General features: G+C 57.8%; 41 protein-coding genes and 7 pseudogenes (2 of these 48 cut by a window edge). 23 read left to right on the top strand and 25 right to left on the bottom strand.

All coding sequences use genetic code 11. From position 1 onward, the window contains the following. Positions 1-12, top strand: partial view of a type II toxin-antitoxin system HipA family toxin gene (locus ABEG21_RS24065; RefSeq protein WP_347558126.1) — the 3' portion only. The gene continues 1296 nt to the left of window position 1, outside the view; the window shows 12 of its 1308 coding nt (coding positions 1297-1308); the start codon falls outside the window, past its left edge; it ends in the stop codon at positions 10-12. Here the strand turns inward: ABEG21_RS24065 and ABEG21_RS24060 are convergent. Next, complete coding sequence (locus ABEG21_RS24060; RefSeq protein ID WP_347558125.1) at positions 9-1253, bottom strand: acyl-CoA dehydrogenase family protein; 1245 nt, start codon at positions 1251-1253, stop codon at positions 9-11. The genes ABEG21_RS24065 and ABEG21_RS24060 overlap by 4 nt on opposite strands. 317 nt (positions 1254-1570) lie before the next feature. On the opposite strand from ABEG21_RS24060, the gene ABEG21_RS24055 reads away from it, so the two are divergent. After that, a complete protein-coding gene (locus tag ABEG21_RS24055; RefSeq protein ID WP_347558124.1) occupies positions 1571-2485 on the top strand; it encodes a DUF2167 domain-containing protein in 915 nt (304 codons plus the stop codon). A gap of 8 nt (positions 2486-2493) precedes the next feature. Further along, the gene (locus tag ABEG21_RS24050; protein ID WP_347558123.1) at positions 2494-3216 is read left to right on the top strand and encodes a site-2 protease family protein; all 723 of its coding nucleotides are present in this window, start codon (positions 2494-2496) and stop codon (positions 3214-3216) included. A 132-nt stretch (positions 3217-3348) separates the two neighbouring features. On the opposite strand, the gene ABEG21_RS24045 is transcribed toward ABEG21_RS24050, so the two are convergent. Further along, positions 3349-4359 carry a phosphatase PAP2 family protein gene (locus ABEG21_RS24045; protein WP_347558122.1) on the bottom strand — a complete coding sequence of 337 codons (1011 nt, stop codon included), beginning with the start codon at positions 4357-4359 and terminating at the stop codon, positions 3349-3351. A gap of 874 nt (positions 4360-5233) precedes the next feature. Continuing rightward, positions 5234-5851 carry a DUF3592 domain-containing protein gene (locus tag ABEG21_RS24040; RefSeq protein ID WP_347558121.1) on the bottom strand — a complete coding sequence of 206 codons (618 nt, stop codon included), beginning with the start codon at positions 5849-5851 and terminating at the stop codon, positions 5234-5236. 624 nt (positions 5852-6475) lie between these two features. Between ABEG21_RS24040 and ABEG21_RS24035 the strand changes: the two genes are divergently transcribed. From ABEG21_RS24035 to ABEG21_RS23995, 9 genes and pseudogenes are all read left to right on the top strand, one after another. Beyond that, positions 6476-6640, top strand: a complete 165-nt coding sequence (locus ABEG21_RS24035) for a hypothetical protein (protein WP_347558120.1) — start codon at positions 6476-6478, stop codon at positions 6638-6640. A gap of 824 nt (positions 6641-7464) precedes the next feature. Further along, positions 7465-9660, top strand: a complete 2196-nt coding sequence (locus ABEG21_RS24030) for a type I secretion system permease/ATPase (RefSeq protein ID WP_347558119.1) — start codon at positions 7465-7467, stop codon at positions 9658-9660. Positions 9661-9667: 7 nt separating this feature from the next. Next, the gene (locus ABEG21_RS24025; RefSeq protein WP_347558118.1) at positions 9668-11101 is read left to right on the top strand and encodes an HlyD family type I secretion periplasmic adaptor subunit; all 1434 of its coding nucleotides are present in this window, start codon (positions 9668-9670) and stop codon (positions 11099-11101) included. Continuing rightward, positions 11091-12560 (top strand): TolC family protein, encoded by a 1470-nt coding sequence (locus tag ABEG21_RS24020; RefSeq protein WP_347558117.1) that lies wholly within the window; start codon positions 11091-11093, stop codon positions 12558-12560. The genes ABEG21_RS24025 and ABEG21_RS24020 overlap by 11 nt, the downstream gene beginning before the upstream one ends. Positions 12561-12727: 167 nt before the next feature. Continuing rightward, entirely contained in the window at positions 12728-19453 is a 6726-nt protein-coding gene (locus ABEG21_RS24015; RefSeq protein ID WP_347558116.1) for a calcium-binding protein, read from the top strand. 52 nt (positions 19454-19505) lie between these two features. After that, a complete protein-coding gene (locus tag ABEG21_RS24010; protein WP_347558115.1) occupies positions 19506-20759 on the top strand; it encodes a glycosyltransferase in 1254 nt (417 codons plus the stop codon). Between the two features lie 212 nt (positions 20760-20971). Continuing rightward, positions 20972-22092, top strand: a protein-coding gene (locus ABEG21_RS24005; RefSeq protein ID WP_347558114.1) for an IS3 family transposase whose coding sequence is annotated in 2 segments (ribosomal slippage) — positions 20972-21230 and positions 21230-22092 — 1122 coding nt in all. Because the reading frame shifts where the segments join, the coding sequence is not laid out codon by codon here. 161 nt (positions 22093-22253) lie between these two features. Further along, entirely contained in the window at positions 22254-22685 is a 432-nt protein-coding gene (locus tag ABEG21_RS24000) for a transposase (protein ID WP_347558113.1), read from the top strand. A 214-nt stretch (positions 22686-22899) separates the two neighbouring features. After that, positions 22900-23175: pseudogene (locus ABEG21_RS23995) on the top strand (IS3 family transposase); the annotation flags it as partial. 30 nt (positions 23176-23205) lie between these two features. Here the strand turns inward: ABEG21_RS23995 and ABEG21_RS23990 are convergent. Further along, positions 23206-24093: pseudogene (locus ABEG21_RS23990) on the bottom strand (IS3 family transposase); the annotation flags it as partial. A 64-nt stretch (positions 24094-24157) separates the two neighbouring features. Here ABEG21_RS23990 and ABEG21_RS23985 point away from each other — a divergent pair. Continuing rightward, the gene (locus ABEG21_RS23985) at positions 24158-25315 is read left to right on the top strand and encodes an IS30 family transposase (RefSeq protein WP_347555274.1); all 1158 of its coding nucleotides are present in this window, start codon (positions 24158-24160) and stop codon (positions 25313-25315) included. Positions 25316-25327: 12 nt separating this feature from the next. Here ABEG21_RS23985 and ABEG21_RS23980 read toward each other — a convergent pair. Together ABEG21_RS23980 and ABEG21_RS23975 are read right to left on the bottom strand one after the other, a co-directional pair. Then, positions 25328-25618, bottom strand: a pseudogene (locus ABEG21_RS23980) (transposase); the annotation flags it as partial. Between the two features lie 62 nt (positions 25619-25680). Next, positions 25681-26520: pseudogene (locus tag ABEG21_RS23975) on the bottom strand (ISNCY family transposase); the annotation flags it as partial. A gap of 295 nt (positions 26521-26815) precedes the next feature. Between ABEG21_RS23975 and ABEG21_RS23970 the strand changes: the two are divergent. Next, positions 26816-27586, top strand: coding sequence for a MarC family protein (locus ABEG21_RS23970; protein WP_347559059.1), 771 nt, complete (start codon positions 26816-26818; stop codon positions 27584-27586). A 43-nt stretch (positions 27587-27629) separates the two neighbouring features. On the opposite strand, the gene ABEG21_RS23965 is transcribed toward ABEG21_RS23970, so the two are convergent. Both ABEG21_RS23965 and ABEG21_RS23960 read right to left on the bottom strand, forming a co-directional pair. Next, positions 27630-27950 (bottom strand): NIPSNAP family protein, encoded by a 321-nt coding sequence (locus tag ABEG21_RS23965; protein WP_347559058.1) that lies wholly within the window; start codon positions 27948-27950, stop codon positions 27630-27632. 42 nt (positions 27951-27992) lie between these two features. Then, positions 27993-29513: pseudogene (locus ABEG21_RS23960) on the bottom strand (FAD-dependent oxidoreductase); the annotation flags it as partial. Between the two features lie 290 nt (positions 29514-29803). On the opposite strand from ABEG21_RS23960, the gene ABEG21_RS23955 reads away from it, so the two are divergent. Next, positions 29804-30604 (top strand): IclR family transcriptional regulator C-terminal domain-containing protein, encoded by an 801-nt coding sequence (locus ABEG21_RS23955; protein WP_347559057.1) that lies wholly within the window; start codon positions 29804-29806, stop codon positions 30602-30604. A gap of 100 nt (positions 30605-30704) precedes the next feature. Here ABEG21_RS23955 and ABEG21_RS23950 read toward each other — a convergent pair. Both ABEG21_RS23950 and ABEG21_RS23945 read right to left on the bottom strand, forming a co-directional pair. Beyond that, positions 30705-30965 (bottom strand): annotated as a pseudogene (locus tag ABEG21_RS23950) (hypothetical protein); the annotation flags it as partial. Between the two features lie 170 nt (positions 30966-31135). Continuing rightward, positions 31136-32911 carry an FAD-dependent oxidoreductase gene (locus tag ABEG21_RS23945; protein ID WP_347559056.1) on the bottom strand — a complete coding sequence of 592 codons (1776 nt, stop codon included), beginning with the start codon at positions 32909-32911 and terminating at the stop codon, positions 31136-31138. Here ABEG21_RS23945 and ABEG21_RS23940 point away from each other — a divergent pair. Further along, complete coding sequence (locus ABEG21_RS23940; RefSeq protein WP_347559055.1) at positions 32889-33596, top strand: hypothetical protein; 708 nt, start codon at positions 32889-32891, stop codon at positions 33594-33596. The genes ABEG21_RS23945 and ABEG21_RS23940 overlap by 23 nt on opposite strands. Positions 33597-33670: 74 nt before the next feature. On the opposite strand, the gene ABEG21_RS23935 is transcribed toward ABEG21_RS23940, so the two are convergent. From ABEG21_RS23935 to ABEG21_RS23925, 3 genes are all read right to left on the bottom strand, one after another. Further along, the gene (locus tag ABEG21_RS23935) at positions 33671-34486 is read right to left on the bottom strand and encodes a shikimate dehydrogenase (protein WP_347559054.1); all 816 of its coding nucleotides are present in this window, start codon (positions 34484-34486) and stop codon (positions 33671-33673) included. A gap of 178 nt (positions 34487-34664) precedes the next feature. Further along, positions 34665-35831, bottom strand: a complete 1167-nt coding sequence (locus ABEG21_RS23930) for a Fic family protein (RefSeq protein WP_347559053.1) — start codon at positions 35829-35831, stop codon at positions 34665-34667. Positions 35832-35929: 98 nt separating this feature from the next. After that, complete coding sequence (locus ABEG21_RS23925; RefSeq protein ID WP_347559052.1) at positions 35930-36616, bottom strand: HAD-IA family hydrolase; 687 nt, start codon at positions 36614-36616, stop codon at positions 35930-35932. Positions 36617-36840: 224 nt separating this feature from the next. Between ABEG21_RS23925 and ABEG21_RS23920 the strand changes: the two genes are divergently transcribed. Then, on the top strand, positions 36841-37032 hold the full coding sequence (locus tag ABEG21_RS23920; protein ID WP_347559051.1) for a YqaE/Pmp3 family membrane protein: 192 nt from the start codon (positions 36841-36843) through the stop codon (positions 37030-37032). A gap of 69 nt (positions 37033-37101) precedes the next feature. Beyond that, positions 37102-37734 carry a DNA-3-methyladenine glycosylase I gene (locus ABEG21_RS23915; protein ID WP_347559050.1) on the top strand — a complete coding sequence of 211 codons (633 nt, stop codon included), beginning with the start codon at positions 37102-37104 and terminating at the stop codon, positions 37732-37734. Between the two features lie 108 nt (positions 37735-37842). Here ABEG21_RS23915 and ABEG21_RS23910 read toward each other — a convergent pair whose 3' ends face one another. The 5 genes from ABEG21_RS23910 to ABEG21_RS23890 all read right to left on the bottom strand — a co-directional run bounded on the left by ABEG21_RS23910 (position 37843) and on the right by ABEG21_RS23890 (position 43317). Further along, the gene (locus ABEG21_RS23910; protein WP_347559049.1) at positions 37843-38823 is read right to left on the bottom strand and encodes an AEC family transporter; all 981 of its coding nucleotides are present in this window, start codon (positions 38821-38823) and stop codon (positions 37843-37845) included. A 128-nt stretch (positions 38824-38951) separates the two neighbouring features. Next, complete coding sequence (locus tag ABEG21_RS23905; protein ID WP_347559048.1) at positions 38952-39854, bottom strand: ABC transporter permease; 903 nt, start codon at positions 39852-39854, stop codon at positions 38952-38954. A 1-nt stretch (position 39855) separates the two neighbouring features. Further along, positions 39856-40821: an ABC transporter permease gene (locus tag ABEG21_RS23900; RefSeq protein WP_347559047.1), complete on the bottom strand. Its 966-nt coding sequence runs from the start codon at positions 40819-40821 to the stop codon at positions 39856-39858. Continuing rightward, positions 40818-42140 carry a PotD/PotF family extracellular solute-binding protein gene (locus ABEG21_RS23895; RefSeq protein ID WP_347559080.1) on the bottom strand — a complete coding sequence of 441 codons (1323 nt, stop codon included), beginning with the start codon at positions 42138-42140 and terminating at the stop codon, positions 40818-40820. The genes ABEG21_RS23900 and ABEG21_RS23895 overlap by 4 nt, the downstream gene beginning before the upstream one ends. 109 nt (positions 42141-42249) lie before the next feature. Next, positions 42250-43317: an ABC transporter ATP-binding protein gene (locus ABEG21_RS23890; protein ID WP_347559046.1), complete on the bottom strand. Its 1068-nt coding sequence runs from the start codon at positions 43315-43317 to the stop codon at positions 42250-42252. A 338-nt stretch (positions 43318-43655) separates the two neighbouring features. On the opposite strand from ABEG21_RS23890, the gene ABEG21_RS23885 reads away from it, so the two are divergent. The 3 genes from ABEG21_RS23885 (at position 43656) to ABEG21_RS23875 (ending at position 46081) form a co-directional block, all read left to right on the top strand. After that, a complete protein-coding gene (locus tag ABEG21_RS23885; protein ID WP_347559045.1) occupies positions 43656-44621 on the top strand; it encodes a polysaccharide deacetylase family protein in 966 nt (321 codons plus the stop codon). 109 nt (positions 44622-44730) lie between these two features. Beyond that, positions 44731-45462: a GntR family transcriptional regulator gene (locus tag ABEG21_RS23880; RefSeq protein ID WP_347559044.1), complete on the top strand. Its 732-nt coding sequence runs from the start codon at positions 44731-44733 to the stop codon at positions 45460-45462. A gap of 22 nt (positions 45463-45484) precedes the next feature. Continuing rightward, entirely contained in the window at positions 45485-46081 is a 597-nt protein-coding gene (locus ABEG21_RS23875; protein ID WP_347559043.1) for a flavin reductase family protein, read from the top strand. A gap of 13 nt (positions 46082-46094) precedes the next feature. Here the strand turns inward: ABEG21_RS23875 and ABEG21_RS23870 are convergent, their stop codons facing one another. The 7 genes and pseudogenes from ABEG21_RS23870 to dapA form a co-directional block, all read right to left on the bottom strand. Then, positions 46095-46814 carry an SDR family oxidoreductase gene (locus ABEG21_RS23870; protein WP_347559042.1) on the bottom strand — a complete coding sequence of 240 codons (720 nt, stop codon included), beginning with the start codon at positions 46812-46814 and terminating at the stop codon, positions 46095-46097. Between the two features lie 64 nt (positions 46815-46878). Further along, complete coding sequence (locus ABEG21_RS23865) at positions 46879-47679, bottom strand: DeoR/GlpR family DNA-binding transcription regulator (RefSeq protein ID WP_347559041.1); 801 nt, start codon at positions 47677-47679, stop codon at positions 46879-46881. Between the two features lie 122 nt (positions 47680-47801). Next, positions 47802-49058, bottom strand: coding sequence for a sialidase family protein (locus ABEG21_RS23860; protein WP_347559040.1), 1257 nt, complete (start codon positions 49056-49058; stop codon positions 47802-47804). 19 nt (positions 49059-49077) lie between these two features. Continuing rightward, positions 49078-50535 (bottom strand): sodium:solute symporter family protein, encoded by a 1458-nt coding sequence (locus tag ABEG21_RS23855; RefSeq protein WP_347559039.1) that lies wholly within the window; start codon positions 50533-50535, stop codon positions 49078-49080. A 115-nt stretch (positions 50536-50650) separates the two neighbouring features. After that, positions 50651-53231, bottom strand: a pseudogene (pdxA, locus tag ABEG21_RS23850) (4-hydroxythreonine-4-phosphate dehydrogenase PdxA). 98 nt (positions 53232-53329) lie between these two features. Then, positions 53330-54553 (bottom strand): iron-containing alcohol dehydrogenase, encoded by a 1224-nt coding sequence (locus ABEG21_RS23845; RefSeq protein ID WP_347559038.1) that lies wholly within the window; start codon positions 54551-54553, stop codon positions 53330-53332. Beyond that, positions 54550-55467: a 4-hydroxy-tetrahydrodipicolinate synthase gene (dapA, locus tag ABEG21_RS23840; protein WP_347559079.1), complete on the bottom strand. Its 918-nt coding sequence runs from the start codon at positions 55465-55467 to the stop codon at positions 54550-54552. Before dapA ends, ABEG21_RS23845 begins: the two co-directional genes overlap by 4 nt. A 500-nt stretch (positions 55468-55967) precedes the next feature. On the opposite strand from dapA, the gene ABEG21_RS23835 reads away from it, so the two are divergent. Both ABEG21_RS23835 and ABEG21_RS23830 read left to right on the top strand, forming a co-directional pair. Beyond that, the gene (locus ABEG21_RS23835) at positions 55968-56852 is read left to right on the top strand and encodes a LysR family transcriptional regulator (protein ID WP_347559037.1); all 885 of its coding nucleotides are present in this window, start codon (positions 55968-55970) and stop codon (positions 56850-56852) included. Positions 56853-57026: 174 nt separating this feature from the next. Further along, on the top strand, positions 57027-57671 hold the start of the coding sequence (locus ABEG21_RS23830; protein ID WP_347559036.1) for an MFS transporter. It continues 696 nt past the right edge of the window; the window shows 645 of its 1341 coding nt (coding positions 1-645); the start codon lies at positions 57027-57029; its stop codon lies off the right edge, out of view.

Genomic DNA, 57671 nt, shown 5'->3' with positions numbered 1-57671 from the left:
GAGCAGCCTTAAAACGCTGTCGCATTGTCTGCCAATGCCGCCGCACCGGCACCATCCAAAATAAGATCGTTTTGCGGATGATGGATCCGGCTGCACAACACATCGCGAAAGTGTCTTTCCAACGGATTACGACGCGAGAGGGCGTGATTGCCGCTTACTTCGACGGCCCGGTTGATCGCGGCAATCGCATTTTGCGTCACCGTATATTTGACCAGCCCGAAGGAAAGCGGTGGAGCGTTCAGCGCATGGGACGTGTGTGTGCTCTTGAGCGGCTCCGCGTGACGCGCCTCGTCCACCTGATATTGATCCTTTGCTCGCCATAACAGCAGCGCATTGGTTTCGAGATAGCCGGCAATTTCACCCACCACCTGACGAATCCGGGGCACATTCGATAGCGACGCGCCGAGGCCGGACGGTGTGCGCGATTCGACCCAAGCAAGGAGCCAATCGTAAGCCGATCGGGCGACACCGTCATACAGCGCCGCCAGGAGAATCGGTAGCCAGGCATTGAGTGGTTCGTCACGGCCCGACCATGCGTCGCTGGGACGTATGTCGACGGCGTAATTGGCCGGGAGCGCGACGTCCTCGAAAATCACGTCATGGCTGTCGCTGGCACGCAAACCCAAATGGTCCCAGGTGTGCTCGATACGCACGCCTCGTGCGGTGAGCGGCACCAGGAATTCGCCGACGCGCTGTGGCTCGCCGTCCTGCGTGGCAGCCCATACGACGGCCCACGTCAGTTGGCTTGAACCGGTGGAGTAGCGCTTCCGTCCGGTCAGGCGCCACCCATTGGCGGTCCGGTGCGCGGTCGTCGCCGGCACGCCGCCGCGCGAAGGACTGCCGAGCTCCGGCTCGACACGCAAGGCATTGATCATCGCACCGTCGTCGAGGATGCTGCGCAATACCGCATCGCGCACGGCGGCGGGCCATGTCTTGGAGTACGCCACCGAGCGGCAGTGATAGAGCTGCATCGCCAGAATCAATGCCGTGGCCGGGTCGGCGCGCGCGATCGTACTCACGACATCGACCAAGACGGGGAGGGCGATATCCGGGCCACCAAGGCGGCGGGGAACCGTGAGCGAGGTCAGCCCGGACGACTTCAGCGCGTCGATGCTTTCGCTGTCGACAACGCCGGCGCGGTCGTTTGCCTCGGCGCGTGAGGCAAATTCGCTCGCCAAGCGTTCGGCGGTTCCTCTCGGGTCGAAATGGCCTTGGAAGCGGCCTTCGAAAGGCGGAGACATGTGTGCGTTCACGGTTCTCTCCGAAATCGACGTGATGGGTGCATATGAAGGAGTAAATCATAGCGACCCCGGGGGCGTTGTTTTATAACGTTTCCGTATAAAGATATCGACTGCCGGCTGCCGGTCGTCGAAGGTTTAGCTAGCTATCTAGGTTGGCGAGTACACGCCTGTCGCGTCCCAAAAAAAATCATCCTAGAAACATCGTTCTTCACGTCATTTCTTGGATAAACCGTAAGTTGGGCGTTACCATTACGTAAAGACAGTAACGAAACGTTACCGCGGGGTGATTGATTCGTACGCAACGACAAGTACATCGGCGATAAAACAAAATGAAAGTCTCTACCAATATTACGTTTTGCTTTCTTATTGGGTTGTTCGCAGCACCTGTTTTCGCGCAATCCGAGGCGATCAAGGCAGAAAATAAGGCGGCCGTCGCCGCAGCAGAGGCAGCGACGCAAAAAGGTCCGCGAGACATTGCCATCTTTGATGAAGCGACGCTGTCCCTTCCGGCAGATGATGTATTCATCCCCGCGGCGGGGGCTGCGCGGGTGTTTAAATCGATGGGGCAGACCTTAGATGAAAAGCGGTTCGTGGGTGTCGTCGCATCGGCACGAGACGATTCGCATTGGTTTGCGCTGATCAATTTCGTGCGGGACGGCTATGTCCGCGATGGCGACGCGCAAGATTGGAAAGCCGACGACTTGCTGCGCCGTTTGACGGACGGTACGAAGCAATCCAACCCATCGCGGAAAGCACATGGCGCGCCGGCGCTCGACGTACTGGGTTGGGCCGAGCCTCCAACGTACGATTCGAAGGCGCACAAATTGGTATGGGCCGTTATCGCGCAGCGAGACGATCAACCGGATGACCAGGCGCATCACGTAGTGAATTACCAAACCGTCGCGTTGGGCCGCGACGGCCATCTCGATTTGACGATCGGTTCGAACCTTGCCGATTTGGAGGCAGATAAGTCGATCGCCACGTCGCTGCTACAGCGCGTCGCATTCCTGCCGGGAAAGCGTTATGACGACTTCAACAAACTCACCGACAAAGTAGCGGCCTATGGCCTTGCCGCGTTAGTGGTAGGCGTCGCAGCGAAAAAACTCGGTCTGCTCGCCTTGCTACTCGCCTTTCTCGTCAAGTTCGCCAAACTGGCAGCGCCGATCGGCGTGCTGGTCATGTGGATCAAAAAGAAATTCCGTCGAAGCAGGGCCGGCGGAAGCGGCGGCATCGACATGCGATAGGCGAGTAAATGGCCAAACTCATATTGCTGTTATTGAGTGGTTTGAAGCTTGGGAAGGTGCTGGCGACGATCGGTTCGATGCTGTTGTCGATTGCCGTGTACGGAAGCTTCTACGGCTGGCGTTTTGCGCTAGGATTCATCACGCTGCTACTGATCCATGAAATGGGCCATTACATTGCGGCACGTCAACGGGGACTCGACGTCAGCCTTCCGACGTTTATTCCGGTTGTCGGGGCGTGGATCCAGCTCAAGGCGTTGCCGCACGATGCGGAAACGGAGGCGTACGTCGGTTTAGGGGGGCCGTTCTTAGGCACACTCGCGGCGCTTGGCTTTTATTATGCCGCGCGTGATACAGGCGGGAATTTGCTACTGTCTTTGGCTTATGTTGGATTCCTTCTCAATTTATTCAATTTGATTCCCTTGTCGCCATTCGATGGTGGCCGGATCACGTCGGTGCTGTCGCCTCGGATCTGGTTCGTTGGGGTTCCCGTCTTGATAGCGTTGTTTGTCTATCATCCGAGTCCGCTGCTAATCGTCATGGCGATACTCGCTTTGCCCCAGTTGAAGCGCGCGTGGAAGTATGATCCGCAAGCGGCCGAGAATATCCGTTATTACGGCGTATCCCCTGTCGTCAAGTTTAGCTATACGTGTTACTACCTTGGATTGGTGTTTTTTCTGTCGCTGATGACATACGGCGTCCATGCGATGTTGCAGCCGGTGCCGAGGGGCTGATCTTGCTTATGACGAAGACATCAGCGCCGTCGTTTAGCGCATTCGACAACCCAATTGGAGGGTTGCTGCGACGTTTCCAGCGCTGATGTAGCGACGACTCGGTACGTCCGTTTCGCCCATCTCAAGCTCCGTTCACAGATCATCTAACAACTCTGCTGTATGTCGTTTCGATGCAGTATCAAAGAGATGCGATGCTGCGCTCACGATAATGGCAACAATCGAAAGACTCAGCCCAGCGATAATGTCACACAGATAGTGGGCACCGCAGTACACCGCGCCAGCAACCATTAAGACGTTAACGATCAAAGAGACATAAAAGACCAAGCCCAAATTTCTTGCGCTGTAAACATACAGAACGGCGCCAGCGGCATGCATCGACGGCATGGAAATTAGCCCTTGGTGCTTGTTGAGGTCGATGAGATGCTCGCTGCCTTCGCGCAGAGGATAGAAGTCCGACCATGGTGTCGGAGTAGTGTGATCCGCGAAACCAAAGTGATAATAAGGATTGGCTGCAGGATAGAGGGCAGAGATCAAAATCGACTCGATCGTCACTAGGAAAAAGAGCGTCAAAAATTCGGCTAATTCGACATGCTTTTTCTTAAACGAAAAGTGGAGCGTCAGTAAGGCGAGTTGCCACGTCCACAAGGGATACGTCATTCGCGCAAGGACAATCGCGACGGGATGCGCAACGAACCAGCGTTCGGTGTCCAACCAATTGAAACCGAGTAGAGCATCCCAGTGAATCAAGGTGGTGTCGATCAAGGGCGCGTCATAGGCGACAGCCAAATCCTGCATGACCAATGCCGCAGTCGCAAAGGATACAACCAGCAGGAGGCTAAGGCATGCATTTGAAACTGCTATCAGATGCCATTTTCGAGCTGCGTCGGCATATCGCGGGACGCGGGCTAACACGGCTAACGCTGCGGGACAAATCGTTGGCAGTAGAAGCTGCGCTACAAGCGGCTTAATCGAAACAGAGAGACCTTGGATTCGCAATGCAATCGAATCACTTAAAACTGAGAAGAGCAAAATGAACAATGGACAACACAGGGCTGCCGCAAAACCCAAGTTCGTTTCCGCATGGGACGTCTCGGTACTGCGCGCGTACGCGCTATCTCCTCGACAAACATCGTCGATGTTCATTTGATTCCCCGAACGACAATTGCTTCAAGACTCTTCGGCTGCAAATATCATTAAAATATCGTGCATCCTGGGTAATTTGGTCGAATCCTGGAGGCTGGACAGATAAAATGCTTTGCGCCAGAATTTTTCTGTGGCGTTGCAAACTGGGAAAGCCACTACTCTGAATTTGCGGAACCCCTGTGAATATGGCTCGAATTCTATCACACCATTACGCAATGTTTCAAAAACTTTCGAGATGAATCTTCGGATAAAACACATCTTTCCGGTTTGGCTTACTCGAACGTAAAACGACGTCATCAGTTAGAATAACCTGATGCGCATGGTTGGAACGCAGAGGCAGTGGTGCTGTATTCCCCGCGATAGAACAACCGACGTTTGCAGTAGAATTTTCCCGCGGCTGCACTGACCGGAAATCCCGCATGAAGACATCTCGATTTACTGAAAGGCAAGTCATCGCGTATTAAAGGGCGCGGGGGCCGGAGCGTCGGCGCCGGAACTTTGCCGCAAGCCGGGGATGAACAGCGCGAGCTCCTACAAAAGGCGCTCGAAGTACGGCGGCATTGACCACCCGAATGAAAGAGCTGGAGGTCAAGAATGCGCGTTTGAGAAGATGTATGCCGAGGAACGCCGGAAGGCGGAAGTCGTGCGCGAGGCGCTTGAAAAATTAGTGGAGCTGTCTCGCCGACCCGAGATGGCCCAACGAGCGGTAAGAAAGCGCGGTATAAATGTACGCCAAAGCCTAGGGTTACGATCGTAAGTGCGCTCTTGCCAATCAAAATGGGTTCACCAGCGGCGTACGTTGCGACCGCAACTCCATAGGGTAAATGCTTACGAAAGTACGAAACGCTCAAAAATAGCTACTCTATCTACCAAGTTAATCTTTTTTCCGCGACCAGATTCCCTGTGCCATCGATGTCAGGAAAATACACGGCGCAGCGAGCAGAAACATTAGCAGGGAGAGGCCGAGTGCGGATCCTTCTTCATCAGACGGACGATTCAAAAATGACGTTTCCGGTCGTTTTGGATCGTAATAAACAGTCACCCGACTGCCTTCGGGCGTCAGTGCAGCATTTCTTGCCGCGTCTTCTTTAGATGTATAACTTTGAGCTGGCCCTCCCGGTTTTATAATTTCGCTCTCTGCGCTATATTGCACTCGTTCCACTTGGTATGAATAGGTCCACACTGGAAGCCATGAAACAACGCTTCGATTCCTGCTGGTTACCGTTCGAATGCGATGAGCAGTGATCGTAGCTTGGGTTGACGGCCAATGTTGCTGTTCAATCTGTAATTTCCTCTTGTTCTGACCCAAAATAGCCGAATCTACGCCATAGTAGAGGAACATTGCGGTAACACAACATCCGGCAATAATGAGCGCTGCGGTTCCACTGTCACGCTTATCGGGAGAATATCTGCGCGCCCAAACTCCCGCGATGCGCCCTAAAAATAGAGGTATTGTGATAAGAAAAAAAACTATAATGCAAAGACCAAGCATGGTTGATGTTAATGTAAGTTATAGAGCCTAGCAAGGGCGGGTGCTTGCAACCTGTGTGCGTTCGTTTTCACCTTGATGTTGCCGTTGTTTCTTTGATAAATTCAAAAAGATTGGCGAAGAATTAATCCGGCCTAATCTCTGGCGCCGATCTACGTAACTACTAAGGGTTGGCATCCTCCTACTCTATCGATTACAAAGAACCGCAGGTTCGAGAATAACGCAGCTTGTGTCAATCCATCAATAGAAAAATAAGTTAGGACTCCGCGGTTATCTCTCGCATTGAGCTAAATTTCTGCGGATTCAATGCGCAGTTTGCAGCTAAGCGCCTAGCTGGTATCACGCACAAAACGACTATCCTACAAAATCGAAATCTTCAAATACGCTCGCTACCATCAGCTTAGACATGAATGAGTCGACGCTGATTTATAGAAAATTTCATTTTAAGCCATCACGTCTCGATTCGCTTTTCTTCAATTCCATGCCGATGCCTCGATGTTTGCTCGACCTTCGAAGTATTTTAGGAGCCTACCGTTGCCATGATGCTAGAGGCCGATGTTATATCGTGGCAGTCGCGCTTTACTTTTGTCATTTTAGATCAAGCATGAGTGTCGTCGGAGTTGCCTCATGGAAATTTTGCAGAAGTCGGCCGCAGTGGCGGAGATAAGCATCAAAAAATGCAGCGCCCAGCGTAGCGACGTTGATGTTCTGATGGTGGGAGTGATTTTATTAGGTGGTCGTGGAGCATTCTCCTGGGAAGGTACCGACGCACGCGTCGTTCGTGCACGATAGGGTTCTTCCGGTGCCGTGGTTGGGCGAGCTAGTTCGTTTGTAGAGTGCGCTATCAATCTACACTACTGACATTTTTTACCGTGTGAAAGATAAAAATATGAAGCGGCTGACATTTCCCCGAGATAGCTTCTTATAGGTAGCTGAACGGATACTACGCGGCAACTTTCGTCGATCGCGTACGGGCTTTTGACAGGCACGACTCATCGCGATTTCCAGCCGCGTAGTCCCGCGTTGACCTAAAGAAATGCACCGAAAGAAATGAAAGTCAAGTTTTGATTGATCGGCTGTTTTGTGGTGATTGCAACGCAACTGTAAGCTCATGATAGAGCCTTCGAATCCTGGGAAAGTTTCGAGCTGAAATTAAAACGTAATATAGCATATTGATTGTACGTAAAGTCGACACTTAAATCTTTCATTATACTTACATTTCATTTTGCTTACTCATTCGTTCTGCGCGTCAACGAGTGAAATTTGTGGGGAGGTCTATTACGAATATTTACATTTTCCAAGTCTCTTTGTAAGATGTTGCCGGAGCATAGGTACGACTCTGTTTATGTGGATTACGGAGGTCATTGAAGAAAAGGGCCATACGTCTAGTCAATTTTCTTGATCAGAGCGGCTTTGCAAGAAGAACTGTGTATTACGCCATCAAGTTTCATGCAATTTTCTTGAGAAATACGCGATCCTGTTAAACATTTTCATCTGACTGCAATGTTTTGAGGGTCGATGTTTGTTTCGACTTCTTTCTTTCTGTCTAAAGCCGATCTGACGCGTGCGTTTGATTTTTCGGACGTGCGCGCAATCGGTCGTTTTCGAGTCGCAGCATGTCGCCGTTACCGCCGTTCTCTGGTGGAGATATCTCCGCTGCTAATTCTGCAAACGCCTCATCGTCCGTCGCTGCGCCGACGGCATCACCATTCGTTGATCCTGGCCTCATCTGTCTTGCTCGTATTGCGCGCTTCCATGGCATAGCCGTTGATCCAGAGCAAATCAAGCATCAAGCCGCCGTCCCTGGCATGGCCATGGATGTTGCCGACTTAATCTTGGCAGGCCGTGGCGTTGGCTTGAAGGTGCGCAAGGTGCGGACGACAGCTGAGCGTTTAGCTAAAGTACCTTTCCCGGCGATGGCGCTTGATTCTCAAGGGCGCCACTTCGTTCTCGCCGGTTGTGATGGTCAGCGCGCATTGGTCCTTGAAGCGGGTGATGCGCAAACACGTGTTTGCACCCCAGATGAGGTCTTGGCACGCTGCCATGGTCAGTTCCTGTTCTTTGCCTCGCGCGCGTCTCTGGCAGGCGAGCTGGCGCGCTTCGATTTCTCCTGGTTTATTCCCGTCGTCGTCAAATATCGCCGCTTACTACTTGAGGTTTTGGGTGTCTCCGCGGTGCTTCAGATCTTCGGGTTGGTGTCGCCGCTGATGTTCCAAGTGGTGATGGACAAGGTCTTGGTCAATCAAGCCTACAGCACGTTGAATGTGGTTTGTATTGCATTGCTGGTCAGTGCTGTGTTTGAAGTCGCGCTCACGGGCTTGCGGAACTATGTCTTCTCCCACACATCGAGTCGCGTTGACGTGGAACTGGGCGCCAAGCTGTTCCGGCACCTCTTGGCGTTGCCTCTCTCTTACTTTGGTGCGCGTCGGGTAGGAGACACCGTAGCCCGCATACGTGAGTTGGAGAACATTCGTAATTTCCTGACCGGCCAGGCGCTCACTGCGGTCATCGACCTTGTCTTCTCGATCCTGTTTATCGGCGTGATGTGTTGGTATAGCGTGCGCCTGACCTTGATCGTCGTCGTATCGCTTCCGCTTTACGCGGCTATCTCAGCAGGGCTAAATCCGATACTGCGAGATCGGCTGAACAAGAAGTTTGCGCGTGGTGCTGACAACCAGTCGTTTCTCGTTGAGTCGGTGTCGCACGTCGAGACGGTCAAGTCGATGGCGCTTGAGCCCCAGTTCATCCGGCACTGGGACAACCAACTCGCCTCGTACGTTACGGCAAGCTTCAAGGTCGGAACGATCTCGAACGTTGGCCAGCAGTTGATTCAACTGGTAGGCAAGCTCGTCACGGTGGCGACGTTGTTCTTCGGTGCGAAGCTGGTGATCGACGGCAAGTTATCTGTTGGGGAGTTGGTCGCCTTCAACATGATGTCGCAACGCGTTGCGGCGCCGGTTTTACGCCTTGCCCAGTTATGGCAGGACTTCCAGCAGGTCGGGATTTCAATGAGTCGCCTTGGCGACATCTTGAACACCCGATCGGAACTGCCACAAAGCCGACAAGCGCTGCCGTCGGTCAAGGGCGCCGTACAGTTCGAGAATGTGCGCTTCCGGTATCGCGCTGACGGCATGCCGATTCTCGACGGTATCTCCTTCGATATCGCCGCCGGCCAGATCGTCGGCGTGGTCGGCCGCTCCGGCTCCGGCAAGAGCACTGTCACGAAGCTAATTCAACGCCTCTATCTCCCTGAAGCAGGTCGAGTGCGGATCGACGATATCGACTTAAGCCTGGCCGACCCGGCTTGGCTGCGTCGACAGATTGGCGTCGTGCTGCAGGAGAACGCCCTCTTTAACCGTTCGATCAGAGACAACATTGCGGTAACTGACCCTGGCACGAGCTTGGAGGCGGTGATCCATGCAGCGAAGCTCGCCGGCGCGCATGAGTTTATCTCCGAGCTGCCGGAGGGCTACGACACGATGGTCGGCGAGCACGGATCGAATTTGTCGGGAGGCCAACGGCAACGTATCGCCATCGCGCGCGCCCTCGTGACGAACCCGCGCATCCTGATCTTCGATGAGGCGACCAGCGCCCTTGATTTCGAGACTGAGCGGATCATCCAGAACAATATGAAAGCGATGTGCCAGGGCAGAACGGTCTTCATCATTGCGCACCGCTTAAGTGCGGTACGCCACGCGCACCAAATACTAGCGATGGACCGTGGTCGAATTGTGGAGCGAGGCACGCATGATGACTTGATGCAGGCGAAGGGCTATTACGCCCACCTGGTCAGCTTGCAGCAGATTATGTGAGGCCCCGATGTCCAAATCTTTTATTCCATTGCGGCTACAGGCGCTCGGTGACCTGTTGAAGCGCTATCTGATGATCAGTCGGATGGCGTGGGGTGTAAGGCATCAATTGGCATCGCCCGTACGGCACACAGACGAACTTGCCTTCCTGCCAGCGAATCTCGAGCTGATGGACAGTCCGGTGCATCCCGCGCCGCGGTGGCTGATGCGCGCGATCGTAGCGCTCGCCTTGATTACGCTAATAATCGCGGTTGCTGGCCGACTCGATATCGTCGCTGTTGCCAAAGGCAAGCTCTTGCCCGATGCACATGTCAAAGTCATCCAGCCGGCGATCACCGGCGTGGTACGCGAAATCTATGTCCATGACGGCCAACGCGTAAAGGCGGGTGATCGGCTGGTCCAGCTCGATGCGACGCAAGCAGCAGCGGACTCTGACAAAGCCCGGCTAGACCGAATCAACGCCTCGCTCACTGCTGCGCGCTCGCAAGCGTTGTTGAACGTCGCCCCTGGGGCTGTCGGTCCGCGTGTCGCGAAAATAGAGGGTGCTACGCCTGAGCAGCAAGCGCAGACCGAGAGCTTTGCGCTCGGCTTGTATCTCGCTTATCAAGAAAAGCTCCATAGCGCGCAGGCGGAGCTCGCCAAGCGGCAGGCTGAGCTGGGCACGACCAGGCAGGAGATCGCTAAACTCGAGGCCACGGCCCCGATTGCTCGGCAACAAGCCAGTCAATACAAGTCGCTCATCGATCAGAAATACGTGTCGATGAACGACTATCTCGATAAGGAGAGCGCCGCCGAAACGCAAGAGCATGAGCTTGCTGCGCAACGCAGTCACGCAGGCGAACTCGTAGCAGGCATCGCACAGCAGCAAGCCGAAATCGCTTCTACTACAGCGCAATTCCGAAGCGACCAGTTGACGACTTTAGACAAGGCGACGCAACAGCTTGAGCAAAGTCGCAACGACGAGACCAAGGCTGATACGCGTCAGCGCTTGTTGACGCTCACGGCACCGGTCGCTGGGACGGTGCAGCAACTCTCTCTACACACCTTGGGAGGCCTGGCCACTGCCGCGGCTTCCATCATGGAGATCGTGCCGGACGACACGATCGAGGTTGAGGCCAATATCGAGAACAAGGATATTGGCTTTGTGCGAGTAGGGCAAACTGCGAACGTCAAAATCGAGGCGTTTCCTTACGCGCGATACGGCTATCTGACGGGGACGGTCGAGACGATTTCGAACGACGCGATGCAAGATAAGAAGGGCGGTTTGACCTTCGTCACGCGAATCAAGCTGCCGACCAATACGATCAATGCGAATGGCCGCACCATTCATCTAACCCCAGGTATGGCGGTGACGGCAGAAATCAAAACTGGAAAGCAAAGTGTCGCGCATTATTTGCTCGACCCGGTCATCACGACGGCGCAGGAGAGTATGCGTGAACGGTAAGACTAGCGTGGTGAAGCACCGTTTCGACATAAAGTTGGCTCGTTCGATGTTCGGCGCAATCAGCTTTGGCATGGCATTGACGACTTCTGCGTTCGCCTTTGATCCCCTCCTTACACATGGCGCCATCCCTATGTCCCCGGCTGCACCCCTATTCGCAAACACCGGCTCTGGCGTTTGTGTGTTCGATAGCATGCCGACGCCGCTGACTTTGAATGAGGCGATTGAACGGGCACTATGCAACAACCCCAAGACCCGCGAAGCCTGGGCGCAAGTGAAAATCCGAGCAGCAGAAGTCGGCATTGGGCGCGCCGCGTACCTGCCGACGGTCAGTGCACAGTGGCGTGGTGTCAGGGATGAAACAACAACCAATGTCACAAACTATCCGCAATACAGCTCGAATTATCGTAATAGCGTCTTGCGCACTGAGAGCGTCACCCTGAATTGGGTGCTCTACGATTTTGGCGGGCGCGCGGCAGCGCTGCAGAATGCAAATTCGCTGTTGGAAGCTGCTCAAGCCAGCCAAGAAGCGGCATTGGATGATGCCTTCGGCGCAGTGTCGAAAGACTTCTATTCGGCGCAAGGAGCGCGAGGCGCTGTCGATGCCCAAAAAGAAATCGTTGCGGCGGCCCAGCAAACATTCGACGCTGCAAAGGCGCGCGCAGACAAAGGGGTTGCTCCAATAAGTGACCAGCTTCAAGCGCAAACCACGCTGGCACAAGCTCAGCTTGATGAAACAAAGGCCGAAGGCGAGCTCGCGACGGCAATTGGCACTTTGAACGGGGATATGGGCATGGAGCCGAATACAGCGCTCGCTATGCCACCGGTCGACGCAGGTGTGAAGCCCGACGCGATGTTTCAGGAGACTGTGGATGCGTTGATCGAAACTGCTAAGGCGAGCTATCCCAGTATTCGCGCCGCTCAGTCCCAACTTGATGCGGCGCAAGCGAAAGTCCGTCAGACCCGAGCGGAGGGACTGCCTAAGCTTCAGTTCGTTGCTGAGTATAGCCATAACAATCAACCGACGACGCTTGCGGTCGGCATACCGCAGTTTCCAGCGACGGGCCATGAATGGTATCTGGGTCTACAGGTCACCATTCCGATTTTTGAAGGATTTGTGCGGAACTACCAGATTCGAGAAGCGCACGCGCAAGCTGATTACCAGCACGAAGTTCTGCGTGAAGCGCAAATCAAGGTCGCCAGCGACGTGTGGAGTGCATATCAAACGTTACAGACAGCAACGGCGTCGCTCGTGAGCAACGAAGCTTTAATCGAGATCTCGCGGAAGTCATATGAGGTCTCTGGGCATCGATATGAAAAGGGGGTAGGAAACATTCTTGAGCTGCTAAGTGGACTTCAAGCTTACGCGCGCGCCCGTGTTTCGTGGATAAGAGCGGTGAATGAGTGGAGGTCAGCGCGCTTACAACTTGCGGCGAAAATTGGACGGATTCCATCGCGGTGATCGAATATTTCTATTCAAAAGACACAGATCGAAAAGAATATAAATTTTGATTAATTATTTAATTCTGTTGGTTGTAAATAGTGGTACTAGTTCGGTCTTTTCCGTTTGTTGTTCGTACGTAAATAATATGTACGGATTTTATAGATAAAATCTAATGAGGGGGTTTTGTGTCAAACATTTATTCTGAATATGGCGGCGCCGTTGCGGATACTGGTGCGCAGGGCACTAACTTTTGGAGCTCCTACCGAAATGTCGTCAACGGCAACGCCTCGGCTCAAGATATCAATAACGTTATCCAGTTTGGAGCAGCGGTATGGAACGCAATCCCGGGCGAGATAACCCCGATCGATAGTTTTGTTAAATCGCTCGGTATCGGTACCGGTAGCCTCGGGCTTCTTTACACCGGCGGACAAATCGCGAGCGATTATTCTAAATATTCCAACGCAACGTCGGCTACTGATCGTGCAGCAGCTTTGGGTTCCCTCGCAAGTGATGGATTGGGTGCCATTAGCGGGCTAGGCGCCCTAGCAATGGAAAGCGGAAATCCGGTATTAGCCGCAGCGGGGGCTGCGGTGGCGATGACCGCAAATATTGGGCAGATTGTAGTTGGAGCTAATCAACAAGCCATCGGACAAGGGCTTGATAGCTTAATAAATCAGCTAAAAGCAATGCCTGATTCCGTCGCCAGCGATGCGAACGCAGCTGCAGGCTGGGTGAGCAACGAGCTCAATTCTCTAACTAATGCACTGTCTAACAGTCTGCCGGAAAATTCAGACCTTACCGATCCCGAAGGTAATCCAATTCCGAATGGCGACGGCGGCAGTATAAGCGTCGGCGGCGATGACGGAGGCGGGGGAAGTGGAGGTGGCGATGACGGAGGGAATGGAGGAGACGGCGTAGGTGGAGACGGTGGTGCAGGAAGCGGGACGGGTGGCACGGGGCCTGGCACTGGGTCCGGCACCGGAGGAACCATCGGATCGTCCGCTGGCCAGACCGGGTTGGGAGGGCTAGGAGGGCTTATCAATCGTCTCAGAAAATCGTTAAAGCGCAGAGACCCGATCGTCTTAGACCTGACAGGCAATGGAATTAATTTAACGGCAGAAAACACAAGCGGCACGTATTTTGACTTCGACGGCAATGGGTTTGCGGAACGTACCGGCTGGGTTGGTACTGGAACCGCATTCCTCGTGAGCCTTAATGGCGCGACCTCCGTCACGAGCGAAAGCCAACTGATTTCCTCTATCGAGGACCTTCGAGCATTTGATGATGACGGTGACGGCGTCATCTCATCAACTGATTCTTCGTTTAGCTCGCTCCGTGTTTGGACAGATGAAAATCGGAATGGAACTACAGATACAGGAGAACTTCTAACGCTGTCGGACCTCGGTATAGTATCTATTGATTTAAATTTTGAATCTCAAACGACGGACCTAAACGGCAACACAATTACTTCCATTGGGCAGTACATGCTCAGTGATGGCGTGACGCGCGCAATTGCGTCTGTGACGCTAGTTTCGAATAGTGCCTACACGCATGCTACAGAGACACCAAGCATACCCGACGCCATTTCGGTTCTGCCGCAAATAATGGGTGGCGGACAAATGTACGACCTGCACTCATCAATGGTGTATGACGCCGTACTAGCCGAGATGGTGCAAGAGTTCGTGATGAATTCAAGTAGCTACTCCGCAGCAACTGCGACTTCGAATCTCGAGTCAATCATGTACGAGTGGGCAGGCGTAGGTTCATTATCCGCGGCGAGCGGAGGTTCTTATTTATTCGATGCTCGAAAACTCGCATTTATTGAGAAATATTTGGGAGTATCTTACGATCAAGCCGTCGTTTCGCATAGCGTGAGTGATCTTCAAAAAATTTGGAGCGCACTGTTCGGGCAATTCGCGGGGCGGATGCTCGAGCAAACTTCAGCCGGCGAATCTCTTCTGCCGGAGTTTTCATATAACGCGACGCTTAATGAGATCGTCCCCACGAACAACATTATTCTATCTTTGATAGAACTTCAGATCAGACTTGGTTCGTTGACTGCGCAGAATCAGAATGATTGGCGCCTCGCGCTCGATGTGGTAAATGCTTACAAGGCACAGAACGGAGTTGATGATCATACGCTCTTTGGTCTTTTATCGACTACTTCATCTCCGGAAATCGCTTCTATTGCAAATGCACTAAATCAAGGGCTCGATTTCACCTTTACAAGTAATGGTGTCGAAATTAATGGCAGTACCACTGAGGATGAATTCTTCGCTGGACAAGGCATCGCAAAGCTTGTCGGTAATGGCGGCGGGAACTTCGGTGGAGGAACAGACTTCAACGATACATTCAATTATGCGCAAGGCGACGGTTCAGTTGAGATTGACGAGTCAGATGTTTTGGGTGGTAGTAATGTTCACAATCAGTTGATTTTTGATGCAGGCATTGATCCGAGCTCTGTGAAAGATGTCGCTGAGACTGGAAACGGCGATATTACTTTAACGCTTTCGGATGGCAGTCAGATTGTTCTCGATGGGATGGCGCGATCCCAGGCTAATGGCGTCCAGATCATCACCTTCTCCGACGGAACAACCTGGAGTCGAAATGATATCCTGAAGGCGGCGCTCACTAGCAATTCGGCAGCACTCTTTGGTGATTCAACCGTTAATACGCTTCACTCCACGGCTATTAACGCATATCTAAATGGTGGTGGAGGCGGGGATACCTTCATAGTTGATCCCGGCGCTGGAACTGTTGAGATTTCGGAGAACAGTGGGGACACTACGCCGAACACACTTCGAATCACCGGTTATACCGAAAATCAAGTCATAGTCAAGGCAGATACGTTCTCCCGGTTCGAGATTACCTTTAGCAACTCGACAGACAAAATATTACTAGACGGCGCCTTATTGACGTCTGACAACGGCGTTCAAAAGATCGTCTTCGATGACGGCACGACCTGGACTATCGACGATCTATACGAGCACGAGCTCGAGACCAGTGCGGGTGCCGACTACCTTGTCGGAAAGCAGGATGTCGCGGAACTCTTCAACGGGCTTGGGGGGAGCGACACGATCGTTGGCCGCAGTGGGGAAGATACATTTGTGTACCAAACCGGTTTTGGCAGTTTGGAAATCGATTCGAAAAACTACAGTGCACAAAACAGTATCCTATCCTTTGGTGAGGGGATTACGATGCAATCCGTTACCGTGTCTGCTTCTGCAGGCGGCGCTGGTATCGCGATTAAAGATGGTACTGCTGGCGACGAAATCGTCATTGATGGGGCGCTTAGCGATCCCGCGATTTCGGGCATCGCGATTGTACAATTTGCCGACGGAACCACGCTTTCAGCGGAGGAGCTTCGCGGTCTGGCTGGAGCGGGTTCGAGCGGTGCGGATACGCTCTATGGAGCATCCGGTGGTTCGGTAATGAATGGTTTAGGCGGTGCAGATTTTCTGATCGGAACCTCTGGGAACGATACGTTCATTTACCACTCCGGGTATGGCGCGCTCGAGATTAGCTCAGAGAATTATCTGTCGCAATTGAGCGTCTTGCGGCTAGGCTCTGGAATTGATAGGTCATCGATTCATGTAACACAGTCTGCGTCCAACAACGACCTTATTATTACCGACGAAGTCGATGGGGACATTATCACGATCAATGGCATGCTGCTACGCCCCGGCATTGATGGTATTCAAAGGATAGAGTTCGCCAATGGCGATACATTGACGGCATCGGAGTTGATAAATCTGTCAACCACAGGGACTTCCGGCGCTGATACGTTGTATGGCACGGCAAACGCCGACGTATTCGACGGCAAGGGCGGCGGGGACTACCTCGTCGGCCAGGGGGGCGCGGATACATTCACCTATGAAGCTGGTTATGGCGCCCTTAAGATCAGAGAAGTCGAGTCTGGATCCCCTACGAGTGTGTTGAAGTTCGGCGAAGGCATCACCGCGTCATCGTTGACGGTGGGTAACGCATTCGATGGAAATGATTTGGTCATCTCAGACGGCATCGCAGGTGATGACATTACGATCAGCGAAATGCTTGTTAACTCTAGTTTCGTCGGAATTGGAAAGATAGAATTTTCGGATGGCACCAGTCTCAGCAGTGACCAGATATTCGCGATGGAGGCGACTGGCGACAGTGGTTCGAACACGTTATATGGCACGTCTCGCAACGACGTGTTCGACGGCAAAGGCGGCGGCGATTATATCAACGAAGGCGGCGGCAGCGATACTGTCATGTTCAGTGAGGGTTATGGTCGAGTGGATGTCTATGGCTTTGCTGAATCATCGACCGTGAAGTTTACGGAAGGTATTTTTTACGACAAGCTTTCCGTCTCGGTTTCCGATTCCAATTTGGTTTTGAGCGATGGCACTTCCGGGGACGAGATTATCCTAGAAGGTATGCTATCGGGCGGAAGTCTTGACACTTCTCGAGATCTAACTTCCGTGAGTTTCGCAGATGGCTCGTCCTTAAGTGCGTCACAGCTATTTGATCTTTCCCGCACCGTTAAAGGCACGACTGGTAGCGATAAGCTTGATTCTGGTGGCAACGACCTCATCCTTGATGGTCTAGGCGGAAACGATACCTATCACTCGTACTATGCAAACGATACGTTTGTCTTCAATTCTGGTTATGGTGCGCTCGAGATCAACAACGAGAAATATGCGGGAGGAGACTTCGCAAGTATGCTTAGGTTTGGACCAGGCATCACCGAAGACTCGCTACGCGTGACGTCCGACGGTAACAACCTGGTCATTAAAGATGGGGTCGATGGCGACGCAGTAACTGTAGATTACTTCTTCTCAGAATACGGCTGGGCTGGCATTAATTCCGTCCAATTGGCGGACGGGACGAGTCTGAGCTCCGCGCAGTTGATCCAAATGGAGGAGACGGGTGGTATCGGTGCCGACACGCTGTATGGTACGAGTGGCGCAGACACAATCGACGGACGCGGTGGAAACGACCTCGCCATAGGGCGTGGTGGTGCCGATACCTTTATCTACAATGCAGGGTATGGCGCATTGGAGATCTCGTCTGAAGAAAATTCGGCCCCAACCAGCGTATTGCGACTTGGTGACGGTATCACTGCGTCGTCGATCACAGTGCGCAATAGTAAGTCCGGAACGGCTATTCAGATCACCGACGGTATTGACGGCGACGCAGTCACAATCGACAACATGTTCTCGAATTCGGGAGCCAATGGCATTGGCGTAGTTGAATTTTCCGATGGCAGCACGCTTACCGCGCAGCAGCTAATTGCGATGAATGTCGGTCGCGCGCCTGAAGCGACTTACATCGGGACGTCGGGAGCAGATTCGATCTATGGTAGTTCTCAAGACGATCTTTTTGACGGTAAGGGCGGTGGCGATTACGTGAAAGGCAATGCAGGCAATGACACGTTCGAATTCAATCAAGGCTATGGCGCATTGGAAGTAGACGAGAGTTGGTATAACGGTCAGGCACCGGTGCTCCAGCTCGGTGCGGGCATAAGTGCGTCAATGCTAAAAGTTAGCGTGGATGATCGCCATAACGGGCTGTTGATTACTGCCGGAAGCGCCGGTGATTCAATCGATCTTGACTATATGCTGAACGATGGACAGGGTGTCGCTTCTGTACGTTTCGCCGATGGTTCTGTGTTGTCAAAGGCGCAATTGATAGCGATGGAGACGAGTGGGACCAGCGGATCTGATTCGATGTACGGGACGTCAGCTGCAGATCTATTCGATGGCAAAGGGGGAGTGGATTACGCGAAGGGTGGCGGCGGTAACGACACCTTCGTCTTTAATCAGGGATATGGCCAGCTCGAAATTGATGAGTCGATCAATGACGGGGCAACTACGACGCTCCAGCTTGGCGCAGGCATTACTCGCGATAATCTCAAGGCAAGCTTCGACGCCGGGACGTTAGTTCTGACAGATGGTATTTCAGGCGACCAAATTCGCCTCGACTCACAAAAATACTCGGGTAACGGCATAAACTTGGTGCAATTCTCCGACGGGTCGACGCTAACTGATGCCGATCTACGTACGTTGCCGACGACGGGGACTGTCGGAAGTGACTCCATTACTGGATCTAGCGACAGCGAGGTGATCGATGGAAAAGGCGGAACAGATTACGTCAATGGCAATTGGGGCGATGACACCTTCATCTATAACCAAGGCTACGGAAGCTTGGAGATCGATAATTCGTTCTGGTATGGTCAAAACCCGGTTTTGAAACTTGGCAGCGGTATTTCAGAATCAAGTCTGCAAGTGACTACGGACGCTAACCATACCGGATTGATCTTGACGGACGGCATCTCCGGCGACCAGATTCATATTGACAATATCAAGAGCACTGAGCGGACTGGGGTGACTAGCGTCCAATTTGCTGATGGCATGACGATGTCGGCTGCGGAGTTGATTGGTCTCACCACGACTGGAACTGCTGGTAACGATACGCTTTATGGGTCACCTTATAACGATGCGATTGACGGGAAGGGAGGGGTGGATTCCGTCACGGGCAACGGTGGTTCCGACACCTATGTGTTCAATGCCGGATACGGCTCATTGACGATCAATAATTCAGGTTCGGGAACGCTGGCGTTGGGCGGTGCTGCAGAGGAGAACGTGTGGTTCAGTCAAGTTGGCGACGATCTTCAGATCCAATTGATGGGGACCTCGGATAAGGTGACAGTCCAGAACGGTTTCGGTTATTTTAGTCAATTGCATGAAATTACTGCGACGGCAACGCCAGGCGGTAGCGTGGTGGAGATCGACTCTGGTCTGAGCCAACTCATTCAAGCGATGGCGAATTTCTCGTCGCAAAATCCAGGCTTCGATCCGACGTCTGCCGCGAATCCTGCGATTACCGATCCTACGGTTCTAGCTGCGGCTCATAACGCCTGGCACGCGTAAATCACTGGGAGAGATTCCCTGTCTGGGAGAGAGGTGAACTGGCTCTCTCCCGTTGTTGAATGTTCTACTGCCGCGTATGCAGATCTTATTTATTCATCAGAATATTCCCGGCCAGTTCCGGCACCTGATATTAGCCATTTCCAAGGATCCTGCGCACGAGGTATGGGCGCTCGGTGAAGCGCGGCGAGTCGCTGCTAATTGGCGTCAAACGATTCCGAACCTAAAGTTGTTTGGCTATGTCTTCAATGAAGTGGCGTCGACGATCCCGAATGGATCGCTAAAGACGACCGACACTAATATCCGTCGTGGCCTGGCCGTTGCCAAGAGTCTTTCCTCTCTGGCTAAGCAAGGGTTGGCACCAGATGTCATTTATGGCCATCCCGGATGGGGCGAGATGCTTTTCGTGAGGGACGTGTTCCCTAACGCAAAGATCGTCAATTTTTGTGAGTTTTACTTCAATTTCGAAGGGCAGGATTGCGGCTTCGACCCTGAGTTTCGCGATCCAAACGTGACACCCTTTGATGTTCGGGCACAAAACATGACGCAGACGCAAAGTATGCTGTCAGCTGATCTTGGTATCGCGCCGACGTTGTGGCAGAAGTCGCGGTATCCGGCCGTGCTACAGAAGCAAATCGAAGTCGTGTTTGACGGCATCGATTGCGACGTGGTTAAGCCTAACCCGGTAGCTTCTTTGTCTCTGCCAAACGGCAAGGTCCTAGCGCCTACCGACGAAGTGGTGACCTTCGTTAACAGGAACTTGGAACCGTACAGAGGATTCCACGTTTTTATGCGATCTCTTCCGATCCTTCTCAAGGAACGGCCAAACGCACAGGTCGTCATAGTGGGCGACGATGGAGTCTCTTACGGACGGCCGCTGAAAGGTACGACATATCGAGAGTACTATACGAAGCAGGTTGGCGACTCTGTGGACTGGAGTCGCGTGCATTTTCTTGGGCGCGTTTCGTATGCACGGTATCTGTGCGTTCTACAGGTTTCGACGGTCCATGTGTACCTGACATATCCGTTCGTCCTGTCTTGGTCTCTCATGGAGTCAATGGCGGCAGGATGTGCAGTTCTAGCGTCTAGCACCGCTCCTGTGCTGGAGGTAATAGATGATGGGGTGAATGGGATGCTGGTTGATTTTTTTAATGCTGAAGCTTTGGCGGCGGGTGTGGTTAAAGCGCTTGAAAATAGAATTGACCTTATACCTATGCGGACGCGCGCATTTCATATTGCGCGTAAGCAATATGACTTAAATTCAGTTTGCTTGCCGCGTCTTTTTAAATATTTAGGATTAGTGAATTGAAAGTGCTTGAGGCTGGAAGAATCGGAAGTTACCAAATTTTTTTGCGTTCGATTTATCTTGGTGCGGCGGCGGGGGTAACCTGAAGTCAAAATCCGGAAAAGAATCAAGCCTCATTTCCGGCGTCAAACACATGAATTATAAAAGTCTGACCTGCCCCGGGAAACGAAGACCAAATTGATCTAGGATAATGGCGCATCGAGACGGAGCGCGTCATGAAGAAGAGTCGATATAGCGATGAGCAGATTGTTCGGATACTGCGAGAGGCGGACAGCGTACCGATCGCCGAGGTGGCCAAGCGTCACGGCGTAAGTGACGTGTCGATATATGCCTGGCGCAAGCGTTTCGGCGAGATGGTCAGCGACGACGTAAAGCGGCTGAAGGCCTTGGAGGTCGAGAATAACCGGCTGAAGAAGTTAGTCGCTGAGCGGGATCTCGAGATCGAAGTCATGAAGGAGATATCCGCAAAAAAATGGTGAGCGCACAGGTACGCCGAGACCAAGCCCGCTATGCCATTTCGCGCGGTTTGAGCCAATGGCGTGCGTGTGCGCTGATTTATGTGAGTCGCGCGAACCTCGGTTACGTCAGCAAGATGCCGAGCAAAAACGGCGTAGTCGTGGAGACGATGCGGCGGCTTTCGGGCGAGTACCCAAGGTTTGGATCGCGCCGAATACGGATCATGCTTGGCCGCGAAGGTATCGTAATAGGCAAAGAGCGATGCAGCCGGCTGTGGGCGCAGACAGGCCTGCAAGTGCCGCGCAAAAGGCGACGTAGGCGCATTGCTGGCTCTCGCCCGCGACCGCTGGCACCGAGTGCGCGCAATTCGGTTTGGCGTTACGACTTCGTCTTCGATGCATGCGCTAACGGTCAACAGTTGAAGTGCCTGACGGTCGTCGATGAATATACGCGTGAATGTTTGGCGATCGACGTGTCGGGCTCGATCCGTTCTGCTCGCGTCATTGAGGTGCTGAGCAAACTGATCAGCGTCCATGGAGCACCTCGATATATGCGAAGTGATAATGGCCCTGAGTTCGTAAGTTCTGCCTTGCTGAAGTGGGTCGTGTCGGAGAAAATCGAGTCGGCGCTGATCGACCCAGGTAAGCCATGGCAGAACGGGACAAACGAGAGCTTCAACGGGAAGTTCCGCGACGAATGTCTCGCGATGGAATGGTTCCGAAACCGTATCGAAGCAAAGATAGTGATTGACGATTGGCGACGGCACTACAACGAAGTGCGGCCGCATTCGAGCCTGAACTACGACACACCGCTGGCGTATCGCCAGCGCTTAGAAAGCGATTCAACCACTGCCGTTATTGCTAGAACCGAATGGTCTTAGGAAACCGGGCAGGTCAGTGGTCCTTTCACCAGGACGTAATGAAGTCTTCCGGCAGGAGGTTTTGACTGCCGATCCGTCCGTCGAAGCCGTGAAATCGGTTGCGCTAATGCTATTGGATTACGTGGCGCCATGTAAGCCGGCAAATCAGAGAGTTCGGCAAAATGCTGGAGAAGCAAGCGGCTCGGGACCTGGTTTGCAAAGCACTTATGTCCATCCCCGGTGTTGGTGTATTGACGGCGATGTCGTTCAAGACGGCCATTGACGACCCCTCGCGCTTTCGCCGAGTTGCGGACGTCGGCGCCTACCTAGGCTTGACGCCCCGAAAATATCAATCCGGCGAAGTCGACAGAAATGGTGGCATTTCCAAACAGGGCAATAGACAAACCCGGTCGTTGTTGTACGAAGCGGCGTCATGCCTGCTGTCGCGATATGGAAAAGAAACCAGTCTGGCTCGCTGGGCCAGCACGATTCGACAGGCGAAAGGATATAAGAAGGCAGTCGTTGCATTGGCCCGAAAACTGTCCACAGTGATGCTGAGCATCTGGAAATCGGGAGAACTGTATAAAGACAAAAGCGTCGTTCTGTCTGCCTAAATGCTAAACGCAGTAATTGTTGTCGTGGGCTTACCGATTGAACTGAGTTCGTCGCCATGCTCGACTCCGTCACCTTCTTTGCTATCGCAGTCAGGATAGCGTGAATCACATCGGAGCGAGTGCGACGTCTGGCTGCATGTTGTAGCGTGTGCTGAACGCGACTACGAAGACGACAAAGACCACAGTGAATCGGATTGTTGACCAATTAGACGACAAGAGGGTTTATCGGATATATCGGCAGTTGGAGCTGAATTTACGTATCAAACCGCGCAAGCGCCTCGTGCGTGAACAGCCTGAGCCCTTGGCGGTGCCGACGGCATTGAACGAATGTTGGTCGATGGATTTCATGCACGACCAACTGGCCGATGGCCGTAGCATCCGCTTGTTCAATGTGATTGATGACTTCAATCGCGAAGGATTGTGCATTGAGGTGGATTTCTCGTTGCCAGCACTGCGCGTGATTCGTTCGTTGAATCAAGTCATCGAGTGGTGACCATGCCTCGTTTTCACGTACAGCAACTCACGCTGCTTGTCGCATAGCCTCGTAATCACAAGGCGTACGGTATCCAATCGATGAATGAATACGCTGACGATTGTAAAACCCTTCAATCCAATCGACTACATCCAATCTCGCCTGTGCCCGTGTTTCGTACCGACACCGCGATGTCTGCTCGACCTTCAACGTCTTGAAGAAGCTCTCCATCGGTGCGTTATCCCAGGCGTTCGCTCGCCGACTCATCGACATCACCATGCCATACTGCTCGGCCAGTTCTCGGTGCGCCCAGCTTGCATATTGCACCCCGCGATCGCTATGCACAATCAGTCCACGTGGCGGGCGACGTTGCCAATACGCCGAACGCAATGCATTGCAGACCAGTGTCGCATCGATGCGATCGGACATCGACCATCCCACGATACGCCGGCTTCCCAGGTCCAAGATCGCGGCCAGATACAGCCAGCCTTCGCCCGTCGATAAATACGTGATATCTGCAACCCACGCTCGATTCCGCTCCCAGCCGTCAAAGCGACGTGCCAATACATTGGGTGCCACAGGCAATCGATGCGCCGAGTCCGTCGTTGCTTTCCATGCCCGCTTGTACACGGGCCGTAACCCCTGACGAATAAGGCTTCTACGCACGCGCTCAGCGCTTGTTTTTACGCCCTGCGCGGCCAGTTCCTTCACCAGTCGCGGGCGGCCGTACGTGGCGCGACTTCGCGCATGTAACATCGACACCTGGGCATCCAGATCGGCTCGACGCCGCGCGCTTTTGCTGGGCTTTCGCACGCGCCACTGGCAGTAACCGCTGCGCGAGACGCCCAACACCCGACATAGTCTGCTGACGTCATATTGGTCGCGGCTAGCGTCGATCCATGCATACTTCACCGCGACCCTTTCGCGAAGTATGCCGTGGTGGGTTCAATGGGTCATTGCAACACCTTCCTATTAATATCGAATGAGGGAGGGTTGAAGAATGGCACAGATGGGAAGGCCTGGGTTGCCGACAGAAGGCAAGGCGGAAGTTTGGCGGAGGTGGCGCGCCGGAGAATCGTTTCTTGGCATCGGCAAAGCGCTGGGCAAACCAGCCGGATCGATCTACGGCGTAATCCGGCTATGCGGAGGTTACAGCCCTGCTGTGCGCAAGCGATCGTTGCGGGCATTGACTCTCAGTGAACGTGAAGAGATTTCGCGCGGCGTGTCAGCCGGGCTTTCCATTCGGGCCATAGCGCGTGAGTTGCATCGTGCGCCATCCACCATTTCGCGTGAGATTGCGCGTAACGGTGGAACGGGCCACTATCGGGCTCTGGACGCCGATGAGAGAGCCTTGAAGGTTAGCTTGCGTCCCAAAGATTGCCTGCTGGAGCGCAACCCGCGCTTGCGCTACGCTGTTGAACGGAAGCTCTCTCGCGAATGGTCTCCGGAACAAGTAAGCGGCTGGCTTAAGCTCCGATATACCGATGACGAGTCGATGCGCGTGTCACACGAAACGATCTATCGCAGCCTGTTTGTGCAGGCGCGCGGCGTTCTAAAGAAAGAGTTGCAGTATCATTTGCGCACGCAACGCAAGATGCGTCATTCGCGCTTCTCCAGCACCAAGGGCGCGCGCAACAAGATAGCTGGGGCTGTTTCGATTCATGAGCGCCCGCCCGAAGCGGCCGACCGCGCCGTGCCTGGGCACTGGGAGGGCGATCTTGTCAGCGGCGCGAACAATACTCACGTCGCCACGCTGGTCGAGCGGCGCTCAAGGTTCACCATCCTCGTCAAGGTTAAAGGCAAGGACACGGTGAGCGTTGTGGCGGGCCTTAAACGCGAGGTAAAGCGGTTGCCGCAGCATCTACGCAAGACGCTCACCTGGGACCGTGGCATGGAATTGGCAAACCACAAAGACTTCACGATCGCCACGGATGTGAAGGTCTACTTCTGTGACCCACGAAGTCCCTGGCAACGCGGCACCAACGAAAATACGAACCGACTTCTGCGACAGTATCTGCTCCATGGTACGCAGCTTGATCAATACTCGCAGGCGCAACTGAACAAAATCGCAGCGCGCCTCAATGAACGGCCGAGAAAGACCTTGGGCTTCATGTCTCCGGCCGATAAACTACGCGAGGCTGTTGCGACGACCCATTGAACCCACCGTCGCTTTTGAGAGAATCTCCACGTCCAGTTTCGCACTTGCCAACTCTTTGCGAAGCCGACTGACCTCCGCTTCCAGCTCCGAGACGCCCGGCTTGGCGCGACTAGTTGGCACCGGCGTGCTAGCCGCTGACGCAGCACCTTCACGCTGCTGCTTGCGTGCCCAGTTGCCGATCGTCGCCACCGGCACGCCAAGACGACGTGCTGCCTCGTTGTGCCCAACAGAATTTGCCAGCCTTGCCGCTTCCACTCGGAATTCCTCCGTGTAGCGACGATTCGGTACGTTTTTTTCGCCCATCTCGACCTCCGTTCAACAGATTATCTAACATCTCTGCCGTACGTCGTTTCGAGGCATGGTCATGTGCTGATTTCTCGCAACCTGAGTTCCTTGACCAATCGATCCTGCAAGGTCAAGTTTGCGCGTTCTACTCGGCCTTTTGCCTGGCTACTATTCGCGCACCATGTGTCGATATTAAGCTCGAAGCAAGCACGACCAAACTGCGTTATGCCTTTGCCAAAGCTCTTTTCCTCATTGCTATTGCCATTGATGCGAAACACCGAAAATTTATCACTGTACAGCGCCATCGGTTTGCCATGGTTGTCCAGGTATTGGCGCAACGCCTCGAAATAGCTAAACGTCGACTCTGTCTGCGTGAAGTGCAAGGTCATCAATCGGCTTGTCGCATCATCGATAAATACGAGTAATACGCACGACGCCGCGCGTTCCTCAAACCACCGATGATCGCTGCCATCAATTTGGATTAACTCGCCCACACACGCGCGTCGATTGCGCGGCTGATGAATCTTCGGTGGACGGAGCTTGCGAGGAACCCAGAAGCCGGCAGCAGTCATTAACCGACGAACGGTAGCCACCGACAGATCAAAGCCGTGCGCCTCGCGTAGCTTCTCACAAGCGAAGGTCGGGCCGAAGTCAAGATAGCGTTTGGCAACCAAACCCAAAACACGTTCCGCCAGGCCCGGTGGCAATTGATGATTACTCGCGTGGGCACGCTTGCGAGAGATTAAACCCGCCGGACCTTCATCGCGATAACGTCGACACAGACGTTCCACCTGGCGCACGCTGAGCTTGAGTTGCTCAGCCGCTCGCCATGGCATCAACAAGCCGTCTATGACGGCTTGGATGATCTTGATTCGTCCAAGTTCGCGCATGCTCATGGTAATAGATCCAGAGTTATCCATGGCGCGCTCGCAACTAAGGTCGGTGGACGCTTAGCTTGCGCCCAAAACGAGCTCAGTGCGACATTTCAATTGATCGCAAGCACGACATTACTATTGAACGCTAACAAAAATTTCGGTTGATAATTAATCTTATGTTAAATAGGTTCGGTCGGTAAATCTGCACACGCACTGATGCTGTGAAATGCCCGTCAACCGCGCTATCACTTACCGTCCAGACGGCTGGATACCTTAGAATCGGAGCATTCGGCCCAATTGCGAACTGCAACGCGGCTGCCCCTGACTTGGATGCATTTGCGTGGTTCACGAACTCACCGAAACCATATTGCTGATTTTCGCGGCGCTGTTTCCGATCATCAACCCGCCGGCATCGGCTTTCATCATCCTGAGCCTGCTGCCGCACGCGAGTAAAGCCGAACGTGAGGACGTCGCGCGTCGCGTCGCGGTGAACAGCTTCTTCATTTTGCTGGCATCGCTGTCCATCGGCGCATACGTCCTGTCTTTTTTAGGCATTTCGATCCCGGTATTGCGTGTCGCCGGCGGCTTGATCATTGCCATGGCCGGTTGGAACCTGTTGCAATCGCCTGAGGTCCAGGACGATGGCGACATTGATCCCGAGATCGCCGATGCCGTTGTCACGAGTCCTGCGTCGGCGAGTAAGTCGACCGCTTCGGCAGCGCAAGAGCATATTGCCGACGTCCCAGCGCCTGCCGTGGCGCGTCGACTCTCGCGGCGACGCACCGAACTTCAGTCCAAGGCGTTCTATCCCCTGACTATGCCCATCACGGTGGGTCCCGGATCCATTTCGGTTGCCATCGCATTGGGTACCGGTACGCCGCGGAGCGGTTTGGCGCCAGTGCATTTCATCGGTGTCGCCATCGCCTTGGCACTGCTGAGCCTGACCATTTACCTATGCGTTCGCTTCGCCGCACATATCGAGCGCTTGCTCGGGCCGACAGGAACCCAGGTCGCCATGCGTCTGTTCGCATTCGCGATTTTCTGTATCGGCGTACAACTGTTGTGGCTCGGACTCGCCGATCTGTTCAATTCGCTTCATATCCACGGATAGCGACAGATCACTGTGCAGGGCCCTGCTGCGCCCGTTTTTTTCATTACTTCAAAGGTGAAAAATCGGTCGGCTTCATCATCCGCGATTCCAGATTCAGGATCGCGCCGAGCTCCTTGTTCAAGCGGGAAAATTCAAGCCAACGAGGATCGGAAGCCATCTTCCCTCGCCGCTCGGCGCGATCGTCGAGACTGGTGTAGGCCCATATATGCACAACCTGATTCACCGTGCCGAACTCGGTTGTGAAGAAGCCGACAAGTTGACCGAGGTGTTCCTGTTGCACTGCCAACGCTTCGCGCTTATAGAGCGCCAACCAATCGGCGAGTTTGACGGGAGCGATGGTGTAGGTACGCAGTTCGTAATACATGGTGGTCTTTCCTTGTAGTGAAGCAGTAAAAAAGGCGATGCATCAGTTGGTTTTTGTGCCGACTACGCCTACTGTTTGGCCTGATGCATGATGCGCCGCCAGAAACGCAAAGGTCATGGCGGGCCCTAAGGTGATGCCACCCGACGGATAAAATCCCTCCATCATGCTCGACATGTCGTTGCCGCAGGCGTATAGCCCGTCGATGGCTGCGCCGTCGCGGTCAAGCACTTGCGCGTTGAGATTCGTCTGCAGACCGGCAAACGTGCCAAGGCTTCCGGCAACCACGCGTACGGCGTAGAACGGCGCGGTTTGTAATGGCGCCATACAGGGATTGGGAAGCGTATTTGTCACGTCACCCTGCATCTTGTTGTACGGCGTTTCACCTTTTTGGAAGGCCTCGTCTCTACCGTTCTGTGCCTGCGCATTGTAGGTATCGATCGTTTTCGCGAGCGCTACGGGATCGATGTCGCACGCCTCTGCCAGAGCCTGAATGGTGGCTCCGGATTTGAGATAACCGTTTCGGATAAATCGTCGCAGTGGCAGCGGACGAGGCTTTACCGCGCCCAATCCATAACGACGAATGAAACGGTGATCGACGATCAGCCAGGCTTGGACGCTTTCTTTCGGCGGCAAGGCCTCGATCAGGTCGCCCATGAAGTCGTAGTACGAATTCGCTTCGTTGGTAAATCGTTTGCCGCCGCGCGTTAGGGCGATCAAGCCAGGCTTCCCGCGCTCCAGCAAATGGGGGAAATGTCTTACCTCACCATTCGCGCCCGGGACAAGGGACACCGGCGCCATTGCTGCTGCCGACGCCAGGGCGCTATTGACCACGCCACCAACCGCTTCGCCAAGCCGCAGTCCGTCTCCGGTATTGCCACGCGATGCAGCGGACCAATGTTCCTTCCCGGACGGCGCATGCGGTAACAGCGCTTTCTTCCGATCGGTGTCGTGCGGAAAGCCGCCACATGCCAGGACGACACCGCGTCGGGCGTGGATGTGCACGTCCCCTGCTCCGTCGCTGCCTACAACGGCGCCGATGATGCGCTGCTTGCCGATGGCGCCGCCTCGCTCTCGACCTAGAGATACGTGCGCGTTTGCCTCTCCGCAGCGTGCGCTTGCACCCTCGCGCATTTCGCTGGCCGGCACGTCGGCCGTCAGCAAGCGACGCGCCGGCGACGCCCGCCCGTCGCAGCGCCCGGGGTGTTACCGTGCATGTCGGGCATCATATTGCCATCGACGAACTGCAGCGCTGTATGCGCGCGAAAGAACGCCACCATCTGCGGCGCGTATTCCAGATAGGCAAGCGCCCGCGCTGCATCGAAGTGCTCGCCTAATTCCGCGCGAAGATAGTCCAGCGGTATGTCGATGTCCTCCACGATGCCGGCGGCTTGCGCGAGAGGATTGCGTGGTATCCACATCCAGCCACCAGACCAGGCTGTCGTGCCGCCGAACTGGCCTTCCTTTTCGATAACGATGACTTTCATGCCTAGCTTCGCTGCCGTTACGGCTGCGGCGAGTCCGCCGGCCCCCGATCCAATGACGAGCAGATCGCACGCTAGCGATGTCGGCGCCGCCCCTGCCCCCGCCTGATCCGCCGTACCGGTGCGCTTAGCGCTGGCGCTCGCGGGATGCATCGCTAATGTCAGGGTGGACGTGGAGTCGCGCATCCGATAAATCATCTCGAAGGTCGTCCCTGGTACGAAAGCGCACGCAGGGGCTGCTGGTTGCATGAGGCTTTTTAAGATATTCATCATTTCGGCCCGTCATCGCCATAGGGAATTGGCGTATCGCCTCCGCTTGCCGAAGGAGGCATGCGATAATCGCAGTCATTCGCGCTTCAACGGAACGGCAAGGTGAAGAAGTCCCTGCATATTCACAAACGTGACCTCATATCCGGGCTGCAAAAAGGGCTCGGCTTGCTACAGCTTTTTTCCGCATCGGTTCCCCGCATGACCGTTCCGCAAGCCGCCTTGCTTGCCGATATGAGTCAGAGCGCGGCTCGGCGGTTTCTGCTGACCTTGGTTCATGACGGCTATGCCGAGACCGACGGCCGAAACTATTGGTTGACGGCAAAGACGCTCGGTATCGCGCAAGCCTATGCAGACTCGGCGAAGTTTCCGAAAGTCGTCCGTCCGGTTGCCGATCATGTCAGCCGCGTAACGCAGGAACATGCATCTGTGGCGGTCCGAGATGGCAACCATATGGTCTTCGTCGCGCGAAGCCGCAATAGCCACGTGTCGTCCGCGACCATTCGAGTGGGCGCGCGCGTACCGATGTATTGCACCGCCAGTGGGCGCCTTCTGCTAGCCACCCTCACGCAAACTAAACTCGATCAATACTTCGCCGAAGAGGCGTTGACGGCCGTGACGCCTTACACCAAGACAGGCATCGACGAAGTGACAGCCGAAGTGCGACGCGCCGGGGTGCAAGGTTATTCCATCGTCAATGAAGAGTTGGAGATCGGCATGCGCGTGATGGGCGTGCCGTTGAAGAATCGCGATTTCAAATTCGCCGGCGCGCTCTGTCTTACCACGCATGTATCGCACGTCAGCGAAGCCGACATGATTAGCCGCTATCTCCCAGTCTTGTACGAAGCACAAGCATTGCTGCAACCAATCCTAGAGGCCGAGGTCGTCGATTGGGCGGTACGTTGAAGTGCCCGACGGACGGTGTCGTGCACGCGTTCATTCGCGACCGACGGTCCAGCGATAGCTCCACAGGCCGGTAAGGCAAGCCACGAAACAGCATCCCGCGAGCAGCACCGCCCCACTCGCCTCCTACCGCAAACCCTTGGATCGCTCGTAGCAATACCAACAACGCAGGCGCCCACAAGCCGATTTGCTGAAACGTTGGCAGCATGGCCGCCGCCGTGCCGTAAAGGAAGAAATCGTACCAGTCGATAATCGCGCCGATTGAACTGGCGAGCGCGGCACGGCGCGCGTAAGCATCGTTGCCGGACGCGCGGGATCGTTGCTCATCGGCGCTGAGTCCGGAGCGTGGGCCGTCTATTTCCATGCGCTGATTCCGCAGCGGAAGCATGGCGCTGCGTTCTGCATTGGTCTGACTTGTCATCCTCGTCTCCTGATGCCGGGCAAGGTCCCGGCGTTTTCTGCTTATTGGATTCCGCTGATGCGTCCGTTATGCACCCGGCCGACGGCGTATCGTTATTGTTGTCTTCGGCGTCCTCAAGCAAGCACGCGTGAGCGCGAAGTGACCTGCTCCGGCGGGGTGAGCGTCGTCGTGTCCGTCGTCGCCTTCTGTCGCGCGGCGAATTTTGCGATACGCCAGCCGAAAACCAATGCGGGTCCTAGCGTCGTTCCAGGGCCCGGATAGGTGCCGCGGAAAATGGAGGCGAGGTCGTTGCCGCAGGCGAAAAGTCCGTCGATGATCCGGCCGTCCACATCCAGGATCTGACCATCGGCATTACCCGTCAGCCCGGCGCTGCACGCCAGATCGGCGGGGCGAACGGTGACTGCGAAGTACGGCCCAGCACCAATGGGACGGATGCACGGATTGGGCTTTTGCGCGGCATCGCCGTTGAAGCGATTCATTGGACTGCTGCCGCGATGAAACGCCGGATCGCGTCCTGCCGCCGCCTCTCGATTGTATTCATCGACAGTCTTTTGTAGTCCGTTCGCATCCACGCCGAGCTTTCCGGCCAGTTCGGCGAGCGAATCCGCTTCGATCAGATAGCCGGCCTTTTTGAAATAGGCGATGCGGGCTCGACTCCGCCCGCGCATGACAAGGCCCAAGCCGTAGTCGCGCAGGAAGGCGGCATCGACGATCAGGTGAGCGGGTACGCTCTGGCCGTCGCCTTGATCGCGCAACATGCCCATCACGAAGTCATGATACGAATCGGACTCATTGACAAAGCGCTTTCCGCGGCTATTGACGGCAATTAGACCCGGCTTCGCGCGGTCGAGCAGAATATGCGGCCAGAGCCCTTTTTCGCCATCCGGCTCGCCGATAACGGAACAGGGCATCCACAGCGCCGGGCTATCTTTCCCGTCATCGAGCATGGCGTGCGCTTTCAGCGCACTGCTGATGCCGTCGCCAGTATGCGTTTCTGGCGCCAAGGACAAGGTCGCGGCCTTGGGGAACAGTTGTTTTCGTAATGCCGTATTGCGTGTGATGCCACCGGTCGCGAGGACCACCCCTTCGCGCGCACGAATCCGTTTGTGACCGCCTTCCCTCTGCGCGACGATGGCGCCGGTCACCTTTCCGTCCTCCACCACCAGCTCCACAAGGGGCGTCTCGAAGCGGATATCGACCTTCGTTTTTCGCAGGCTATAAAGCAGTCGCGCCGCCAGCGCATTTCCCATGACGAGCTGGGTCCCGCGCGCATGACTGAGGCGATCGATCATATAGCGACCGACCACTTCCATCGTTCGGACCAAATTTTTCGTGGAGGCAAAAGGCGATAACAAGGCATCGAGATCCGCACGCGGCACCATCATGCCACCGAGGCCCATGAACTCCTTGCGCGGTGGCCTCACCCGTTTGAAATCTTCGCCGAGCAGTCGCCCGTCGAACGCGAGCGGGGCGAGCGCGCGTCCGCCGAATGCCGCGCCCGGTCCGTTCACGTAGTCGGGATGCGCCGCGGCCGCGACGAATTTGACATCGGTGATGCGTTCCAGCTCGTCTATTGCCTGTGGGCCGCTTTGCAGGAAGGCTTCGCGCGCCTCGTCGAAGCCACGATCGCCCACGACGGCGTGCAAAAAAGTGCGCGCGGCTTCTACCGTGTCGGGCACGCCGGCCCGTTCGCTCTGGCGGGTTCCCGGAACCCACGTCGTGCCACCGGACGTGGACGTGATGCCGCCCACGCTATCGGTCTTCTCGCACAGCATGACGCTCAATCCCTCGTGCTGCGCGATCAGCGCGGCCGTCATCCCACCCGCTCCCGCGCCGAAGACCAGCAGATCGACCGATTCATCCCATATGTCTTGCTTCAGCGATTCCATCGTCATGCTCCTTTATGCCGGCCGATGCAGCGCGCCGTTACTTTCGCATAGCATCTGCCTGCGCATTTTTAAGAATATTAATCGTAAGTGGAATACAATTCAAAAAAATGGACCGATGCCGTATGACATCGTTTACCCCCGCTCATGCGCGCTCTCACGTCGCGTGACGGCGCGTTTTCGATTTCCAGTGTCTTGGAATGTTGCCGAATTGATGCGTATTACTAACAAGAAATGTGGTTGTAGACGGACGGACGCAGGCATCTTGAGTATCGGCTTTCGGCCGCTGGTCATCTATGGCGCAGGACGCGAATCGGGTTCCAGCGCCGGCCCTAGCCTCGCCTGCCGCGCCGCCGCGACACACACCGCCTACACCATTCCCTTTACCGGTACGACCGGACTGATATTCGCCGACGACGTTGCCGCCGCATACGAGGCGGCCCTGCTGCATCCCATCGACGGTGCGCACGTCTTTACGCTGGCCGGGCACATCGCGTCTATCGAAACCGTGATCGAGACGCTATCTCAGATCGTTCCCGATGCAACCATCGACGCCGCTGGTACGCCATTACCGATCGCGTCGCATTTTCCGGTCGACGAGGCTTTCCAGACCTTGTTCCCCAACTTGCAGGAAACCCGCTTGATCGATGGCTTGAAACAGACCATCGATTTTTATCGGCATACATGATGCGAACCGCAATGCCGCACGTCTGTATCATCGCCACTAATGACGATTAAGGCAGCGGCGCATTGCGATTCCGCTTACGAAGTGAGCGGCTTCGATTCGAGCAGGAAATCGACCATCAGATCTTGCAGCGCGGCGAACATATCCAGGCCAACGCTCCCCTTGCAACCGCGCGCACGCGCCGCTTCGATCCACGGCGACACATGTGGGGAGGTAATCGCACAGGCAACAAAGGTGTCTGACGATAACTTGTCTATCTCTACCGGGAAGGGATCTTCCGGTTTCATGCCCATCGGCGTCGCATTGACGACCAAGCGGAAGCCGCTGGGGTCGGCGCTGCCGACGCCGACATTGTCGGGAAAACGCTGTCTCAGCCGGTCGATCAGCGCATCGCGCCGCGTGACATCCGCATCGTGGATGGCGAGAAACGACACGCCGGCCTCCAGCAAAGCCAAGGCGATGGCCGTGCCGGCGCCCCCCGCCCCAACGAGCAACGCACGCTTGGCGCGGGGATCGCCCCCTTGTTTGACGATGCCGCCCACCATCCCCATGCCGTCGACCATATCGCCGTGCCAGGAGCCGTCGGCATTTCGACGCAGGATATTGACCGCACCGAGGAAGTCGGCGCGTTCCGTCGCGCTGGCGCAGTGCGGATAAGTCGCAAATTTATGCGGGATCGTGACGATGATGCCATCGACGTTGCGACACAGACCGAATGCGCCGATAAAGGCGTTCACATCCTGCGGGGTGACGTGAATCGGCACGACGACGGCATCCTGGCCGCGGGCGTTGAGCGCATCGGTCACACTGCCCGGCGACTTCACCTGCTTTATTGGATCGCCAATGATGGCAAGGACGCGTGTGGCGCCGCTTAAGTTCAGATGCGCTCCCATCTCTCTTCTCCGTATTGTGGACGCGTCGTCAGCGCACCGCGGCGACATGCGCGCGGCGCCCTGCGTACCGATGCGATCATTCGGCATGCGCCTGCGCTTCGCAATCAGGGATCGGCGCATTTGCGCCGATTATCGAAGGAAGATTGCGATTATCGCAAGAAATGGGGGTTTGTACCGATTAGCGGCGAATGCCGTGTGTCCAGCCTGGCACGTTCACGTAGTAGCGGATTGCCTTGCCGGCGCCGTCGCTCCAGATTTGTCCCAGGGCCAGCATCTCGACGAGGTCACGTGTGGCGGTGGCTTTCGACACACCGGTAATTTTTTGATACTTCTCGGCGTTCAAGCCACCGGAAAAGCCGGCGTCTCCGTCGTCGAGAAGGCGTTGTAATACTTTATGTTGACGCGCATTGAGGGTGGCCACGGGATAACGTTCCCAAAAGCGTCGTTTCTCGATCGCTTGATCGATTGCCTGGCTCGCGGTATCGAAAGCGGCCGTACATTGCGATGCAAACCACCGCACCCACAGCGTGACATCGACACCGCCCCGCTGTGCCTGATTCAAAAAATCGTAGTACGACGCGCGCACGTCGAGCAACTGACGCGACAAGCTATAAAGGCGCAGTGCCGGGCGTAGGTGCTGCGCCAAAGCCATGTCCGCGATCGCCCGGCCAATACGGCCGTTACCGTCTTCGAAGGGGTGGATGCTCTCGAACCAAAGATGGGCGATGGCTGCACGCGCCAAGCCGTTGATCGGCGGCCAGGAAGGCCCAACCGCCGATGGTGCGGTCGCGTTGAACCACGCCAGGAAGTGTTGCATCTGCGCGGGGACGGCTTTCGACGGCGGCGCCTCGTAGTGCACGATCTCCTGTCCCGGACTGCCACTGACAATCTGCATCGGGTCGTGATGATCCCGGTATCGGCCCACGGCGATACGATGAATGCCCGAGGTTCCCCCCGGAAATAGCGCCGATTGCCAGCGGCACAGCCGGTCCTCATCCAGCGGGAGGTCACAGGCGCTTGTGGCGTCGCTGATTACGTCGACCAAACCGTCTACGTGTCGGTCCGCGGGACCGCTTGCGTGCAGTCCAAGTCGACGCATGACGGACGAACGGACAATGTCGATTGATAGGCGTTCGCCTTCGATAGCGGCCGTCGACAGTACGTCGTTTGACACCGCCTCCAACACTTCCGGACTGGTGTGCTGCAAGTCGATCGCGAACGCTTTACCCTCGACAAGCCCATGCATGCGATAGGCGGCAGCGAACGTCGCATCGCAATGGCGCGCGTCGTAATCGAGGTGGGGCCAGCGGGGATGGCGCCAGATCCAAGCGGAATAGGCATTCATGCACCGCATTCTACACGATACGGCTCATTTTTTGAGTCGTATCGTGTAATTTGCGGCTCATCGCTTGGGCGGCAATCCGGGACGCGCCGTCTCAGCGCTTACGCTTTGCGCAGGCGGAGCCGGCCATCGGTATCCACCTGGGCGGATAAACCGCGATAATCGACGACCGACAGATGCGATCCGATGTTCATCGGGTGGTGGTGATCATGCGTCGCGGTGAGGACCACAAGGTCGCTTCCGGCTGCTTCCCCGGCACGAATGCCGGCGGGCGCGTCTTCCCACACGAGACAATCCGCGGCGGCAAACCCCAAACGCTGGGCGCCATGGAGGAAAGGGTCCGGTGCCGGCTTGCCGTGACGGATCTGCTCGGCCGTCACGAGTACCGGTGGCACCGCGATCCCTGCCGCTCCCAAGCGTGCCCGCGCAAGCGCATCGCTGGCTGACGTGACGATCGCCCATCTGGCCGGCGGCAGACTCGCCAAAAAGGGAAGAATCCCCGGTAGCGCGGTGACGCCCTCTAGATCCTCGACTTCGGCAGCCGTGACCCAAGCCGCCTCTTTCTCGACATCGGTGCCGGCGGGGGCGAAACGCTTGACGGTATCGATCGCGCGGACGCCGTGCAGGTGCGGAATCACCGTGTCGGGATCCAAGCCCATCCTGTGGCACCACGTCGTCCAAATGCGATTCGCCGACGGGATGCTGTTGAGAAGCGTACCGTCCATATCGAAGAGAAAGGCGTCGTAGGCGCGGTGCAAAGTCGGGTGCAGAGAGTCGATGTCAGGCATGCGGTACCGTGGCAAGGGGAAGAATCCCTCAGTTTACCGTGTATCGACGCCTCACTCCCCGCCGCAACACAAAGGGTCGAGCGAACGATGAAGCATCGCCGCCCATACGGGATGCGGCGACACGCTGGCGCGGCCTTTTCAGCGGCGACGACGAATTGTCTCCACCGCGCACCGGTTTTGCTATCCTAGGGCCTCTTTCATCTTGGCTCCGTGCCCTATACGTCATGCGTCTGCTGCTCGCTTTGCTGCTCCCCTGGTTGCAGTTTTTTACGATCGGACGTCCCATCGCAGGGTTGATCTGCCTCGTTCTCCAGATCACCGTGATTGGTTGGATCCCGGCGGCAATTTGGTCGGTCTATGCATTGAGCCAATATAAGACGGATGAGAAAATCCGTAACGCGATGATTGGCCGCTGATATCGTCCGACCGGCGCCGCAGGTCGGCGCCACGGCGTATTTTTTTGTCGATCGAACGAGATGGAGCCTATGTCAGCAACGCGCACGACTACGACCACCAGCAGGAAGCCCGCGCAAACCACCAGCAGGAAGCCCGCGCAAAAAAGCGCGCCCGCGGCCGCCCGCACGCGGTGTGTCTGGGCCGGCAACGATCCGCAGATGCAGGCCTATCACGACACGGAGTGGGGCAAGCCGTTACGAGACAGTCGCGCGTTATGGGAGTTGCTGATGTTGGAAGGGTTCCAGGCCGGCCTCGCCTGGATTACCGTATTGCATAAGCGTGATGCGTTTCGTAGCGAATTCGCCGGCTTCGATCCGAAGAAAGTCGCTCGCTTCGGCGAAGCCGATATCGCGCGAATGTTGGAAAATCCCGGCATCATCCGCTCTCGCGCCAAGATCGCCGCGACGATTCGCGGTGCGCAGATCTTTTGCGAGATGGCGCAAAACGGCGAGGACTTCGCCGACTTCATCTGGTCCTTCTCGGACGGAAAGGTATTGCGCGGCGATGGGGTGACGCGCCATATCACCACGCCGCTTTCCGAGACGATGTCGAAGGCGCTGAAGAAACGCGGATTCAAGTTTGTCGGGCCGACGATCGTCTATGCCTTCATGCAAGCCTGCGGCATCGTCGACGACCACGAACAGCACTGCTTCTGCCGCTGAAGTGCCGCGTCGTCGCGGCAATCCTCCCACGCAGCGAGGCGTTCCCGATAGGCAACGTCATCGCCCGTGTCAGCGGATGGCATTATGCCGGCCCTACATTCAAGCCCTTCATTCAGGCAGCCACTGCGCGATACTCATCGTCAGCGCCGTGGTGACGACGCCCATGACCGTCGATAAGGCCACGCTGCCGGTCACCTCGGTTTCTGCGGTGCGGTAGCGAACCGCAAAAAGATAGACGTTCGCGCCGATCGGCAGCGATGCAACCACCGCCATCACCTTGAACGGCACGCCATTCAGCCCGAGTAGCAGGCCGATGACGATAAAGACCGCCGGGTGCACGAGGTTCTTCATCACGCTCAACATGAAGGCCGCTTTGATTCCCGACGCAATCGAACTCGATGCCAGCGTGACGCCCACCAGCACGAGCGCCATCGGTGAAAATGCACTGCCGAGTATCCGCATCGGCTCGTCGATCATCTTGGGCAGCGACCAACCAGTCAAACCGAACGCGATGCCGCAGAGAATCGGCAGGGGGATCGGGTGCAGGATCGACCCCTTCATCGCCTTGCCCACGGTGCGGAGCAAATGATGCCATCGCGCGACACCGCTTGGCGGCAGTGCCCCCGCCGCGACGGCCGCGGCCGACTGTTCATTGACGACGACGAATTCGAGTACGATCGTCACCATCGTCAACATGATAAAGGAGTGCACCGAAATCAAGGCAAACAAGGTCACGAGGCCGGCATCGCCGAACGCGATATTGACCAGCGGTACGCCGATCATCAAGGTATTCGAAAACGTGCTGGCGAGACCCATCACCGCGCCGCGTCGGTTACGCCCCTGTCTCAGAAACACGGCGAAGAACACTACCCACATCGCACTGAGGTAGATCGCAACCGGCCGAAAATCGAGTTGCGCGATATGCACCTTGCTCATCGTCCGGAACAGCAGGGCCGGAGCCAGCACGCAAAAGACGATATTGGAGAAGTCGCCGAGCGACGTCGCCTTGACCCACCCTACCCGTCCGGCCAGATAACCGACGGCGATCAACAGCACAATAGGCGATAAAGCGTGGAAGACAGCAAGCATGACGATAGGCGCGAGGCGCAATGAACTCCCGAGCCGAATCGAAGCAAGGAATCAGGGAAAGCGAGGAAAGGCCAAGAGTATCGCAAAAACGGTCGGCCGACCACGCGCCGAAATACCGGGCGAGGATCCTACCCCGCCTTGCGGCGCCGCCGCGACGCCAGCGCGCGCACGATGCACAGACCGCCGATCATGACCGTCAGCGATAGCACCGTCGTGACGGTACCAAGGGCATAGATCGCCGGCGTCGTGACCGATGTCGTCAGCCCCTGCAATTCGAGCGGCAGCGTATTGAGATCCCCGATCGCCTGCGACGTGCGCGCGATTTCATCCCACGACAGCGTGAAACCGAACATCCCCACGCCGATGACCGCGGGGCCGATGATCGGCAGCACCACGTGCCGGAAACTTTGCCACGGCGTGGCGCCCAGATCTCGGGCGGCTTCCTCGTACGCCGGATTGAATCGATTGAATACCGCGAACATCACGAGCAGCCCGAAGGGCAAAGTCCACGTTAGATGGGCGCCCAAGGCCGATGTGTAAAGCCCCATCGTCGTCGTGAAATTGTCCGCGAAGTTTTGAAAACCCCAGGCGGTGGCGATGGCCTTCACAGCGAGATCGATCAGCCGGAACATTAGGCCGATACCGAGCGAGACGATGATCGACGGCATGATCAGGCTTGAGATCGACAAATAGAACACCGCACCCGAACCGCGAAACGCCTTACGGAAGGCCAGGCCCGCGCAGACGGAACAGAACACCGTCAGGACGGTGACGATCAAGGCAAGCCGCATCGAGCGACCGAACGCGCCCCAGACGTCCACGCCCCCTAAGCCGTCAGCCAGCGAGGCGAACCAATGCAGCGACACGCCGCGCATCGGGAAGGTCAAGCCGCCCTGCGGTCCCTGAAACGACAGGATGAAGATCGTGATGACCGGGCCGTAGAGAAACAGCACGAATAGCGCGAAAAGCGCTGCCAGCCAATAAAAACTGCCGGGCCGTCGTTCGCGTACCCGCTTGACGCTGGGTTTCATCTCACAACTCCTTGCGAATATCGACGGTACGGGTCAGTCCCCAGACCATCATCAACACGACGATCAACAGCACGATCGCGTTCGCCGCCGCCAAGGGAAATTGCAGATCGCCGGTCTGTACCTGAATCATCTTGCCGACCGACGCCACTTGCTGCCCGCCCATGACGCCGACGGTGAGAAAGTCGCCCATCGCGATGGTGACGACGAAGATCGACCCGATCACGATGCCGGTGCGCGAGAGCGGGAGCACCACATGCCGCACGACCTGCCAGGGCGACGCCCCGCCGTCGCGCGCCGCTTCCAGCAGTCCGCGATCGATGCGCATCATCGCATTAAAGATCGGCACGATCATGAAGAAGGTATAGAGGTGCACGAACGCCAGGACCACCGAGAACCGCGAGTACAGCAACCATTCCACCGGCTGATCGACGACATGGAGCCCGAGCAACGCATCGTTCACCAGTCCATTGCGGCCCAGCAGCGGGATCCAGGAGATCATCCGAATCACGTTCGACGTCCAGAACGGAATCGTGCAGAGCAGAAACAGCACCGTCTGCATTGCCACGGTGCGGACATGGAAGGCGAGAAAATACGCAATCGTAAAGCCCAGCAGCAACGTGATCAGCCAGGTGATGGCGGTCAACGATATCGTGGACCAATACGTGCGGAACGTGACGCATAGACCGCCGGAGCCGGAGAAGCAGCCGTCGAAGACCATGGCGTAGTTCTTCAGCGTGAAGCCCGGGATCACTTGGTATTCGTTGTAGTTCCAGAAACTGACGACCAGCGTGATGATCAGCGGCACCAGGAAGAACACGACAAAGACCAAGGTCAGCGGCGTCACCTGCAACCAGGCCGGCGCACCGAAACGCCGACGCCCTCGTGCGCCGCCATTGGCGTCGAGCGTGTGACGGCCCTCGCCCCCGGCACCTGGGGCGTGCGTGCGGTTCGGTGCGACTTCGCTCATGCCGAAATGAACTCGTTCCACTTCTGCACCAGATAGATGTTCTGGTCCATCACGGCGTTCCAGCAGGCCACGGCGCTCATCCGCTGGTCATAGCTGCCACCATCGCGCACGGTCCCGGCCTTTTCCAGCAACTGGCCGTCCGGTGCATGAATATCCTGCGCGGCCGGCTTGCCTTCCATCCAGTAATCCCACTCATATGCTTGCATGAATTTGCGTGCGGTATCGGTGACACCTGGGTAATAACCCTGACGCATCAGATAGGCGCCGGCCCAGCCGTCCTGAAACCAGTTGATGAATTCATAGGCCGCATCGAGCTTGCGTCCTTGCAACGTCTTCGGCAGACCGAAGCCGGACGCCCAGCCGCGATAGCCTTCCTTCAGCGGCTGGAACGTGCAGGCGATGCCCATCGTGCGTACCTTGGTGACGGCCGGCGACCACATCGACTGAATCACCACTTCACCGGATGCCATCAGATTCACGCTTTCGTTGAAGTCCTTCCAGAAGGCACGGAACTGCCCTGCGCGTTTCGCTTCGATCAGGATCTTGATCGTCTGGTCGATTTCAGGCTTTGTCATATTGCCCTTGTCGACGTATTTGAAATGCCCTTGCGCTTCGATCGCCATCGCGGCGTCCATGATGCCGATGGACGGAATGTTCAGCAGCGCCGCGCGCCCCTTGAACTCTGGATTCAGCAATTCCGCCCAACTCGTGATCGGTCGCTTGATCAGATCCGGGCGGATGCCGAGCGTATCGGCGTTATAGGTTGTCGGAATCAGCGTCATCCACTCCGTGGGCGTCTTGGAAAACGCCGTGCTGCGCTGACCGTCCAGATACATGACTTTCTTCGGCGCCGTGCCCTGGTCGCCTACCGTTTTGCCGGCCACTTGGCCGCGCGTCAACAAGCTCGCGATATGATCGGCGTTTTTGATCTTCTTCGCGTCCATCCCCTGCAACACGCCTGCCGGAACGATTTTCGGCAGGGAAAAGTATTCGGTGTCGCAGATATCGAAGGAGTTCGGTTGCGTGATGATGCGCTTGGTCACGTCATCGGACGTCAGCGAGATGTATTGAATCGTGATGCCGGTATCCTGCTGGAACTTCTTCGCGATATCGGCGCTCTGATTGACCGCCGTACCGACGTAGCGCAATGTGACCTTTTCCTGCGCATGCACGTATGGAAAACCGATGATGCCCGCCCCGGCCGCGGCGCCTTTGAGGAAGGTCCGGCGCGAGAGGCCGCCTGCTCGGCTGTGTCCGGCGTGTGTTACATCCGGGTCGCGTGCCGCCCCCGTGCTGGGCTGCTCCGAAATCGCACTCACGATGGACGATTCGAGGGGCGGCGAGTGGCGTTGCGTCATTACGGTCTCCAAACGAGTTGATCAGGAAGCAGAGCGAAACCACGAAAAACAATTTTGGCGCGGCGCCGTATCAGGCAGTGGCAGTTTCCAGCGGATGAGCATGCTCGGGCTGCCACCAGGCGGTCACGGGGGCGCCGATCGCGAAGGTCGACGCATCGAAGGCGTCGTCCGGCAACAGCGCCACGAGCTCGGCGTCGGCGTCCCGTTCGCCGCGCGACGGATTGGACTGCGCACCCGACGGCGCCAAGGTCATGCGCAAATGCGTGCCCTGATATTCGATATCGCGAATCGCACAATCGAGGCTGGCGCCAGATGCTGCCGCACTGAAGCCGGATGCGCCGGTGCCCACGGGCGTGATACGCAGATGGTCGGCGCGTACCGTCCAATGCCGACCACCTGACGCCACGACATTGTGCCCGCCCAAAAATCGCGCGACGAATGCCGTGCGAGGGCGATTGAACACCTGCTGCGCGGTGCCCGACTGTTCGATGACCCCGTGATTCATCACGACGACCAGATCCGCAAGCGCCAGCGCTTCTTCTTGCGAGTGCGTGACGTGTACGAAGGTAATGCCCAACTCCTTCTGCCAGCGCTTCAACTCGGTACGCATCTGGACGCGCAGGAAAGGGTCGAGCGCCGAGAGCGGCTCGTCGAGCAGCAACACGCGCGGCTCGTTCAACAGTGCGCGCGCCAGTGCGACACGCTGTTGCTGACCGCCGGACAGCTGTGCCGGCAGTCGATGCGCATACGCGCTCATGGAGACGAGGTCGAGCAGTTCCGCCGCGCGTTTGCGACGGGCTGTTTTGTCGATGCCGCGCATCTTCAGGCTGAAGGCCACGTTGTCCAAGGCGCTCAGATGGGGGAACAAGGCATAGCTTTGAAACACCATCGCCGTCCCGCGCGCGGTCGGCGGGGCATCGGTGACGTTGCGATTGCCGATCAGAATATCGCCCTCACTGACCGCTTCATGGCCGGCAATCATGCGCAAAGTAGAGGTCTTGCCACAGCCGGACGGGCCGAGCAGGCAGCAATATTGGCCACCCGGAATCTTCAGATCGATCGCTTTCACGGCGAGCGCGTCGCCGTATTGTTTCGTGACGCTGACCAACTCGATATCGGCCGGTGCGGCATGTTGCATCGATCGCTCCCTAAAAAGCGCCTGCCTGGACGATGCGCGACGCGCGCACCGAAGTTTCGACATGCAAACGCAAGACATATGCCATCAGCGATAGCGATCGATGCGCTAGCCGCCCGCGCAATCGTGTAAGGTCCCGTGAATACAGGGCTTCCTCACCTTCGACGACAGATCGTCAACGATCTCGCACGCAAATTGCTGACGATTCGTGGCATGGCTCGTGCACGGCATGATTCTGGAATATCAGCACGGTCGTGGTGCGGCGATGCGCTTCTTTGGGGCGTCGCGCACTAGGAACGCACGGTGTCGCTTTGCCCACTTTTATCATTTGCAGAAAAACTATGACGCTAGCGCCGCCCCATCTTGCAAGCGCCCTTTCCGAGGCGGACGCATCCGTCACGTCGGCATGGACCACACCGTTGCGGACGCCCGATCGTTTTGCTTATCACGGGATCCATGACGGCCCCTCGGTGCAATGGCCGGGTGGCAAATCGCTGGCGGTCTACCTTGGTTTCAATATCGAGCATTTCGCGTTCGGCAGCGGAATGGGCGCGGCGTTGGGGCCGGTGTCTCCGGAGCCAGATGTCCTGAACTACAGCTGGCGCGAGTATGGCAACCGCGTGGGGGCCTGGCGTTGCCTGGATCTCTTCGACGATCTGGCTTTGCCTTCGGGCGTGCTGCTCAATACGGCGCTATACGATCACTGCCCCGAGCTGATCGCCGCTTTCGTCGCGCGTGGCGACGAGTTGATCGGCCATGGTCACACCAACGCCATGCGGCAGAGCGATCTGGATCGGGAGACCGAGCGCGCCTTGCTGGCGCATTGCCGGAAGCGGATCGCCACGGAAAGCGGCGTGACACCCGCGGGTTGGCTTTCGCCATGGATCTCGGAGTCGTTCGCGACGCCGGATCTGTTGCACGAGACAGGCTATCGCTATACGCTCAACTGGTGTCACGACGATCGACCGACGTCGATGCATACCGCGTCCGGACCGCTGTGGTCCATCCCTTATCCGCAAGAGTTGAACGATATCCCGATGATCGTCGGCCGCAAGATGGATGGCCGCCACTTCGCCGACATGATCATCGACCAGTTCGACGAAATGCGCGAACAGGCGGCCCGTGCACGCCAGCCTCAAGGTCTGGTCATGGGCATCGCGCTACATCCTTATCTTGTCGGACAACCCTATCGGCTCCGACATTTGCGTCGGGCGCTGCGTCATATCGCAGCGGCGCGTCACGACGGGGACGTCTGGATCACGACACCGGGCGCGATCGCCCGGCATATGGACAGCGTTACCGCATAGCGATACGCGATCGCCGGCCGTTGCAGGATAAAGCAGCGGCCGGCGCCGACGGTGCTTCGTGTTTTCTTGGTACCCGTTCACTACATTTACGTACAGCTCTGGCAAGACGATGGATCGTGCTACCTCTTCCCGCCGCGCCGCGGCCTCTCCAGCAGATGCCACCGAGTCGACCGATGCCGGCTCGGACCACGCCATCTATCAGGCGATCTATGACGGCGTGATGCATCACCGTCTGTTGCCCGGCACGAAGCTCCCGGAACCGGAACTCTGTGAATTGTTCGGCGTGGGACGGGCCGTCGTACGTCGCGTGCTCGAACGACTGGCGCACGAGGGTATCGTCACGATCCGACCTAATAAGGGCGCATCGATCAGCGCGCCGACGCCCGAGGAGACGCGCGAGATCTTCGAGGCGCGTCGAGCCATCGAACGCGTTCTCGTCGAACTGGCCGTGGAACGGGCGACATCGCGCGATCTGAAAATGCTGCGCCAGCAGTTGGCGCGCGAGCATGACGCCATGCATCGCTTCGATCAACCTGCGTGGGCGCGCCTCGCCAGCGATTTTCATTTGCAAGTGGGGGCGCTGGCGGGCAATCCGATATTGCTCCGCTATCTGAAGGAATTGATCTCGCGTTGTTCGCTGATCGTTGGTTTATACGAGGCGCCGGGCAATGCGCCGTGCGAGCACGACGAACACACTGCCATCGTGCAGTGCCTGGCGGACAAGGACGCGACCGGTGCGATCGCACTGATGTCCGCGCATCTCAGCGAGATCGAACGACGGATCGACCTCAACGGTCCGCAAGGCGAAAAGACCCTTGCGCAAATGCTCGGCCTGGCCTGACCCCTCTTCCACGAGAACGCCCATGACAACGCTTGTTCCGTTCGACACCCTCACCGCCCATCAACGCTACAAGTTGATGGCAAGCCTCATCGTGCCGCGTCCGATCGCGTTGGTCACCACCTTGAGCGCCGGGGGCATCGTCAATGCCGCACCGTTTTCGATGTTCAATATGCTAGGCGAGGACCCACCGATTCTGATGGTGAGCATCAATGCGCACGACAGTGGTGCCTTGAAGGACACGGCCGTCAATATCGCGCGTGAGAAGGAATTCGTCGTGCATATCAGCGACGAGGCGATGGCGGAGAAGATGCATCGATGTGGCGACCGTCTCCCATCGGATCAGAGCGAACTGCTGCATGCGGGGCTGACGCCGGCCGCGTCCGCGCGCATTCGCACGCCGCGGATCGTCGAGGCGCCGGTGGCGTTCGAGTGCACGTTATGGCAGACCTTGGAGACGGCGAGTCGCCATATTTTTATCGGTGAAGTGCAGTGCCTGCACGCACGCGAAGGCTTGATCGACGACGAAAAATGGCATGTGCGGCTGGACGACTTTCAGCCGGTGGGACGTTTCGGTGCGTCGCTCTATACGTCGACGCGCGACAGATTCACGCTGGGTTAAGGCATATCCACCGTCACAGCGAGGCGCCGCCGCACATGACGATTTGCTGACCGGTGATCGCGGCAGCCGCCTCGCTGAGCAGAAATGCAGTCAAAGCAGCGACCTCGTCCGGTTGCACATAGCGCCCCAGCGGCGGCATTTTCGGCGGCGTACCGGTCCGGCCGGCGCCCGTCAGAAAGGGCGTATCGGTGGCGCCGGGCGCGACGACATTGACGGTCACGCCATGCGTGATTGCCTCGGCAGCCCAGGAGCGCGCCATGCCGACCAAGGCGGATTTGGTAGCGGCATATTGGCTACGTCCCGCGGCCCCATTTGCCGTACGGCTGCCGATCAGCACGACACGTCCGCCCTGCGTCATTTTGGGGATCAGCGCGTCGGCGAGATCGGCCGCTGCCGCGACGTGCACTTCCCACATGGCAGCCAACGCCGCCGGGTCGAGCGCGCCGGCCGGCGCCGTACGCATCAGGCCCGCCGCGTGTACCAATGCATCCGCCGCGGGTAAGTCCGCCGCTACGACGCGCCGCTGCACCGGATCGGCCAAATCGACCGACACGATCCGCAGCATGCCAGGTGTCGCACGGTCTTGAAGCGCCTCGACGCGGGTCGAACGGCACAGTCCCGTGACCTGCCAGCCATCGGCCAACAGGCGCTGCGCGATCGCCAGGCCGATGCCCGACGAGACGCCGCTGACCACGGCATGGCCGACTTCGTCGGGGGAAGCATCGGTTATCACAGAATTCTCCAAGGTGTCGTCACAGTGATGGCGTCCGAACCCGTCTTGCCGCGGCGAGCCGGCATCAGCCGGCCAACTGCGGCGGCATCGCCATCCGGCTTTCCTGCCCCACGAGTTCGACGGCGACGCCCGGGGTCCGACTGAATGGCGCCAGGGCCGTCGGCGTGGCCGCCGAATCGGTGAGCAATGTCCACTGCCGCTCCATTGGCGTCCAGTGCTGTTGGCTGGCCCGCCCGAGTTTGTCGGCCGTGACCAGCACGAAGACGTGCGCCGCCTGCCGCGTCACGCATTCCTTTAAATAGGCCTGCTCGGCACTCGCTTCGCAAAGCCCGCGTTGCGCCACCACCCCGTCGGCGCCCAGAAAGGCCTTGTCGACGGTGATGCGGCTCAACGCCAGTTGCGCGAGCGGCCCGAGCGTACTCATGCTCGACGGGCGGATGTCGCCGCCGATCAGCGTCAGCCGGCAGTCGCTTGCCGCCAAGGCGGACACGACCAACAGATTATTCGTGACGACGTGCAGCCCGGTACGCGTCGCCAGGTGCCGGGCGAGCGCCGCCGTCGTCGTTCCCCCGTCAAGGAACACCGTATCGCCGCTGCCGACATGGGCGGCAGCGGCCCGCCCGATCCAGTCTTTCTGATCGCGCCCGCTATCCGCCCGTTCCGCCAGTGTCGCTTCCGGTTCATGCGTCTCGACGACCGCCGCGCCGCCATAGGTGCGCAAAATCAGGCGATCTTCGGCGAGCGCACGGAGATCGCGGCGAACTGTCGCCTCCGACATGCCGAAATGCGAACACAAGGTGCCGACATCGGTCATGCCGCCCAGGACTGCTTCCAACATCGCCTCACGGCGCTTTGCAACTTTCATATTTTCGTTCACGCCTCCGCCTATGCGTCGAGCACGCCGACGCGCTCGCGCGCGTAGCGTCACGCGCACGAGCGCCGGATCGACGCTGCCCTAGGGCGTATGGTAACGCGGCGGCGCCCGGTTTAGCCCTGAATCCAGGATTCGCGGACGTTGACGTATTTGATCCGTTGCCGGAAGAAGGTATAGGCGATATCAAGCGAGCCGTCGGGTGCTTCGATGATCGAGGGATAGGAGTATTCGCGATTGCGCTGTCCCTTCGAATCGTTGGTCAGGCAAAAACCATCGCCGAGTTCCAGATGCCGCGTACGCCAGGTCGCGCCGTTGTCGGTGGAGATGGCCAGCGACATCGGTGCGCGTGGCGCCCCCCAGAACGCCGTGCCGCGGGAAGACGCCGACTGATCGCGCAACGGGGCATTCGGGTCTTCCTCGCTGTCTTCGATATCGTCGTACAGCGATTTGCGACGCCCGGTCGCATTCGATGCATCGCTATGGTTGTACACCAGCGCCAGATGGCCGTTGCGCAAGGTGACGAATTGCACAGACGCGTTATTGTTCGGCAGCGTCGTCTGGACCGGTGCGCTCCAATCGCGCCCGTTCGTCGAACGGCTCGCATAGATGTTATCGGCCCATCGGCTGCGATACAGCGCTAATAGGCTGCCGTCGGCCAGCTTCTGCACATTCATATGCACGCAGCCGGTGCTGTCGGGCACTTCGTGCATCGTCCAGGTCTCCCCCGCATCGCGCGAGACCATGACGGCGCTGACGTCGTCGTTACCGCTCCAACGCTCGCCCGGCACGCTGCGGCACAGGAAGATCGGGCATACCCAGCTGCCGTCATCGAGCACCACCAGCGGCTGGCGCACGAAGGTGCCCTCGCGATCGAACAAGGTCTCGATCGGGCCCCAACTGGCGCCATGGTCGTGCGAGATCCGCCGGCGAACGATCGACGTATTTTGATGGCCCGACTTCTGCGCCGTGTAGACCAGCCAAAGCGCGCCCTCGGGCGTCGTGAACAAAAGCGGGTTCTGCTCCGAGCGCGTCGGATCGTCGGACAGTTTGACGGCTTCACGCCAATGCGTCTCGCCGGCGGCCAGACGCGACGCATAGATCGACACGTCCGGAATACCTTCCTGCGTGCCGCCGAACCAGACGCACATCAGATCGCCGTTCGCCAGGCGGTGCAGGTTCGCCGCATGATTCTGCACACAGGGGCTGGGCAGGAAAGCTTCGCATCGACCTGAGTCGGCGTAGTTCGCCGTCAGCGCGGCACCGTCCCAGCACGGTGCGCCAGTGAGCGTCTGCACGGCGGCATCGGTTGTCGCCGGCAGCGTCGTGTCGCTGGCCGCCGGGGCTTCGTCATGTAACAAGGCAACACCCATTTTCTGCTCCTTCATTCGTTCAATGCGCGTCACGGCGTGTCAGGTGCGTCGCGGCCGATGCGCCGGACGCGGCGTTGTCCATCATCGCTGCGGTCGAGGCGCGGCTCCCCGAGGGGAACAGCAAACGCTCGACGACGATGACGATGGCCGGGACGGCCAAGGCGATATACATATTGTCGATACCGAAGGGGTTACCCAGCAGGTACCAGACGGTGGTCGCGATCGTCGCGGCGATCATGCCGATGCAGGCACCGCGCGCACTGTTGTAGAACGGCAGGTAGATACCGATCAGCGCGACAACCGATACGGTCAGGCGCAGGGCACGGGTGAAGAACGACAAGGCGAGAATCTGCGGCACGAACAGGACGAAGACCAGGGGAATGATGCCGACCACCACCGAAATCCAACGCGACATCTTGAATTCCTGTTCCGGCGTCGGGTTATAGCGCGGCACGTAGAAGTCCTTGACCACCAGCGAGGAAATCGACAAGGCGACGGTACTGACGCTGACGAAGTTCGAGGCAACCAGCGACGTGGTGACGATGGCCGCCAGCAACGGCGACATATGTTCCAGGAACGTCGGCAGTGCGTACAGGCTCTTGATGCCAGGGAACAGGAACTTGGCGGCCACGCCGAGGAAGCCCAGCGACAACGCGATCGGGATACATAACACGGCGCACAGCAAAGCCGAGTTGCGTGCGGAGACGGCGCTACGGGTGGCTGAAATCGCTTGCAAGATAAACTGCGTGGAGAAGATCGCGCCGGCGGTACCGATCACCCAGGCGCCGATGGTTCCGACCTTCAACGAGCCCTGCCACGTGAAGTAATGCTCAGGCATGGCGGCACGCATCGGTGCGATGCCACCGGTCATCTTCCAGGCCACCACGACCAGAATCGAGATCCCGATGAGCTTGAAGGCGCTGTGCACGACCGTCATATAGGCGACGCTCTTCAAACCGCCCCAGGCAAAGTAGATCGTGCTGACGATTGCCGTGATGATCGCGGCGGTGGGCAGATTCGTCTTCAGGACCGTCGAGATGGCCGCCGCGCCGCTGACGTAGTTGCCCACGTTCACCAGGAACAGCGCATAGATCATGATCGCGGACACGATCGTCTTGGCCGTCTTGCCGTACTTGTTGGCGATGAAGCCGGAGATCGTAAATTCGCCGGAATTATAGAAGCGTCGCGCCATGAAAAGGCCGAACAGCAGAAAGCCGATCGAGGCGGCAATCGTCGACCACGACGCGGCAATCCCGACATTGAACGCTTCCTGCGATGTGCCCACCGTCGACTTGGCGCCGATGAATTCCGACATCATCAGGAATGACACCAACAGCACCGGCATCGAGCGCCCCGCCACCATGAATTGCGACGCGGTTTTACTGCGCAATCGGACGCTGACGATACTCGTCACGACGATATACACGGCCACCATGCCGAGAATCAGCGAGGTGGTGCCCAGGTTCGACGTATCCATGCCTGTCTCCTTTATGCGAGACCCTCGGTCGCGCGCGAACGGCGCCGTGGGTTCAGTTTGCCCGGCAGGCCGTTATCGGCTCGACCGGGTCGCGTTTGTTGTTATTGCCGGGTCTTCAGGAAAGCGTGCTGAGCTGCGGCTGTCCTTGTTCTGTTTTCTGCTTCGCCGAGCGCCGCGTCGCGAGCTCCTGCGCTTGTCGCAATGCTTCCAACATGCTGCCCTCGTCCGCTATGCCGGTCCCGGCAATATCGAACGCGGTGCCGTGATCGACCGACGTCCGGATGACCGGCAGCCCGACCGTGACATTGACGCCGTTTTCCAAACCCATGACCTTGACCGGCCCATGACCCTGATCGTGATACATCGCGATCACCAGATCGAAGTCGCCGCGGCCGGCACGGAAGAACAAGGTATCGGCCGGCAACGGCCCTTCCACTTGCCATCCGCGCGCGCGCAATACTTCGATGGCCGGGATGATCTTTTCTTCTTCCTCGCCATAACCGAACAGGCCGTTTTCGCCGGCATGGGGGTTGATGCCGCAGACGCCGATTCGGGGATTTTCGATGCCGGCGCGCACCAGCGTTTCGTGCCCGCGTTCGATCGTCCGTTGCACCAGGCCCGGTTCGATCTTGCGGATCGCGTCGAGCAAACCGATATGCGTGGTGACGTGAATCACCCGCAGTTTCGGCGCCACCAGCATCATCGACACTTCGTCGATGCCGGTCAGGTGGGCCAGCATCTCCGTATGACCCGGGAAAATGTGGCCGCCGGCATGCAGCGCTTCCTTGTTCAGCGGGGCGGTGCAGATCGCATCCAGTTCACCGGCCGAGGTCAATTCGACCGTTTTGGCGATGTACTGGTATGCCGCGTCGCCCGCGACGGCCGACAATTTGCCATACGGCATATCGGCGGGAATCAAGCCCAGGTCGATGCAATCGACAACGCCTTGCTTGAAACCGGCTTCGGCGGGACTGGCGATGGTACGTACGTCCAGCGCCAGCCCGGTGCGCCGTGCGGCGTCGCGCAGGCGGCCCGCATCGCCGATCACTAGCGGACGGCATTGTTCGTAGACGCTCGCATGCGCGAGGCTTTTCATGATGACTTCGGGGCCGACGCCTGCCGCATCCCCCATCGTGATACCGATAACCGGACGGTAGGTCATGACGGTTACTCCTTTTTACGCGTGTTTCGTGTGGTTCGACGCCGGACCGAGGGCCCGGCGGAAGAAATAAGGCGAAATCTCTGAATCGGATTCCCGACGTTTCGATGCGTGATGCGTTTTTTCTCGATTAAGTGCGTGCCGCAAGCGTTTTCAAATGGCGCCACACCACAGCCAGCGTGTCTTTGTCGCCGAAAGCGCCCGCTTTCGTCACGATCGGCAACCATCGGGCGTGCCCGTCGGATCCGGTCAGCACTTCCGCCAACGAGAGCGGCACACCGGGAGCGATTTCGGTATCGAGCATAAAGCAGGCGATCGATGCGGCCGACAACAACGCCCGTGCCGTTTCCCCGCCCGTCGCGAACACCGCCGACGCTTCGCCGACTGCCGTCGCGAGGCAGGCGCCGAATGCTTGCGCCAGCCGATACCCTTCACCGACACGCGAACGATCGCGCTGCGCGAGCGATACCACCACATCGCGGCCGGCCTGCAAGGCCGTCGTCACTTCCGACACGCCGAGCGGTTCCTGCAAGGAAGCCGCTTCGGGCGCGTCGCTCAACAAATCGGCGACATCGATTTCGATATGCTGCAAGGTCTCGCCGACGACCTCGCTTAAGGCGGCGATTTGCGCATGGGAGACGCTGGACATGCTGCCGACGACAAACAAGGCGCCTCGCTGCAGGTGCGTTCGGGTCGATGGCGTGTGCGCGATCGACGCATCGCGCCGCACGTCGAATGCCCCGATATCGGACAGCGCGCGCGTCAGCGATCGCGCGAGGCCGGCCGAGCCGACCCAGAACACGTCCGACTGCGTGACGCTCGCATCGGCAATGGCATCGAGATCGGCCTTGCTGAGCGCATCACACACGAGTGCCTGGGCGCCGCTATCGCGAGCGGCCTGTATCGCCTCGCGCCAGTGCGTCGACGCAGCGTCCACACCGGCACCTGCCGCGTGTTGCGGCACTGGCTGATGGCGAACCGTCAGTCCGGCCACTTGCAACATCGCGACCAGATCCGCCGTTCCCGACAATTGCTCGTTGCGCCAAACTTCCGTTTCTTCGACGGGAATGCCATGGAGTAACTGACGGCCTCCCACGGTTGTTCGACCGGCTTCCGGCAACGCCGGTGCGACAACCGCCAGTCCGACGAGCCGGGCCAGCGCGGCGACCTCCGCGGCAAGATGCCCACGCAAGGTCGAGTCCACTTTTTTAAAAATCCGCGCCCTGCCGGCCGAAGTCGGCTCGCCGCCTTGCGCTTGGTGGGAGTGGTGCACGTGCTGGGCGCGATGTGCATAGACCGCGTCGCGATGCACGTCGGCCGCCTCGGCCGCCGTCATCCGACGCGAATCCAGATCGATCGCGAGGACATCGTGCGTGGAAGTATCCGATTGCGGACCGGCGTTCGACGCGATAATAAGCGGCGTCAGCGCGACCATGGCCCGTGCGCCATGGCGAACCGCGGTGGCGGCACAGTCCGCCGCGCCGGACAGATCGTCGGCCAGGATCAACAGCGACGGCACGGACGCTTCCCGCGCCACGCCCCTAGCCACGACGCGATCCGCGTGCGACGTGTCGCTGCCGACGGATGTGCCCGTCTTGGCACACGTTGTCCGATCCGCGGCGTCGAGCAAGGCACTCATGGCAGCAAGCGGCGATAGATCGCGCGCATGTCGTCGAGCGTTAACGTCTTGGGATTGTTGCCGAGCAAGCGCGTGACTTTCGATGCCGCCGCCGCCAGCGCGTCCACATGCTCGTCCCGGACGCCAAAGGCGGTCAGGTCTTGGGGAATGGCCAGCGCGGCGGTCCACGAGACGATCTGCTGCATCAGATTGGTCGCCGCCTTCGCATCGCTATCCGACGTGGCGGCCAGGTTCAGTGCCCGCGCCACTTCGGCCAGTCGCGGTTCGATCGCATCCAGATTGAAGGCCATCACGTGCGGCAACAGCATCGCGTTGGCGACACCGTGGGTGACATCGAACATGCCGCCGAGCGGATAAGCCAGCGCATGGACGGCGGCCGTGCCGGCCGCGGTCAGCGCCATTCCGCCATACGTGGAACCCAGCAGCATCGCTTCCCGGGCAGCCAGATCGCTGCCGTTTTCGTAGGCCTGCACGAGGTTGGCACCGATCAAGCGCATCGACGCCATCGCGTACATATCGCTGACCGGATTCGCCTTCGTCGAGATATACGATTCCAAGGCATGGACGAAGGCATCCATTCCGGTGGCGGCCGTGATCGGCTTTGGCACGCTGACGGTCAACGTCGCGTCCAATAGCACCAGGTAGGGCATCAGATGCCGACTGACGATGCCAACCTTCAAGGACTCGTCGGGCAGCGTGACGATGGCGTTCGGCGTGACTTCCGAGCCGGTGCCAGAGGTCGTGGGCACGGCGATCAGTGGCACGCCCGGCAAGGCGATCTTGTCGACGCCGAGCCAGTCGCGCAGCGGCGTGGTCGCCGTCGCATCGGTCTGCTCGCCATTGGTCAGCCGCACGGCAAACAATTTGGCCGCATCGAGCACGCTGCCGCCGCCCACCGCGAGAATCGCGTCGGGCTGCGTCGGCGCGATCTGCTCGAGGAATACCGTCTCGATATTGTCGATGGTCGGTTCAGGCATGACGCCGCGCACGACCGTGGTTTGAATATCGTCGCCCTGCAACATCGTCACGAGACGCTCGGTGACACCGAGGCGATCCATCGACGGCTGGGTGATGAGCGCGATGCGGCGCACCGGGCGATTTAAGAGCGGCAGATAATCGAGCAATCGGTCGAGACTGCCACAGCCATGCACCAGATGCGGCGCGGTGACGACATGGCGGATGATCGGCGTGCTCGCTGGCGTGGTGGCGGCCTGACTCATGCTGCGCCCCCCGTCTTCGTCGACACGTCGGCATCGACCTTCCAGTCGCGGTACACCGACAAGGCGATGGCGAGTTTTTCGCGCGTCTGCGGATCCAGCGGCAAGGCCGGCGCGCGCGCGGGACCGGACGGCATGCCGAGCAGATTGGCTGCGGTTTTCAGCACGACCGGCATCGTCGCCCAGGCGAAAGCATCGCGCAGCGGACGCAGCGCTTCCTGCGCACGGCGGGCCGCCGGAATATTGCCGGCCTGAAACTGTTGCCAGATCGCCATCACGACATCGGGCACGGCGTTCGTCGTTGCCGCCACGGCGCCGTCGCCGCCGGCGATCAAGGTCCAGAGAATCATCGAATCCGTGCCTGTCAGCACCGCGAAATCGTCACGCCGCAAGCCGATCAACTGCACCAGGCGATCGAAGTCGCCACCGCTGTCCTTGATCCCGCGAATCGTCGGCAACTCCGAGAGCCGTCGTACCGAATCGATCGATAATTGCACGCCGGTCTTGGCGGGGATCGTGTACAGCATCAGCGGCAAGGTGCAGGCCTGCGCGATCTTCGTATAATGCGAGACCAGTTCCGGCTGTGTTGCGCCATTGAAATACGGCGTGATCACCGATGCGGCATCGACGCCGACGTCCTGCATCTGCTGCGTCAAGGCGATCACTTCACGCGTGGCGTACGCGCCGGTTCCGGCGATCACCGGCACGCGACCGCGCGCCTGTTCGACCGCGATCGCGGCGATACGCAGCTTTTCGCGCTCGTTCAAGGAGATAAATTCGCCGTTGGTGCCGAGCACGAACAGGCCATGCACGCCTTTTTCGATCAAGCGGTCCACCAGTTCCCGCAATGCGTCCTCATCGACATTTTCGTCGGCCGTCATCGGCGTGATCAGCGCCGGGACGATGCCGCGTGGCATGAACGGCTTCTTCGCGGGCTGCGCGGCGCTGCCGCCACTGGAAGCGTTGGACGCTGCGGATTGCAGGGACGGCGTAGGGGCGATGGACTGCATTATTGTTCTCCTGTCGCGTCCAAACGATGCAGTCGCTTGCGTTGGGACGCTGCACGCTGTTCAGATCGATCAAAATAAAGCGGGAATTTGCTCGTTTCGATCATTCTAAACATTTTGGGACAGCGCACCGATCGGTAAAAACCCTAAATCGTGATGCTTCGATCATTTCGATAGGGTGAAGTTGATCGATTCAATGACGTTTTGACTGAATCGATCATATCCTGATCGCCGGCAATGATCGTTTTTGGAAGGCGCGCGTGGCGAATGGCCGCCAAAAGGCGGTCAAAACACCCTTTTCGATTTTCCTTGCACTATGATGGCTTGCCGTCATTCCTGGACCTTGTTCACCGGAATTCGCGCGCATGCGGTCTTCGCGCATGCCTGTTCGTTTCGGTGAAGCCCCTCGCATGAATATCCGTTTTCTGGAAACCTTTGTCTGGCTTGCAAAGCTGCAGAACTTCCGCGTTACCGCGGAGAAGTTGCATACCACCCAGGCTTCCATCTCCAGTCGAATCGCCGCGCTCGAAGAAAACTTCGACGTGCGCCTGTTCGATCGGAACTCCCGCGCGGCCACGCTTACGCCCGCCGGTCGCCGAATGTTGGCGTATGCGGAACGCATCGTCCGCCTGCATGAGGAAATGCGCCGCGAGGCCGACGATGCGGACGCCAAAGGCGGCCTGCTGCGCATCGGCGTGATCGAATCGATCGTCCACAGTTTCTTCCCGGCGCTGATGGCGGCGATCCGCAGCCGCTATCCTCGGCTCGAGATCGAAGTCACCAGCGATACGACGATTCATCTGGCGCGGCTGCTGCACGCTGATACGGTGGATCTGATTCTGCAGACCGACCGCCTGCCCCCGCCCGAGTTCACCAGTCTGCCTTTGCTGGAGTTGCCCGTGCGTTGGGTCGCCAGTCCGTCGCTCGCATTCCCGGAGCGCACGCTGACACTGTCCGATCTGGCCGCCTATCCGATCGTCAGTTTCGCGCGCCACTCCGGCCCGCACGCGACGATGGAACAGCTCTTCGCCAGCGCCGTGGAGCGGCCGGCTCGGATCAACTGCATCACCTCGGTGGCGGCGATGATCCGCCTGGTGGCCGATGGATTTGGCATCACGGCGCTGCCGCCGGCCATTATTCAACGTGAAATCCGCGATGGCCTGCTCGTCGTCCTCGACGTCGATGCGCCATTCCCCGCGCTGCCGCTGATTGCCGCCTACCGCACGCAAAGCCACCCGATCGCCGAGCGTATCGCCGAGCTCAGCCGGGAAATCGCCGCACAATTTCATTATTGAACGGGGTGCCGCGCTGTCTGGCGTGCAGGGGCGTGAGGCTTTGCCCGTTGTCGGTGATAAGTAAATCTTTTTGTTCCGAATTTTTTTTCTAGTTGGACCCGATTTCCGTCCACCGCAACACTGGCGCCTTGGCCCCATTGCACCTGCTGCATCCCGTGGATACCGGAGATTCAAATGAATACCATCCTACCGCCCGATACCACCCCCCACGCGGGACGCTCCGAGGGCACGAGCACGCACAAGCCGCGTGTCGGCCGTGGCCGCCTTGCCGGCGCCAGCATGATCGGTACCTCGCTCGAATGGTATGACTTCACCGTCTACAACACCTTGTCGGCGCTTGTCTTCAACAAGCTGTTTTTCCCGTCCGTCGACCCGCTCGCGGGCACCATCCTGGCATTCTCGACCTATGCCGTCGGCTATGTGTCACGACCGCTCGGTGGCTTCTTTTTCGGCAACCTCGGCGACAAGATCGGTCGTCGCGCGGTGCTGATGCTGACATTGGTACTGATGGGTCTGTGCACCGCCCTGATGGGCGTCTTGCCGACCTATGCGTCGATCGGCATCGCCAGCCCGATCCTGCTCGTCGCGCTGCGCTTCGTGCAAGGGATCGCCCTCGGCGGGGAATGGGCCGGCGCCGTCCTGCTAGCCGTGGAACACGGTGATCAGAAAAAACGCGGGCTCAATGCGTCCTGGACGCAAATGGGACCGTCGTTCGGCACGTTGCTGGGAACCGGCCTGATCGCGCTGTTGAACCTTTCGCTGTCGTCGGACGAATTCCTCGCTTGGGGCTGGCGCGTGCCCTTCCTGGCCAGCTTGCTG

The sequence above is a fragment of the Robbsia sp. KACC 23696 genome (genome assembly GCF_039852015.1).
Lineage (GTDB): Bacteria > Pseudomonadota > Gammaproteobacteria > Burkholderiales > Burkholderiaceae > Robbsia.
This window is presented reverse-complemented; position numbering and strand designations above follow the sequence as displayed.

Coding starts and splice junctions, on each gene's coding strand:
- ABEG21_RS24055 (WP_347558124.1), top strand. CDS start 1,571: ATGAAAGTCTCTACCAATATTACGTTTTGCTTTCTTATTGGGTTGTTC.
- ABEG21_RS24050 (WP_347558123.1), top strand. CDS start 2,494: ATGGCCAAACTCATATTGCTGTTATTGAGTGGTTTGAAGCTTGGGAAG.
- ABEG21_RS24045 (WP_347558122.1), bottom strand. CDS start 4,359: ATGAACATCGACGATGTTTGTCGAGGAGATAGCGCGTACGCGCGCAGT.
- ABEG21_RS24040 (WP_347558121.1), bottom strand. CDS start 5,851: ATGCTTGGTCTTTGCATTATAGTTTTTTTTCTTATCACAATACCTCTA.
- ABEG21_RS24035 (WP_347558120.1), top strand. CDS start 6,476: ATGGAAATTTTGCAGAAGTCGGCCGCAGTGGCGGAGATAAGCATCAAA.
- ABEG21_RS24030 (WP_347558119.1), top strand. CDS start 7,465: ATGTCGCCGTTACCGCCGTTCTCTGGTGGAGATATCTCCGCTGCTAAT.
- ABEG21_RS24025 (WP_347558118.1), top strand. CDS start 9,668: ATGTCCAAATCTTTTATTCCATTGCGGCTACAGGCGCTCGGTGACCTG.
- ABEG21_RS24000 (WP_347558113.1), top strand. CDS start 22,254: ATGCTGGAGAAGCAAGCGGCTCGGGACCTGGTTTGCAAAGCACTTATG.
- ABEG21_RS23985 (WP_347555274.1), top strand. CDS start 24,158: ATGGCACAGATGGGAAGGCCTGGGTTGCCGACAGAAGGCAAGGCGGAA.
- ABEG21_RS23965 (WP_347559058.1), bottom strand. CDS start 27,950: ATGTATTACGAACTGCGTACCTACACCATCGCTCCCGTCAAACTCGCC.
- ABEG21_RS23940 (WP_347559055.1), top strand. CDS start 32,889: ATGTCTTGCTTCAGCGATTCCATCGTCATGCTCCTTTATGCCGGCCGA.
- ABEG21_RS23945 (WP_347559056.1), bottom strand. CDS start 32,911: ATGGAATCGCTGAAGCAAGACATATGGGATGAATCGGTCGATCTGCTG.
- ABEG21_RS23935 (WP_347559054.1), bottom strand. CDS start 34,486: ATGGGAGCGCATCTGAACTTAAGCGGCGCCACACGCGTCCTTGCCATC.
- ABEG21_RS23930 (WP_347559053.1), bottom strand. CDS start 35,831: ATGAATGCCTATTCCGCTTGGATCTGGCGCCATCCCCGCTGGCCCCAC.
- ABEG21_RS23925 (WP_347559052.1), bottom strand. CDS start 36,616: ATGCCTGACATCGACTCTCTGCACCCGACTTTGCACCGCGCCTACGAC.
- ABEG21_RS23920 (WP_347559051.1), top strand. CDS start 36,841: ATGCGTCTGCTGCTCGCTTTGCTGCTCCCCTGGTTGCAGTTTTTTACG.
- ABEG21_RS23915 (WP_347559050.1), top strand. CDS start 37,102: ATGTCAGCAACGCGCACGACTACGACCACCAGCAGGAAGCCCGCGCAA.
- ABEG21_RS23910 (WP_347559049.1), bottom strand. CDS start 38,823: ATGCTTGCTGTCTTCCACGCTTTATCGCCTATTGTGCTGTTGATCGCC.
- ABEG21_RS23905 (WP_347559048.1), bottom strand. CDS start 39,854: ATGAAACCCAGCGTCAAGCGGGTACGCGAACGACGGCCCGGCAGTTTT.
- ABEG21_RS23900 (WP_347559047.1), bottom strand. CDS start 40,821: ATGAGCGAAGTCGCACCGAACCGCACGCACGCCCCAGGTGCCGGGGGC.
- ABEG21_RS23890 (WP_347559046.1), bottom strand. CDS start 43,317: ATGCAACATGCCGCACCGGCCGATATCGAGTTGGTCAGCGTCACGAAA.
- ABEG21_RS23885 (WP_347559045.1), top strand. CDS start 43,656: ATGACGCTAGCGCCGCCCCATCTTGCAAGCGCCCTTTCCGAGGCGGAC.
- ABEG21_RS23880 (WP_347559044.1), top strand. CDS start 44,731: ATGGATCGTGCTACCTCTTCCCGCCGCGCCGCGGCCTCTCCAGCAGAT.
- ABEG21_RS23875 (WP_347559043.1), top strand. CDS start 45,485: ATGACAACGCTTGTTCCGTTCGACACCCTCACCGCCCATCAACGCTAC.
- ABEG21_RS23865 (WP_347559041.1), bottom strand. CDS start 47,679: ATGAAAGTTGCAAAGCGCCGTGAGGCGATGTTGGAAGCAGTCCTGGGC.
- ABEG21_RS23860 (WP_347559040.1), bottom strand. CDS start 49,058: ATGGGTGTTGCCTTGTTACATGACGAAGCCCCGGCGGCCAGCGACACG.
- ABEG21_RS23855 (WP_347559039.1), bottom strand. CDS start 50,535: ATGGATACGTCGAACCTGGGCACCACCTCGCTGATTCTCGGCATGGTG.
- ABEG21_RS23845 (WP_347559038.1), bottom strand. CDS start 54,553: ATGAGTCAGGCCGCCACCACGCCAGCGAGCACGCCGATCATCCGCCAT.
- dapA (WP_347559079.1), bottom strand. CDS start 55,467: ATGCCACGCGGCATCGTCCCGGCGCTGATCACGCCGATGACGGCCGAC.
- ABEG21_RS23835 (WP_347559037.1), top strand. CDS start 55,968: ATGAATATCCGTTTTCTGGAAACCTTTGTCTGGCTTGCAAAGCTGCAG.